The sequence below is a fragment of the Bifidobacterium sp. LH_512 genome (assembly GCF_056356435.1).
Genome location: NZ_JBKEUE010000001.1, coordinates 173,015 through 230,325, shown reverse-complemented (window position 1 = coordinate 230,325; position 57,311 = coordinate 173,015). Strand labels below are relative to the sequence as shown.

The window sequence follows — 57,311 nt, the reverse complement described above, 5'->3', positions numbered from 1 at the left end:
CGGTAGCGCGCACCACGTTGACTGCGGTGGCGGAACCCATGGACTTCGTCAGCACGTCGGTGATGCCAGCGCACTCCATGACGGCGCGGACAGCGCCACCGGCGATAACGCCGGTACCCGGAGCGGCCGGGCGCAGGAGAACGGTACCGGCAGCGTCGTGACCGATCACCGGGTGGGTGACGGTGCCACGCACGCGCGGGACGTTGAACATGTGCTTCTTGGCATCCAGCTGGCCCTTGGCGATAGCGGCCGGGACTTCACGGGACTTGCCGTAGCCGACGCCAACGGTGCCGTTGCCGTCGCCGACCACCACGAGGGCAGCGAAGCTGAACGTACGGCCACCTTTGTGGGTCTTGGACACGCGGTTGATGGTCACAACGCGGTCGAGCAGCTCGTTCTCGTGATTTTCTTCACGGCGGTTGCGACGCTCGCCACGACGGCCTTCGCCACGCTGGCCGCGACGGGACTTGCGCTCGTCGTTAGCGGCCTCAGCAGGTGCCTGAGTGTTCTGAGTTTCTTCAGCCACTGGGGTTTCCTTCTCGATGTCGCTCACAGTGCCAGACCTCCCTCGCGGGCGCCTTCAGCCACAGCTGCAACGCGACCATGATACTTGTTGCCGCCGCGGTCGAACACGACTGCGGTGATGCCGGCTTCCAGAGCCTTCTTAGCAATCAGCTCGCCGACCTTCTTGGCAGCTTCGACCTTGGTGCCCTGGAAATCAGCGAAGTCGCTCATCAGAGTGGATTCGCTCACCAGAGTGATGCCCTTGGTATCGTCGATGACCTGAGCAACCATGTGACGGTTGGAACGGGTGACCACCAGACGCGGCATTTCCGGGGTGCCGGAGATGCGCTTGCGAATACGAGCGTGACGGCGCTTGAGAGCGACCTTCTTACCCTTACCGAGAATCTTGACGCTCATACTACTTACCAGCCTTTCCAGCCTTGCGCAGGATGCGTTCGTCCGAATACTTGATGCCCTTGCCCTTGTACGGTTCCGGAGCACGCAGCTTGCGGATGTTCGCAGCAACCTGGCCGACAATCTGCTTGTCGGTGCCCTTAACGATCACCTGGTTCGGGTTCGGAACTTCGAACTCGATGCCTGCCGGCGGTTCCACGGTGATGGTGTGGGAGTAGCCGAGGAAGAACTCAATGCCCTTGCCCTTCATCACGGCGCGGTAACCGGTGCCGACGATTTCCAGGTTCTTGGCATAGCCTTCGTGCACGCCCTTGACGATGCCGGCGATGAGCGAGCGGCTCAGGCCATGCATAGCGCGGGTCGGACGCAGGTCGTCAGCCGGAGTGAGGACGATTTCATTGCCCTCGACAGCGGCGGTGATGCCCTGCGGAATAACGTAGGAGTCGGTGCCCTTCGGGCCCTTGGCCGAGAAATTCTGGCCTTCAATCGTGACTTCCACGCCAGCCGGAATGGTGACGGGGAGCTTACCAATATGCGATGCCATGTTTCAGCTCTCCTTTCTCACCACACGTAAGCGACGATTTCGCCGCCGATGCCTCGGTCGAGGCATTCCTTCTGGGTCAACAATCCCGAGCTCGTCGAGATAATGGCGATACCGAGGCCACCGAGCGGCATCGGCAGAGCATCGGACTTTGCGTAGCGACGCAGGCCCGGCTTGGAGATGCGCTTGATGCCCTGGATGGAACGCTCGCCGTTCGGGCCGTACTTGAGGGTGACCTCGAGGGTCTGGCCGACCTTGGCTTCCTTGGCGGTGAAGTCCTTGATGTAGCCTTCACGCTTCAGAATCTCAGCGATGTTCGCCTTGAACTTGGAGTACGGCATATCCACGGTTTCGTGCTTTGCCGCGCTCGCATTACGCAGACGCGTAAGCATGTCTGCGATCGGATCTGTCATTGTCATTTGGGCTAACGCCCTTTCTCGCCGTGGTTTCCGCCGCCCTCACACACTACAAGTGATTGGGCCGCGGACCTTCAGCGTCGATATTTACCAACTGGACTTCGTAACGCCGGGCAGCTCGCCGCGATGGGCCTTCTCACGAAGGCAGATGCGGCACAGGCCGAACTTGCGGTAGACGGAGTGGGGACGACCGCACACCTGGCAGCGCGTGTAAGCACGCACCTTGAACTTCGGCTTAGCGGCTGCCTTGTTCTTAAGAGCAGTTTTTGCCATATCAGTTCTCCTTGAAGGGGAAACCGAGGTGCTTCAGCAGCACGCTGGCTTCCTTGTCGTCCTTGGTGCTGGTCACCACGGTGATATCCATACCGCGCTGGTGATCGATCGAATCCGGATCGATCTCGTGGAACATGGACTGCTCGGTGAGACCAAAGTTGTAGTTGCCCTGGCCGTCGAACTGGTTGCCGTTGATGCCACGGAAATCGCGGATACGCGGCAGAGCCAGGGTCAGCAGACGATCCAGGAACTCCCACATGCGATCGCCACGCAGGGTGACGTACGCGCCGATGGCCTGGCCTTCACGCAGGTGGAACTGTGCGACGGACTTCTTGGCCTTGGTGATCTTCGGCTTCTGACCGGTGATCAGGGTGAGGTCCTTGACGGCGCCTTCGATGAGCTTGGAGTCGCGCGCGGCGGCACCAACACCCATGGAAACGACGACCTTCTGGATGCGAGCGACCTGCATCGGGTTGGAGTAGTTGAATTCCTTCTCCAGCTCCGGCACGATCTGCTCGTTGTACTTCGTCTTCAAGCGCGGAGTTGCCGGCGCTTCGATAGTGGTATCGGTCATGCCAGCTCCTTTCCGGACTTCTTGGCAACGCGCACGCGCACGGTCTTCACCTTGCCGTCACGCACTTCCTGCTTCACGATCACGCCAACGCGGGTCGGCTGCTTGGTCTCCGGGTCGATCAGCATCACGTTGGAGCGATGGATCGGAGCCTCGGTGGCGACGATGCCGGCCTGCTCGCCCTGCTGGGTGGCGCGCACGTGCTTCTTAACAATCTGGACACCTTCGACGATCAGTCGATCGTTCGGCAGCACACGAACAACGGTGCCTTCCTTGCCGCGGTCCTTGCCACGGATGACCTTGACCAGGTCGCCGCTCTTGATCTTGGCTACCATTCTCAGATCACCTCCGGGGCGAGGGACACGATCTTCATGAAGCGCTTGTCGCGCAGTTCACGACCAACCGGTCCGAAGATACGAGTGCCCTTCGGATCACGGCCAGAGCCGAGGATCACGGCAGCGTTCTCGTCGAACTTGATGTAGGAGCCGTCAGCACGACGGTGTTCCTTAACGGTGCGGACGACGACGGCCTTGACCACGTCGCCCTTCTTGACCGACCCGCCAGGGATTGCGTCCTTGACGGAGGCGACGATCACGTCGCCGATGCCGGCATAGCGTCGCTTCGATCCACCGAGCACTCGGATGGCGAGGATTTCCTTCGCACCCGTGTTGTCGGCGACATGAAGCCGCGTTTCCTGCTGAATCATTGATTCTCCTTAGCCGAGCTGGTTCTCCCCAAGCACCCCGTCCACCCGTTTTGAGCGGACGGGGTTACTCACGGAGCCTTGCCGAACTTGTTTACTTGGCGCGCTCGATGATGCTATCGAGACGCCAACGCTTGGTCTTGCTCAAGGGCCGAGTCTCCATAATACTCACGAGGTCGCCAATTCGTGCCTCGTTGTGTTCATCATGGACCTTGACCGTGCGGGTGGAACGAACGACCTTGCCGTACAGCGGGTGGGTCGAACGCTGCTCGAGCTCGACGGAAATCGTCTTGTCCATCTTGTCGGACACGACGTAACCGCGACGAACCTTGCGGAAGTTACGCTCTTCAGCCATTACTTCTCCTCAGCTTTCGTTTCGGTCGCCTCGGGGGCCTGGCTGATGCCGAGCTCACGCTCGCGCAGGACGGTGTACATCCTGGCGATGTCGCGCTTGACCGCCTTGAGGCGGGCGGTGTTTTCGAGCTGACCGGTCGCTGCCTGGAAGCGCAGGTTGAACAGCTCTTCCTTGGACTTCTTGAGGAAGCCTTCGATTTCAGCGTTGGTCTTCTCGTTCAGATTCTTCATGGTGTATTCTGCAGATCCGACTGGCATCAGATGTCACCGCCTTCACGAGCAATAACACGGCACTTCATGGGGAGCTTGTCGATTGCGCGGCGCAGAGCCTCGCGAGCGACTTCCTCAGACACGCCGCTGATTTCGAACATCACACGGCCGGGGCGAACGTTGGCGATCCAGAATTCCGGAGCACCCTTGCCGGAACCCATTCGGGTGCCGAGCGGCTTCTTGGTCAGCGGACGATCCGGGAAGATCGTAATCCACACACGACCGCCACGCTTGATGTAACGAGTCATGGCGATACGAGCGGCCTCGATCTGACGGTTGGTCACGTAAGCCGGGGCGAGGGCCTGGATACCGAAATCGCCGAATGCGATCTCGTTGCCGCCCTTGGACATACCACGGCGGACCGGACGGTGCTGCTTACGATACTTAGTTCTCTTTGGGATAAGCATTGTTCAGCTCACTCCTTCGTTTCCGTTGCGGCAGGAGCCTCATCGGCCGGAGCCTTGGCCTCAGTGGCCTCAGTTGCGGCGTTCTGCTGCTGGGCATTGCGCTGGCCACGGCGCGGACGACGATCGCCGCGACGGCCCTGGCGGTTGTTGCCCTGCTGTGCCTGCTGCTCTTCGAACTCACGCTCGGTCATATCGCCCTTGTAGATCCACACCTTGACGCCGATACGGCCATAGGTGGTCTTGGCCTCGAAGAAGCCGTAATCAATCAGGGCGCGCAGGGTCTGCAGCGGAACGCGACCCTCGCGGTAGAACTCAGAACGGCTCATTTCCGCGCCACCGAGGCGGCCGGAGAGCTTGATACGGATACCCTTGGCGCCAGCGCGCATAGCATCCTGCTGAGCCTTACGCATCGCACGACGGAAGGTCACGCGGTTCGTCAGCTGCTCGGCGATGCCCTGAGCGACGAGCTGGGCGTCCAGCGCGGCGTTCTTCACTTCGAAGATGTTGAGCTGGACCTGCTTGCCGGTGAGCTTCTCGAGCTTGGCGCGAACACGCTCAGCTTCGGCGCCACGGCGACCGATCACAATGCCCGGACGAGCGGTGTGAATATCCACACGCACACGGTCACGGGTACGCTCGATAACGATGCGGGACACGCCTGCACGCTCGAGGTCCTTGCTCATGGCCTTGCGAATCGCATCGTCTTCGAGAACGAAGTCGCGGTAGCGTTCGCCAGCCTTGTTGGAATCGGAGAACCACTTGGAACGATGGTTCTCAGTGATGCCCAGGCGATAGCCAAAGGGATTAATCTTCTGACCCATCTTTAGCGGGCTCCTTCCTTGCTAGCGACCACGACCGTGATGTGGCTCGTACGCTTGTTGATACGAGCAGCGCGGCCCTGTGCACGAGCGCGGAAACGCTTGAGCGTCACGCCTTCGTCCACATAGGTTTCCTTGATGACCAGGTCGTTCTCGCGGAACGGTTCGCCGGCCTTGTCGGCCTTGACGCGGGCGTTCGCAATGGCGCTCTCAAGAACTTTGAGGACCGGAACGGACGCATCCTGCGGAGCGAACTTGAGGATGGTGATAGCGTCGGCTGCCTTCTTGCCTCGGATGAGGTCGACCATACGGCGAGCCTTGCGCGGCGTCACGCGGACGTGACGAGCGATTGCTTTAGCTTCCATGTGTCTTTACTCTCCTTTAGCGGCGTGCCTTCTTGTCGTCCTTCACGTGACCCTTAAAGGTCTTCGTGGGGGCGAACTCACCGAGCTTGTGTCCAACCATGGACTCGGTGACGAACACCGGCACATGCTTGCGACCATCGTGAACGGCGAAGGTGTGTCCGATGAAATCCGGGGTGATCATCGAACGACGGGACCACGTCTTAATGACGTCGTGCGTGCCCTTCTCGTTCTGCTCGTCGACTTTCTTCTGCAGGTGGGCGTCGACGAAGGGGCCCTTCTTGATGCTACGAGTCATCTACTCGACACTCCCTTACTTACGGTTCTTACCATTCGGACGACGACGAACAATCATCTTGTTCGAAGCCTTCTTCGGACGGCGGGTACGAACCTCGCCCTTGCCCCACGGAGAAACCGGCGGCTTGCCACCGCGGGTACGACCGCCGTGCGGGTGATCGACAGGGTTCATGGATTCACCACGGGTGATCGGGCGCTTGCCCATCCAACGTGCACGACCGGCCTTACCGAGCTGGATGTTGGCATGATCGGCGTTGCCGACCTCACCGACGGTTGCGCGGCAGCGAGCGTCCACGTTGCGGATTTCGCCGGACGGCATACGCAGCTGAGCGTAAGCGCCATCCTTAGCCACGAGCTGAACAGCGGCACCGGCGGAGCGGGCGATCTTGGCGCCGCCCAGCGGGCGCAGCTCGATGGCGTGCACCACGGTACCGGTCGGGATGTTCTTCAGCGGCAGGTTGTTGCCCGGCTTGATATCGGCCTGGGCGCCGGTTTCGATCTTGTCGCCCTGCTTGATGCCTTCCGGAGCGATGATGTAACGCTTCTCACCATCGGCGTAGTGCAGCAGTGCGATGCGAGCGGAACGGTTTGGGTCGTACTCGATGTGAGCGACCGTTGCCGGCACGCCGTCCTTGTCCCAACGCTTGAAATCGATGAGACGGTACTGGCGCTTGTGACCGCCGCCGCGGTGGCGGGAAGTCATGCGGCCGTAAGAGTTACGACCGCCAGTCTTGCTGAGCTTGCGAACCAGCGACTTTTCAGGCGTGGAGCGCGTCAGATCGGAGAAGTCCGAAACGGACGCGTTACGGCGGCCTGCAGTCGTCGGCTTATAAACGCGGATAGCCATAATCTAGTCTTCCTTTAACTTTTCTCGGCTAACCTTCAGTTACCGAAGATGTCAATCGTCTGGCCCTCAGCCACGGTCACGATAGCGCGCTTCTGATTCACACGCTGGCCGTAACCGGTGCGGGTGCGCACGCGCTTGCCCTGGCGGTTGAGAGTGTTGACGTTCGTCACCTTGACCTTGAAGATCTCTTCGATTGCCTGCTTGATCTGCACCTTGTTGGCGTTCGGGGCCACCACGAAGGTGTACTGGCCACGATCGGACAGGGCGTAGCTCTTCTCGGAGACAACCGGCTTGAGGATAACGTCGTATGCGGGCTTATGAATAGCGACCATTAAAATCAGGCCTCCTTAGCCGTGCGCTCGGCCTTCGCCTCGAGGAAAGCTTCGAAGCCTTCCTTGGAGAAGACGACATACTGAGCGGTGACCACATCGTAGGTGTTCAGCTGATCAGCGAACAGCACGTGAACGGTCGGGATGTTGCGAACGGACAGCCATTCGTTCACGTTGTCGCGAGAAAGCACGACGGTGGTGAACTTGTCAGCGGTGATCGGGTTCAGCGCAGCGACAGCAGCCTTGGTGGACGGTTCGGTGATGCCGAAGTCCACGACGGCGACGCGGCCGTTGTTGAAGCGATCAGACAGCACGTACTTGAGAGCGGCGGCCTTCATCTTCTTCGGGGTGCGCTGGGTGTAATCGCGCGGCTGCGGGCCGTGCACGACACCGCCGTGGTACCACTGCGGAGCGCGGATGGAGCCTTGGCGAGCACGACCGGTGCCCTTCTGCTTCCACGGCTTCTTGCCGCCACCGGAAACCATGCCACGGGTCTTGGTGGCGTGGGTGCCGGCGCGAGCAGCGGCGAGCTGAGCCACGACAACCTGGTGGATCAGCGGGACATGAGCCTGAACTTCTTCAGCGGAGAAGCCGAAGATCTCGGCGGGGGCTTCAACGGAGCCCGCGGCCTGGCCCTTGGCGTCGGTGACGTTCAGAGTAACGTTTGCCATGATTTATCAGGCTCCCTTCACTGCCGAACGAACGAGAACGATGCCACCCTTCGGGCCCGGAATAGCGCCCTTGATGGCGAGAATGCCGTTCTCGACATCCGACGAGACGATGGCGAGGTTCAGAGCAGTGTTGGTGACGTGGCCCATGCGACCAGCCATGCGCTTGCCCTTGAGAATACGGCTCGGGGTGGCGCATGCGCCGACAGAACCCGGACGACGTTCGTTCTTGTGAGAACCGTGAGAACGACGGTAGGACTTGAAGCCCCAGCGCTTGATGGTACCGGCGAAGCCCTTACCCTTGGTGGTACCGGTCACGTCGACCAGGGTGCCTTCCGGGAAGAGTTCAGCGGTCAGTTCCTGCCCCGGAGTGTACTCTTCAGCGTTTTCGGTGCGGACCTCGGCGAGGTGACGACGAGGGGTGACACCAGCCTTGGCGAAGTGGCCAGCGAGCGGCTTGGTGACCTTGGTCGGATCAACGACACCGTAGCCGAGCTGGATGGCCTTGTAGCCATCGGTCTCTTCGGTCTTGACGGCGGTGATCACATTGGTGGACACCTCAACGAGAGTGACGGGCACGAAGAAGCCGTTCTCGTCCCAAACCTGCGACATACCGAGCTTCTTGCCCAGCAGTGCGGTGCGATTAGCATTGTGCGACATTGCGGTTCCCTCCTCCCTTACAGCTTGATCTCGATGTTGACATCTGCGGGCAGATCAATGTGCATCAGGGAGTCCACGGCCTTCGGGGTCGGGTCCACGATGTCGATGAGGCGCTTGTGGGTGCGCATCTCGAAGTGCTCGCGAGAATCCTTGTACTTGTGAGGAGAACGGATAACACAGAAGACGTTCTTCTCCGTCGGGAGCGGAACCGGGCCAACCACAGTTGCGCCCGCGTTCGTCACCGTTTCGACGATCTTCTTCGCCGATTGGTCGATGACCTCATGGTCATAGGACTTAAGCCTGATGCGGATTTTCTGTCCCGCCATTGCCTTCCGCCCTTTCTAGCGATTCGATTTACTGTTTACCAGCCTGTTTCTTGAAAAAGGGCACCGGCGGAGACGACCCGACGAGATGCACCCCTTCAGAGGCATACTCGTGGTCACACCACATCAGTGCGCAGCCATGCGTTGTTCACTCACGTGAAGCACATGCCACGCTCGCTTTTTTAATTCCAATTTGCGAGCCCTAGAATCAGGCAACTTGTTTATTAAAGCATCAGGGGTGGTCTTAATCAGTTCGGGCGTGTCGCACTATAAGGCGCAAAAATAGCCAAAAATCGTTGGAATGTCGATGACAAAATTCGTACGCTGTATCCATGACACAACGACGCTTTTCTATCAAAAAATGGATCCCGTCTCAGCCTGGCGCGTGGGTGATGGCGCTGTTTCCATCATTGGCGGCAATCCTTATATATAACCGCACAATGCAATCATTGCTGCTGCTTGTAGCATGGGCGCTATGTTACTGCGTCCAATTCACTGCGTCACGCTGGATTGCATCACATTGCGCCCGCCGATATTTGGCACCTGTTATCACATTTTCCGCGCTTTTCGTCGCTGCAGGCATCCCGAGCATCGTCCTTAATCCAAGCATCCTCTACTGGATTCCTTTATATATGGCGTTCGCCGCGGTGTCATTCGCCGCGGCATGGTTGCGCAAAGAGCGGTCGCTTTGGGCAAATGCCGTCGCCGTATCGGCATCATCGTGCATGGCTGTCGTCATTTCGCCCGACGCTTGGATTGCTGCGATTGCGTTTGCGCTGGCGCAATTCGGATCGGTGCTTTTTGTAAAAACGATGATTCGTGAGCGCGGCAAACTCCTCTATTTATATGCGTCCATTGGATGGCATGTCGCATTGCTGGCGATTTCGTGCACAGTGACGGTGCTGTATGCGAATGTTGCTCGGCTGTGGATTCTCGTGTCATGCTGGCTGCTGCTTCGTGCGATTGCATTGCCGCTGATTGCGAGGCATCGCACAATTCGCCCGATGATTACAGGATTGATTGAAGTGGTCAGCAGCATTGCGATGTTCGTTGCGATTGCTGCAGTGTCGCCTTGGCTGGGCTTGATGCATGGGTAAGGGCAAGATTATTCGGCCCGCCCCGTCCAAATCGTTAAAACCACGTGGTTCTAATGAAAACCACACCCACAACACCACAAAAACGTCATAACCACGTGGTTTTAACGAAAACCACACCCACAACACCACAAAAACGTCATAACCACGTGGTTTTAACGAAAACCACACCCACAACACCACAAAAACGTCATAACCACGTGGTTTTAACGATTTGGGATGCGGAGAGAATGGGAGTGCGGAGATACAAGAAGGCTGCGGGAATCCGGTGGATTCCCGCAGCCTTCTTATTGGCTACCTACGATAGCGGCTGGCGACTTGTTCAGACGCGCTCGGAAGCCTCTTCGGTTGCGGCTTCCCCCTGACGCTCGACGCGCAGGCGGTGGCCTTCAGCCTGGGAAACGCCGTAGTAGGCGGCGATGGCGATATCCTTCATATCCTCGATCTGCGGGATACGCGGATTTGCCGGGGCGCACTGATCTTCGTAGGCGCGCATGCCGATCTGATCGAGGATGGACCAGAAGTAATCCTCGTCCACACCGCAATCCTGGAAGCTCTTGTTCATGCCGAGCTTGTTGTCGCGGTAGTCCTCGACGGCCTTCGCCAGGTTCTCGACGCCATCCTCCGGGGTCTTGCCCGGGTCGACGCCAAGGTTCTTGGCGAGCTCCTGATAGCGTTCCGGAGCGATGTACTTGTTGTACTTCGGCCAGCTGGTCGGTTCTTCCGGGATGGAACCGTTGTAGCGGATCACATACGGCAGCAGGATGGAGTTGGTACGGCCATGAGCCACGTGGCACAGCGCGCCGATGGTGTGGGCCATGCCGTGGCACATACCGAGGAAGGCGGAGCCGAAGGCCATGCCCGCCATGGTGGCGGCATTGTGCATCTTCTCCTGGGCGCGGGTCTTGTCTTCGCCCGGTTCGGCGTTGACCGCCTCGGCCAGGTTGTCCCAGATCAGCTTGGCTGCATGCAGCGCCATGCCGTCGGTGAAGTCGTTGGCATACACGGAAACGTACGCTTCAAAGGAGTGGGTCAGGGCGTCGAAGCCGGCGTCACTGGCGAGACGACGCGGCTGGGTGCGGGCCAGAACCGGATCGACGATGGCCACGGACGGGGTCAGCGCGTAGTCGGTAATCGGGTACTTGTAGCCGGTTTTGTGGTCGGTGATCACAGCGAACGGCGTGACTTCGGAGCCGGTGCCGGACGAGGTCGGGATGCACACGAGCTTGGCCTTCTTGCCCAGCGGCGGGATCTTGAAGGCGCGCTTACGGATATCGAAGAACTTCTCGCGCACGTCGGAGAAGGAGATTTCCGGGTGCTCGTAGAGCAGCCACATGATCTTGGCCGCATCCATCGGGGAACCGCCACCGACGGCGATGATGGTATCCGGCTCGAACTCCTCGCGCATCATTTCGGCGCCGCGCTCGACGGTTTCGACGCTCGGCTCCGGCTCGACGTAGTCGATGATACGGAAGGTGACGTTGTTGGCGCGTGCACGCAGCTGATCGATGACCTTGTCGATGACGCCGAGCTGTTCCATGACCTTGTCGCACACGATGACGGCCCTTTCGATGCCGTACATGTCACGCAGGTACTTGATGGCGTTCGGCTCGAAGTAGGTCTTGGCCGGAATCTTGAACCACTGCATATTGTTGTTCCTCCGCGCGATGCGCTTGACGTTGATGAGGTTCACAGCCTGAACGTTGCCGGAGACGGAGTTGCCGCCATAGGAGCCGCAACCCAGGGTGAGGGACGGGGCGATGGCGTTGTAGATGTCGCCCACGCCACCCAGGGAGCTCGGGGAGTTCCAGATGATGCGGCAGGCGTGCATGCGCAGACCGTATTCGCGTACGAGATCCTGATCGTTGGTGTGGATGGCTGCGGTGTGGCCGGCGCCGTGCACGAGCATCTTCTCGCACATTTCGAAGGCGCTTTCCTTGTCGTCGGCCTTCAACACGGCCTGGACCGGAGCGAGCTTCTCCATGGTCAGCGGTTCGTTTTCGCCGACTTCCTTGCATTCCGCGGCAAGAATGGTGGCGTCTTCCGGGACCTCGAAGCCCGCGGCCTTGGCGATGTACTGCGGGGACTTGCCCGGGACGATGGAATTGAGCTTCGGGGTGCCGCCGGAGTAAGCGGTGCAGCCGAACATGTACCGTTCCAGCTTGGCCTTCTCTTCGTCGTTGACGAAATACGCCTTGCGGCGCTTCATCTCGGCAATCAGCTGGTTGTAGATGTCCTTGTGGGCGATGATGGCCTGCTCGGTGGCGCAGATCATGCCGTAGTCGAAGTGCTTCGAAAGAATCAGGTCGTTGGCGGCACGCACGATGTCGACGTTCTTGTCGACATATGCCGGGGCGTTGCCTGCGCCCACGCCAAGAGCCGGCTTGCCGGAGGAGTACGCGGCCTTGACCATGCCCGGACCACCGGTCGCAAGGATGGTGGCGATGCCGGGGTGCTTCATAAGAGCGCCGGTGGCTTCGATGCTCGGGTGCTCGATCCACTGGATGCAGTCGGCCGGAGCGCCTGCTTCGATGGCGGCGTCACGAACGATGCGAGCGGCTTCGGAAGAGCACTTCTGTGCGAACGGGTGGAAGCCGAAGATGATCGGGCAGCGGGTCTTCAGCGCGATCAAGGACTTGAAGATCGCGGTGGAGGTCGGGTTGGTGACCGGGGTGACGCCGGCGACGACGCCGACCGGTTCGGCGATTTCGTCGATGCCCATCACGTCGTCTTCACGGATGACACCGACGGTGCGCTGACCTGCCAGATAGTTGGTGACGTGCTCGCAGGCGAAGATGTTCTTAGTGGCCTTATCTTCGACCAGACCACGACCGGTTTCGTCGACGGCCATCTTGGCGAGAACCAGATGCTTGTTCAGCGCTGCGATGGAAGCCTTGGCGACGATGTGGTCGACCTGCTTCTGATCCAGCTTTTCAAATTCCTTGAGAGCCTTCAAGCCCTTCTGCACCAGGGCGTCGACTTCGGCTTCAGCCGCCGCGAGCTTTTCTTCCGGGGTCGGCTTTGCCGGCTCTACGTTCTTCTTTGCTTCTGCCACTTGCAGTCCTCCTCGATCTTGCGGTTTTGCAAAGCATCAAACGCATGTCACGCCTATCGGCCTGACTTTGCGACACACAACGTGTGACCTGAATCACAATCTAGCGAAAACCGCCATCTTTTGCATCACGTCATTTTATACAGCGTTTTATGTTATTTTCTGTTTGATTTAAGTGCGTTTTATGTTCTTTTCGACATAAAAATTATAATTTTTACTCGATTTGACACCTTTTGTTCACTTTTTCAGCGTTATTCACACATAAAAAGAACATCGACAATCAAACTTAAATAAAAGTATTTTGTAAAAGTAAAAATATTTGACAACTTTTATAAAGCTGCTTTAATTAAGTGAAGGCAACAACATATTGCTTATACGAGTCCGTACAACGACGGAGCGTCCATGCCGACAACAACACCATCAATCAAACGCCATAACCGTGCCGCCGTCATCAAGCTGCTCGCCCTTGAAGGCGCGGCAACCAAACAAGTCATCGCCCATCGGCTTGGACTGAGCCTGCCGACGGTTACGCAGAACCTGCAGGAACTGCTGCACGTCGGCATCATCAACGAAGGCGAATTGCAAGAGTCGACGGGAGGCCGCAAAGCGCGCGCCTATACGTTCAACGCGAAGCATCACACCGCAATCGGCGTGGCCATGCATGCAACCGACGTCGTGATGTACGCGCCCGATCTCAACGGCAATGTCATCGCGCAGCGCCGCCGCACCATGCAATGCCGCAACGACAACGCCTACTACCAGCGACTTGGTGGCATCATCAACGAATTCGCAGCCGAACTGACAAAACAGGGCAACGCGGTAAGCGCGGTCGCATTCGCCGTCGACGGCATCGTCACGCCCAACGGCGAGGCAGCAATCGACCTTGACGCCACGCAGCAAACCAGGCAGCAAGCGACACACGAACTTAGTGCCATCGCGCAATCCGTAAGGATTCCGGCCTCGCTTATCAGCAGTGCACAGGCGTGTGCGACGGCGGAATTATGGCATGACCGCACACTGCGCGACGCGCTTTGCATATATCTTGATCGCCGGCCGACCGCGGCGGTTATCGTCAACGGCGCGCTGTACCCCGGCGACACGCGCCGCAATGGCGCTATCGGTCATATGCCGCTCGTGCCGCAAGGACGCCCCTGTTTCTGCGGCAAACACGGCTGTATGGACGCCTACTGTTCTCCCGAGGTGCTGATGGAAGACGGTGAAAGCCTGCCGGGATTCTTCAGCGTGCTTGAACAGGGCGAATTGCACCATCGTGAACGCATGGACGAATGGATGCGATATTTGGGACAGGCCATCGCCAACACGCGTACCGTGATCGCAGGCGACGTGATTATCGGCGGCGAGGCGGCACAATTTTTGGACGACGGGGATTTATCGACGTTGAAGGCACGTATTGGCGAGCATTGCATGTTTGATGAAGATTTTGCGGTGCGACGCGGGCGCTGCGACGACGATCAGAATGCAATCGGCGCAGCATTGCATTGTTTGGGCGATTATATGAAGGAGTTGTGCGATATGTAACTGCGCAACGCAACATGCGACCGCACAATATGCAACCATACAATGTGTAGCTGTGTGATATGCAGCAGTGCAATATATGGCTGCGCGCATGTTTGCCGGATTTTGGGATTGTTTGCGACGCAGATCGACGCAGATCGACATTGCGGCGGCGTCGATTCGCCGATTTCCCGTATTCCGAACCGAAACAATCCAAATTGAAATATTCCAAAATAAAGCAATTCAAATCGGAGCATTTCAAATCAAAGCAATCCAAGCGCCCGCAACTACAATGGGTTTATGAAGAATCCATCGCTGCATCGTTATGCCACTCGCCCTGGCTTTTATTTCACTGATGATGGCGGCGCGGACGCCGTGGTCCGATCGGAAACCGCCGATCAGGTTTGGCTCAGCGTCATCGAGCCGCTGGATAAGCCCACGGCCTTCTACAATGATGCGATTCGTCTGCGAAATGATTCCTTCGATAATTGGGAGCGTGATCTGCGCGAATACCATGTGGCGACGCGCGTTATTGAATCATTGGGCTTGCGCGAGACGCTGTTTCGCATGCAGGGGCCGAATTATGGCTTGTGGTATGTGCATCTGCCGAAAGCCTGGGACGGCATGCAATACGGCTACCGCGTCGATGGGGCGTGGGATCCGAAGCATGGCGTGCGCTTCAACCCGTATAAAATCCTGCTTGACCCGTACGGCAAAGGCATTGAAGGCCGTCTCGACTATGTGCCGGCGGCATTTTCGTATGAATGCGACATCATCGACCGTAAGATTCGCGGTTCGGCGTTCGGACCGAAAAGCACATTGGATTCGCTGGGCTGCGTGCCGCTTTCCGTGGCGATAGATGATCGTGACAGCACCAAGCATGATAACGATCCTTCGCATCCGCATATTCCGTGGAGTAAAACCGTTATCTACGAACTGCATGTGAAGGGGTTCACTGCGAACGCTCCGTGGTTGCCGGAAGAGCTGCGCGGCACGTATGCGGGGCTCGCGCATCCGCGGACGCTGGCCTATTTGCAGAAATTGGGCGTGACGTCGATCGAACTGCTGCCGATTCAGGCGAAGCAGGATGAGCCGATGCTGTTGGAGCATAATCGCCCCAATTATTGGGGTTATTCGACGTTGAATTACTTCTCCCCCGAACCCTCGTATGCGACGAAGGCCGCACAGACCGCCGGCGCCGTCGCGGTGCGACGTGAAGTGATCGATATGGTTCGTGCGCTGCATGAGGCCGGTTTTGAAGTGATTATGGATGTGGTGTACAACCACACCTGCGAAGGCGGCGTTGAAGGTCCGACCGTTTGCTGGCGTGGGCTTGATTCGCTGTCGTATTACCGTTCGCAGCCAGGTAATGAGGGATTGCTGCAAGATACGACGGGTTGCGGCAATTCCTTGGATTTCACGAATACGCATGTTGTGACGTTTGCGGTTGATTCGCTGCGATATTGGGCCAAACGTATCGGCATTGACGGTTTCCGTTTTGATTTGGCGACGACGTTGGCGCGTCTTGATGGCGAGTTCACGAAGCATCATCCGTTTTTATACGCGCTGCGCAGCGATTTGCTGCTGGGCAATCTCAAACTGATTATGGAACCGTGGGATTTGGGCGATCGAGGCTGGCGTACCGGCCAATTCGGCTTGCCGTTCGGCGAATGGAACGATCGTTTCCGCGATACGGCGCGCACGTTCTGGCTGACCAATGTGGATTCGCCTACGGACGGCGGCACGGTGACCATGCAGGAAATCGCCACGCGCCTGTGCGGTTCGGCCGATATGTTCGCCAGCGATCCGGGGCGTGGAGCGACGGCATCCATCAATTATGTAGCCTGTCATGATGGTTTCACGCTTGCCGATTTAACGCAGTATGCAAGCAAACACAATATGCCGAATGGCGAAAACAATAATGATGGCAGCAATATCAATTATTCGACGAATTTTGGCGCGGAAGGCCCCAGCGATAATCCGGCGATCAACGCGAAACGTGAACGGGCCGCAATGAATCTGATCGGCATGCTGGTGTTGTCGTTGGGGACGCCGATGCTGTTGGCCGGTGACGAATTCGGCAATTCGCAGCAGGGCAACAACAATGCCTATTGCCAGGATAATGACACGAGTTGGCTGGATTGGTCGTGGCTGTTGGGTCCTGCTGATTCGCCACAGCGCCGCCGTGCTGATACGACTGCCGAGCTGATTGCCATTCGTAAATCGCTTGACCAGTTCCATCATGAGGATTTTTTCACGCGTTTGACGCAGCTAGGATTGTTGAAGCCGTCGAGTCGTGTGCAATGGTTTTTGCCGGATGGGACGACGCCTATGGAGCAGGATTGGTTCGATGCGAATATTCGCAGTTTTGTGATGCGACTGGTGTCGAATGAGGACGCCGATATTTTGATTGTCGTCAATGGCGCCCGTCAGGATATGACGTTCCATTTGCCTTCGGATAGTTTGTGGGAGTGTTTGTGGTCTTCCGCTGGCCCGGTTTCGGATGCGGACGGCACGATTATTGTGTCGCCGCTGCCGCAGGAGGACGGAGGCGATTCCGATGACGGCACGGCCACCGGCGGCGACGCTACGGTTTGCAACGACGCTGGCACGGGCGGAAAGTCTGGTGAAACCGGCGAATTCGGCAAGCTCGGCAAAGCCGGAAAGCTCCGCAAGACTACGGCGAATGCCGATGGCGACGACTATGTGACGCATAGTGATTACGCCGATGAGGATGCGGGTAATGACGATAAAGACACTGATGACGAAGTGGCGAAGGTGCCGAACGATGTATTCCCAGGATTCACCGCGCAGACATTCCCCATTCCTGCGTTAAGCATCAACCTCATGCGTCAGATGACATACTGACGCAACCCGCACCCCACAATCCAATTTCGTTAAAACCACGTGGTTTTAACGGTTTGAACACCCCAGAACCCCGCATTCCGTTAAAACCCCGTGGTTTTAACGGATCAGTAGCGCTTCCAGGCTTCCTAATCCGTCATATCGGTACCGGTATGACGGATTAGGAAGGCGAGGGGAAGGGAAGGAAGGGTAAAGAAAAACCCTCGGGTGGGAATCCGAGGGTTTTTCGTATAAGCAGTAAAGCTTTAGCGCTTCGAGAACTGCGGAGCGCGACGTGCCTTGTGCAGACCAGCCTTCTTGCGTTCCACGACGCGAGCGTCGCGGGTCAGGAAGCCGGCCTTCTTCAGGGCGGCGCGGTTCGCATCACGATCGATGGCGTTCAAAGCGCGGGCAACACCCAAGCGGATGGCGCCGGCCTGGCCGGTGGTGCCGCCACCGTCAACGAGGACGATAGCGTCGAACTTGCCTTCGAGCTTGAGCAGCACGATCGGGGAGTTCACTTCACGCTGCAGCAGCTTGGCCGGGAAGTACTCTTCCAGGGTACGGCCATTGATGCTCCACTTACCGGTGCCCGGAACCAGACGGACGCGGGCGACGGCTTCCTTGCGACGGCCGGTGCCGTAGCCCGGAGCAATCGCGGAGGTGCCGGTGCCTGCACCGGAGTTGGTTTCGGTGGTGTACGAGGTGAGCTCCTCTTCGGTTTCGAGAACCGCGGAGTTGTTGGTGTTTTCAGCCATGTTTCTCTATCTCCCTTCGGTTCACTTACCCTGCTGCGAGACCTGGGCGATCTCGAAGACCTGCGGCTGCTGGGCAGTGTGCGGGTGTTCGGCGCCACGGAAGACGCGCAGACGACCCAGCTGCACCTTGGACAGACGGTTCTTCGGCATCATGCCCTTGATAGCAGCAGTGATGATGCGTTCCGGCTTGTTCTTCAGCAGCTCGGCGTAGGTATCACGACGCAGGCCACCCGGACGACCGGAGTGCATGTACAGTTCCTTGCCCATCTTGTTGCCGGTCAGAGCGATCTTGTCGGCGTTGATGATGATCACGTGGTTGCCAGAATCAGCGTGCGGAGCGAAGGTCGGCTTGTTCTTGCCGCGCAGCAGAATGGCAGCCTGGCTGGCGAGACGGCCGAGCACAACGTCAGAGGCGTCGATAATGTACCAGTCGTGAGTCAGATCAGCTGGCTTCGGTGTGAAAGTTTTCACGATGTACCTTTTCTATTCATTGTGTTCCGGGCTTAACAACATGGCCTTCGCGTTGAAGCTTCGCTCAGGCGAATCGTAAAGCCTCATTATCCGTGGGCTCCCTGAAAGTCCTCGATGGCGAGTGGGAAAGCGCTTTGAAGGACCCCGTAGGGAAACACAACAATCTATTAGTGTATCGCCTGCCTTGACATTCGGCAAGCCGCGACGTCACACGCGACGCGGACAAATCTCCAGCACAATGGATTGCGTTGGGCGGGGCAATCAGCCGCGCATGATTCCTGCGATACGCTGCAAACGCGGATTATCGAACAGCGTCTCCAGCGGCACGACATCGCCATGGGCGTCAGCCAAAGGAATACGCCAATTCGGATATTCGTTGTTGGTGCCCGGCTGGTTCTGCGCACGCTTCTCCCCTACGGCGTCAACGATCGAAGCGGCCATCAGCTTGCACGGCGATCCCTTCAGACCGCGATACAACGCATCCACAATCTCATCTTCGTTGGCGATTTCGTCGTCAAGCATCGACCTGTCGAGATAGCCGTTTTCGACGAGCATATTGAGCATCGCATTATGTTCCGCCGTCGCAGATGCTTGGAATTCCTCAACCGGACCGGTCAGCAGGCCTAGACGTTCACGCAGTTTGACATGCTCGTATTCCAAATATCCGGCTGCCGGCGGCAGATCATGCGTGTTGACGGAAGCCAACGCGTATGGACGCCAATCCTTCGGAGCGCGGAATACGCCATCGCACTGTTCGAACCATTCGACAGCGCACCCGAGGATGCCGTGAGACGACAAGGATTGAGCGACATACGACGGCACGACGCCAAGGTCTTCGCCAACGACGACGCCATTCGCACGGCTGGATTCAATGGCAAGGATACCGAGCATGATGTCGGAATCGTAGTGCACGTACGCACCTTCGGTTGCAGGCTTTCCGGACGGAATCCACCACAGGCGGAACAGGCCCAGAATATGGTCGATGCGCACTGCGCCGGCGCTGGCGAACATGCCGTGCACCATATCGCGATACACCTTGTAGCCAGTACGCTCCAATTCGATTGGATTCAGCGGAGGCTGGCTCCAATCCTGACCTTGCTGGTTGAACATATCCGGCGGAGCGCCAACAGTGGCGCCACGAGCGAACCGTTCCGGATACCACCATGCGTCGGCGCCGCTCGGGTGAACGCCAACCGCCATATCAGCCATAATGCCGATATGCATGCCGGCATCACGTGCGGCCTGCTGCGCATCGCTCAACTGTTCGACGGCAATCCATTCCATCCAACGATAAAAATCAAGCGTATCCGGATACTGTTCACGCAAACGCGCGACTTCAGGCGAATCCTTCGTCAAACTCTGCGTCCAACCGGCGTTTTCGCCATCGCCATCCGGAGCGCCCAACTTGTCATAGCACAAGCACCATGTGGCATACGCTTCCAATTCGTCACCGCACGAATGCTTGTAAGCATCAAACGCATCCTGACGAGCCTGGCTGCGACCGGCCTTGTAAATCATCCACAATGCACGCATCTTCGTACGCCACATCGCGTCACGATCAATAATCTGCGCATCGCCGTTCAACGGTTCAACATCACTATGCAACGCATCGACCGCTGCTTTGTCTTCAGCCGGTAACGTCGCATACTCGTCGACGTCTTCAGGACGAATATATGTGAAATTCACAAAACGACGAGATACCGGCAAATATGGCGACGGAGTCAGAGGAGAGACCGGCTCGGCGGCATGCAGCGGATTGACCAACATGAAATCAGCGCCGGTCTTACGCTTGGATTCAACCAGCAGATCCTTCAAATCGTGATAATCGCCCACGCCCCACGACTTATCGGAGCGAATCGAATACAGCTGGCTCATCCATCCCCACAGTGACCCTTCCCTCATCGGATCGAGCAGGTCGACCTTTTCGGGAGCGCTGATCAACGTCGCATCCTGCGTACGCCATCCGGAACGCACGTGCAGCGTATGGTAGCCGACCGGCAAATCCGATGGAAGATGCACGGCCGCCGTAGCCATGAACGTGCCGTTTACTTCGAAAGCCTGAGCACCGCCGCCTGGGCCGATGATGATATCGCCCTCATACTCTTCGCCGTTTTCCAACGTGATTGTGGCCGAAGGCACTTCCATGATGGCGGTGTTCACCAAAACGGTATCGTCATGGCCGACGATATGCAGCACGGTGGGAGCGACCAATCGTTGATGACGCTCGTCACACAGCGACTGCAACGAATCTTCGATTTCCTTGTCGTCAGAGGCGTCGATTCCCAAGGCCGCGAGGACAGACACCAGAACATCATCTTCGATTTCATGGTAATCATGGCTCATGCCGACATAGCTGGTCGCAATACCGGCCATCTTTGCAAGGCGAATCAATGGCCGGGCAAGACGCCGTTCACTTTCGGTCTTCTCTGTCATACAAACAGTGTATGCCAAAACGTCACCGGTTCCCGGCCTGCAACACACGCCTAAGACACACGTCGACGACTCATTCGGAAATCTTCCGCGTCAACGACTGTTCGCGGCCTTCGCAACCTCGGCCGACGCATCATCCTTCAAACGTGCAAGCGTTTCCTCGGAAGTGTTCGGATTCAACGCGACCGCGCGACGGACCATCGACGACAACACCGCCGGAGCATCCGGCTCCAATTCGACGCCCAATTTCGACAGAAAATCAAGCGTTTCAACGTCGGTTTCCGTACTTTGTGCGCCTTCCAGACGCATTTTCCACGATGTGCGCTTGTTATGCAAGGCAATGGTGCGCGTTTCGTGATCAGCGTCCTTCGTCAGACGCCCCACCAGCCAGTTTTTGTCATCCGTATTGGCAGCCACCGCGCGGCGGACTTCCGGTGATTCGTCGACCGACAGTTTGACCAGCACATTCGGGAACGGCATGGTCTGCGCCAGGAAAATACGATCTTCCAGCGGCGTATGAGGGTTGCCCGCGACAGCCTCCAACAATGCGGTGGCACGCGAGAATCCCGCCTGGTCGGAGCGGTCCGGCAACGATCTACGCGCGAATTCGCTAAGCTCAGCCGAATCGGTCGAATGGCGGAGACGCTCATACGTGACAGTCAGCGGTTCGAAAGCCTTTGGCAGTCCGGATTCCTCAGACGATTGCGCGGCATTGTCGGCATTCTCAACAGCCGCAACATTTTCGACAGACTCAGCAGCAGCCGCATTCACTGCGACCTCGTCCGCCACGTTTTCACTGATTTCGCTGGTATCGCTCATACCATCACCTTATCCCCTACAGCCTCACCGGACGGCTCAGCATGTCGAGCGGGTCCGGCGTCACAGATGCATTAAATGCTTCACGCACGCGCATCTCAAAATCATCGCATTCATCCTGCGGCACAATCGCGCTCATCACAATGCGATCAGTGTACTGTTCATCAGCCTGCTCGCCGTCGCATCGTGACAGAATCTGCTGGAACATGCCCAGCTGCGTGTATTCCAATCGCACACGATACCGTCGGCATGGCACAATCGCCGCAATCTCAGCCGCTTTCACCGCAATCGACGCACCAGTCGAATATGCGCGAATCAAACCGCCCGACCCCAACAAAATGCCACCGAAATATCGAGTGACGGCAACCACGCAATCCGTCAGATCATTGGCACGTATCACATCAAGAATCGGCTTTCCAGCAGTGCCGGAAGGCTCACCATCATCGCTCATGCGCTCGCTCAGACGTCCGTCGGCGCCGCCGCATACCGCCGCATAGGCGACATGACGCGACTTCGGATGCTGCTCGCGAATCGTTTCAACGAATGCGAGCGCCTCGTCCAAGGAATCGATATGGCAGGCGTCGCCGATGAATTCCGATTTCTTCTCGACGAATGCGTCGTGCGCCGGCCGGTCGGCGGCGTTCATGATGGTGCGCATGGGTTGGGGTCACCTTTCAGACGACGGCGTTGTAGTTGCCGCCTTGGAAGAACGAGGCGACAGCTTCAATGACCTGCTTGGTCAGATTAGCGTAAGCACCGTCGGAGCGCCATGCGACGTGTGGCGTCAGTACAAGCCCGTCGATGGCGCAGAGCGGATCGTCGGCGGCAAGCGGCTCATGCTCGTACACGTCAAGCGCCGCAGGAATGTCGCCGCGCTGCAGACGCTTCAGCAAAGCACCCGGTTCGATGACTTCGGCGCGGGCCGTGTTGATGAACAGCGTTCCGGAGCGCATTGCATCAAGGTCAGCGGCGGTGATGATGCCGCGCGTGGCTTCCAAAAGCGGCATGTGTACGGAGACGACATCAGCGTTTGCGATCAGTTCGCGCATATCGTCGACAGGTGTGGCGCCGCATGCGGCGAACGCTTCCGGCGGAACATTGCTGCTCCATGCGAAAACCTGCATGCCGTAAGCGTTCGCGATGCGAGCGACCGTCTGGCCGATGCCGCCAAGACCAATAATGGCAAGCTTTTTGCCGTACAAGTCGAAGCCGTCTTCGCCATCCCAGTTACCGGCCCGCACCTGTGCGTCCAAACGCCCGACGCGGCGCGTCAATTCCATCAGCAGCGCCATCGTATGCTCGGCGACGGCATGGTCGCCGTAATGCACGACATTGCATACGCGAACGCCCATTTCACGGGCAAGGTCAAGATTGATGTAGCTGGCGACGCCTGTGCCGCCGAATGCGAAGCATTTCGCATGTATGCCGAGCGTGCTCAGAACACGGTCGCTGCAATGGATGCCGATCACAATGATCGCGTCCGCATCTTCGCAGCGACGGATGATCTCATCCTCATCCAACGTGTAATCCGTGAACATGCGCAGGCGGGCGACGTTTTCCAGCAGGCTCGCCCAGCGCCGGAACGGTTCGAGCATCGCCTCGAACACGGCCGGCATAACCACCAGCGGCAGGTCGGTGCGTTCCGGCTGCGTTTCGATAATATGCGGGTATGTTGCGTTGTTGGACGATTCGGACACGCGAGGCCTCCTTTATGTACGCGATGCGCCTTCATCATTCTGCCGCAATATTCCATTCGCGTACAATCGTCGAATCCGCGCCAAGCGAATAGATTACGCTGCGCACGCGCTCGCGCACCTGTTGATCGTAGCTTTCAGACCAGCACACGTCGGCGTCATCCGTCAACGGACACCATTGATACGAGCCCTGATGTTCGTTCGCCGTGGCCAGCCAATCGATACGAGTCACGCGCCAGGAGCCTTCCACGCCTTTCTTACCGGCGAATTGCACGCGAGCGGTAACGCCCTGATTATTGACCATGGTCTGCGGCGTGTTCGCCGACTCGGTTACAGCATTGCCAAGGCCATAGATAATCCACGTATTGTTGTAATGCTCAATCGGCTGCGCGCAATGGCATCCGGCGCCGTAAATCAAATCGAACGCGCCGGTATCGGCCAATTCATGCGCTTCGGAAACCTGCCAGGAGTCAGCGTAATCAATATATTCCTGCACGGAATGCATGGCGATTGCTACAACGTCGGCGCCCTGTTCGCGTGCTGCCTTCGCCTTGGCCACCGCCTTGTCGATATCACTTTGATGATTGGGGTCGCTCTGTTCGCGCAAACGGTCGACGCGCCATTCCGTGTCGGCCTGCATGCCGTTCAGCGACACCGTTCCTGCTATCAGGCCAAGTTTGCCGCCTCCGGTCGGCGAATCGATGACAAGCGGCTTCCATGAATCCTCCTCGGTTTTATACGAACCTGTTTGTGCAATGCCGTTCGCTTCCAACGTATCCCACAAGCGGGTGACGCCTTCCGCGCCCTGATCCCAGGAATGATTGGACGCATGCGTGCAGGCGTCGTAGCCGATATCAGCTGCGGCGTCCGCGACTTCGGCGGGAATATTGAAAATCGGATAGGCGGAATATGGGCCGCCGCGTTGCGCGATCGGCGTTTCGAATTCGCAGATGGCGATGTCGGACGCGTCGATATATTGGCGCATCGGCTCGAACAGGCCCGTAAAATCGAAGGCCGTGCCATCGGTGGCCGTTGGATTGACGGCATACTGATTCCACAGGCCTTCATGAAAGAGCAGGTCGCCATTGACAAGGACGGCGATGCAATCGGTGTCCGGGCAGTCCGGAGAGTTGCCATGATGCTCGACGACGGGATCGGGCACGGACGTCGTTTTGTCGAGAGTCCCCGACCGTTGCGCCGCACCGGTGGAATCGGCCGATGAAACGCCGCTTCTGCCGATCATTAACCATATTGTGGCGCATAACGTCGCGATAAGGATGATTGCGGTCATTCCGGCGGCAATCGCAACATGCGAAGGGGACGCAGATGAGACACGCCGGGCGTGTCGTGTCGCATAACGTGGGCGTGCCATAATGCCTCCTTGCTCGTACGCCGTTCCCCCAACGCGCGGTCAAACGCTTCATCCGTAACGAATGCCGACAAAAGCCTGTAAAAACGCCGGGAATACAACATCGACATTACCGCAAAACCCCGCAGGCTGCGCATACCCCGCGCGCGTTGCCGCGGCAAAAAATTCGACATTCGCACAACAATCGTTTACCCGGCTTGACAGCGGCGCATTGAGACACCACCGAGCATCATCGTGCATGAAAACAACCGAAATCCGGACGGGCTTCTTCTGATTTTCAGCGTTCTACCAGTAAAATGAAACGCAAGGAGACGGAGACAATGGCGTACCCCGCCTCCGCCTACCCATCGCACCCCTATCCCATGTTTCTTGCTTTCACCGAATTACGCCGTTCCATGGATACCCCTTAAAAATCCATACCCGGCCATTTCCCCTACTAGCTATGCCAAAACACACCGTATTGCGTATGAAAACGCAACTTTGCCTCTTTTGGTGAGGAACAGCGAAACCGTTGGAATTCCAACGGTTTGAGTATGAAAAAAGGGTTTTGAGCAAACAATCAAAACCCTTAGAAGCGGAGTCAGAGGGATTCGAACCCTCGAGCCGCTAAACACGACTAACACCTTAGCAGGGTGCCCCTATCGGCCACTCAGGCATGACTCCATGTTTTGTCGACCAATCGACGCAACAGCATGTGACTATAGCACCTACCCGTGGACGAAACACCGAAAACACCAAAAACTGGAATTTTCCCTCACGCCCCGCACGTATCACAGCGCTACACCGGATTCTTATCCCCCGAGAACGTCACGACGACCGCCACAATCACCAATGCCACACCAACGCATTCCAAAACCGTCGGAATCTCGCCGAACGCCAATCCGATCGCCGTGGCCACTGCGGGATTGATGGATTGCATCACCGAGAACGCGCCGGACGTGGTACGGCGCATCACCACCTGGTCAATCAGATACGGCGCAAACGAGGCGCACAGCGAAATCACAAACAGCAATGCCAGCAATTTGAGCGCACCTCCCGGCTGCGCCGCCCACGTAGCATCAGCCTTCGGATGAATCACATGAGACACTGCGCCCGGAGCCAATATCAGAGACTGCAATATCCATCCGACCGTGATGCCGATGCACAGGTTATCCAACGAATTGCCGCCCGATGCAACGCGGCGCCCCAACACGATATACACGCCCCACATCGAACCGCCGATCAGAATAGCGATTAAACCAATCAGGAAACGTCCGCCGGCATCGCCATTCAACGACACTCCAGCCAACAGCACCACACCGCACGCGGCAATCGCGACGCCCAAACGCTCACGCCAACTGCGGCCCGTCAGCATGGCGACCGTCAAAGGCCCCACGAATTCAATGGCGACCGCCATACCCATGTTCATGTTGCTGATGGCCACATAGAACATCGTGTTCATCAGCACGACGGCGACACCGCAGCCGGCGACAGTCAGCCATCCGCGTGAATCATGAGGGAGCCCCGGTCTACGCGACGCGCGCCATGGACGACGCCATAGCAGCATCAGCACAGTCATGAATCCCACGCGATACCACACCGCATACAACGGGTCGAGCTGTTCGAACGCCACTTTCGCGAATGCCGTCGCCAAATAGATGATCAACGCTTCGCATGCCACAATCGCAAACACCGGCATGCGGTCCAGGATTCCCAAAATCGCCTTCTTCACAGCGGACACATTACTCCGAGTGCGGCCGAGTGTTGCCGAGGCGGAACGGAATGTCGCTATGAACGGTGACAGGGGAGACAGACCAAACGGCGAAGCAAATGGCAACACAAACGACAAGACAAACAACAGGACGAGGAAACAAACCAAATGGCAGGGCAAAAAGTGAACAAAGACAAGATAAACGGCAGGACAAAAACGGAACGAAAAATTCAGTGGGCACTTTTTGCGTTCAGTGGGCACTCAAATCAGAGCACCCATCAAATGCCGACCTTGGAATTCCGCGTATTTCCTCACACGCTTCCAAGAACGCATCCTTAATTCGGTGCCCACTGAACGCAAAAAGTGCCCACTGAAGCACGCATCGTCATCTGACGATTGAAAATCCCCTCGCAAAGGGCAAAATTCCGAATTCCTGGGCGCAACCGGGAATACGAAAGGGCCGACTTCTGTAGAACCCGGCCGGGCGGTCCTTGGCCTCGGCTTCCTCCCAATGGACGATGGCGCGTTCTATGCGTTTGCCGCCGATGAGCGAGGCGGGCAGGCCGTCGTCGGCGAAGATTGTTCCGGGCCTGTCTCCGGCGCGGCAGCGTGCGAGGAGAAACCATGCTCAACCGAAACAATGGGCCGCGCGGCGGCCTGTACATGTGGCTGATGGCGGTCATCGTCATCTGCCTTATGCCCGCGATACATCCTACCTCGGGCGGCATCGTCGTGATGGCAATCGCCACCTGGGCGACACCCGAAAGCCAGCAACGGTACCCGGCCCGTACGTGCGTTCATGCACGGACGGGCCGAGCACGCTAGGTTTCGGCTACTTTTCAGTAGTCAATCGCATCCCGCCATGTGTCATACCGGCATGTAACCGATGTTTCGGATCCGGTGACCCGTCGTTCGTCAATCGTGTGGCCGCTGAATATGATTTCGCAGGAGACGTTGTCCTCCAGTCCGCCGGAATCACGTTCAACCATCAAGGTGAGCAGTCCGTCGTTCTCAAGCCAATCGTCCGGAGCAACTTTCAACCAGTCCCCTTTGATTCGGGTTTCGAGAACCGTCTCGCTCTGCGACTCAATCCTGACGGTCCCCGACTCCGCATAGGCGCGAAATTCGAGATGAGCGCCGGCATCGTCGCTTTGAACCGATGCCCCGGCGCAACCAGACATGAGTGCAAACGCCGCCAGGCACAGGCCGGAAAACAATGGTTGCTTTTTCCTCATCGATCGTTCCTCCTGTTCGGACCGCGCCTCAGAATCCCGCACATAAGGGCAAGACTGTTGTCACGACAATGAACACAGCCATCAGCATGAATATGTTCATGGAAGAATCCGCGCCCGATGCGGTATCGGAAGACACGACGCCGATGGATCCGCCGCCAGCTGAATCGTCAAACCCAGATGGCGCGTTCTTGCGGATCGCGATGTCCCCCTGCTCCACTTGTACAGACTCGGGGACAATAGCGCGTGCAGCTTCGTTGAGCGGTGAGATCCTGCTGTTTTCCATCGAATAATACGCACGGGAGAATCCATCGCTGACGAGAGTGGTGCTGTCACCGTCATCGAGCAGGGACGCCTCTTCTATATCGGGAGAAAAATTCCCCACCTCCAGACTTCCGTTGTTGTCCCAGATCGTGATCCTTCCCACCAATCTACCTTCAATCTCAACGGGCGCCACCCAGTCGTAATCCTGCGGGTCCGTGATTGTGTTCGTTATAACGGTCATGGCCTGCTCAGGTATGGACGCCTGTAACGGTCTTATTCAGATACCAAGTTTTGCATGTCCTTCGGTGCCGAACCCGTTCCGTGCGTGCGCCTTAAGGATGTCGATCGCAATCCTTGGCCCACGGCTATCGACGATTCCCTGAACCAGGCGAATGGCCTCGTCCTGATCAATGGGAGCGTCCTGGCACGCGTCAATCAGGAAGGGATTACCGGATTGTTTGGCGAATCTCTTCAAACCTTGCGGTATCTCGACGCCTTCCGCCCGACGCAGAACCGCGTCGATGACCAATTCAAGATTTGTGCGCTGCTCTCCATAGATCATGTATTCCGCAAGTACTGCACCATACGGCCTGTCCTCACGGTATTGGACTGAGACGCAGAGATTGACCAGCAGATCTTTGATATCGGCTATTGCGCAGGACAGGGAGCGGACCTGCTCACGAAGCTCCTCAAGATCGGATTCGTCCGTCCGGTCCTCCTTGTTGGAAAACGGCAATGTTCATCATCCTTTCGACCGCCGAGGCGACGGCCTCGCCCACGCTCTCGGACAATACCCAATCCTATCTCTCCACCAAGCGTCCCGCACCCGAACGCTTCCAACATGGCCGCTCTCGCGCGTAGGATGGTGCCATGAGTACAGCACCACGCGTCGAAGCGGCCAAACGGGATTGGGGTCATGATGAGACCGGCTGCATCGTGCTGCATATCGATATGGATGCGTTCTATGCGTCGTTGGAGATCGCACGGCATCCTGAACTGCAGGGCAAGCCTGTGATCATCGGTACCGGGCCGCGTTCGGTGGTATCGGCGGCGAACTATGAGGCGCGCAAATACGGCATCAATTCGGCGATGGCGAGCGCCCACGCCCGCCGCTTGTGCCCGAATGGCGTGTTTCTTCCTGTGGACATGGCGTATTACCGGTCGATGTCGCATGCGATTTTCAGCGGGGTGCTGTCGCAGGTGACGGGTCGCATCGAGCAGGTGTCAGTGGATGAATGCTATATGGATGTGTCCGGCGCACTGCTGCGCTGGGGTTCGGCGACCGCGATTGCACGGTGGATTCGCCGTGAGGTTGAGACGCGGTTTCATGTGACGTGTTCGGTTGGCATTGCGGGCAATAAATTGGTGGCGAAGATGGCTTCGACGAATGCGAAGCCGAATGGCATGCTGCTGATTCCTCTTGATAGGCACGCCGAGTTCGTGCAGATGATGCCGTTGCGTGGTCTTCCCGGGCTCGGGCCTTCTTTGGAACGTCGTCTGAACGCGTGGGGCGTGGATTCCGTGGCTGATTTGGCGCAGATGGATGAGTCGACGCTGGCCCGTGCGGTCGGCTCCGCTTCCGTCGCGCATGATTTGCTGTTGGCGGCGCATGGCGTGGATTCGCGTGTGGTGACACCGTATACGCCGGAAAAGTCGATCGGGGCGGAACGTACGTTCAAGACTGATACGCGCGACATGCGCCAAGTGTGCGATCTGCTGCGGCGCTGCTGTGATGAGACGGCGTCGTCGTTGCGGCGGCGTGGTCTGATGGCACGCACGCTGACGGTGAAGCTGCGGTTCGCCGATCTGAGCTACCGAACAAAGGCACATACGATGCAACGGCCGACGGATGCGGCGAGCGTGCTGTATCCGCAGGCGGTTTCGCTGTTGCGGCAGATGCTGATGATTGCCGAAGACGCGTCCGATGCAACGCCGTTGCCGCAGCTGATTCGTCTTGCTGGCGTGAGTGCGAGCGGCCTGTGTGAGACGGAGACTGCCGTCGTGCAGCCGTCGATTGATGACGTGTTGGAAGAGGCCTCCACACCGCAGGGCATTACGCATTCCGAAAAGATGCGTAACGCCGAGCAGGCTTTGGATGCGGTTCGGCAGCGATTCGGCAAATCAGCCGCCGGATTCGGCGCCTAACAGGGCCGTATGTTGCGGCTTTGGGTTTAGCGCACGAGACGTTCGGCCGCGTCGGCGATGGCTTCGTCACTGGCGGTGGCGGAGAAACGCAGGTATTCCGGTGCGCCGTAAAACTCGCCGGGGCTTGCGATAATGCCGATTTCAGCGAGCGCGGCCATATCCTTCCAGCAATCGCCGGACTTGGCTTTCACCCACACGTACAGGGCGCCATCCGGCATATCCGTGCAATAACCGTATGCGCGAAGGCCGCTGACCAGTGTGGCGAGACGTTCACGATAGCGGGCATGCTGCGCTTTCACGGATTCAATATCACGTAATCCTGCAGCCATGGCAGCCTGCACGGGGCCTGGAATAATCTCGCCAATCTGTTTACGGTAATCGATCATTTCCGCGATCAGCGTGGCATCGCCAGCAATGAATGCCGTACGATACCCGGCCATATTGGACTGTTTGCTCAGCGAATACAATGTCAGTACACCATCCGCACTGCCATCACACACGTCGGCGCGCAGCATGCAAGGCGCGTCAAGCAAACCTGATGCGGCGGGCGTTTCGTCCGCAACACCCCTGCTCCAGCGCATCAGCGCATAGCATTCATCCGACAATACAACCGCACCAATGCGGCGTGCGGCGGCGACAATACCAGCCATCTGCTGGGCGGTCAGCATGTCACCGGTCGGATTGCACGGCGAATTCACCCACACGGCCTTTACACCGGACACATGCTCCCAGGACGCCGTATCGGCGATGTCATCGACTTTCAAAACGCGGGCGCCAGCCAACTGCGTGCCAATCTCATACGTCGGGTAAGAGATGCGCGGCTGCACAACAACATCCCCTTCACCCAAGTGCAGCAGGGACGCCATCAACGCGACGGCCTCCTTCGAGCCGACCGTCGGCACAACACTGGCGCCAACGCCCTGCAAGTCAACACCACGTGTATTCGCAAACCATGCGTCGATCGCGTCACGCAAATCCTGCGTGCCGATTGTGGCGGGGTAACCGTACGCGTTCGCATCATTGGAAGCAACAGCCAAGGCTTTACGCACCGAATCGGGCACCGGATCCACCGGCGAGCCGACCGAAAGGTCGATCATACCGCCGAACGCGGCATTGGCGGTACGCTTGTAGCCCGCAATGCGAGACCAGTCGTACGGGGACGAAAAAGCATGGAATCCCATAATGTCGACCTTTCAAACAGTAGTCACAATAACGTAACAAAACTCCCCACCCTTGCCACTCCCCTCCTCAGTTTCGTTAAAACCCCGTGGTTTTAACGAAATCGAGGCCCAACAAACCGCCAAACCGTCAAAACCCCGTGGTTTTGACAAAATAAGGCGAAAGGCCTCCCGACGGGTGCGGGAGGCCGGGATGTGTCGCAATCAGCGCGCGGTGCGCAGGTCAGCGCACGTAGCGCGAATGGCGGTTAGCATGTAGCGTGTGGCGCAGGAACAAACGAAAATCAGGCGTTGTGCGGAGCCAGCGCGGCGACCTGCTCCGGATCCTTGCCGAGCGGGCCGACGGCGGAAGCGCCACCCAGATCGCCGACTTCAGCGAAGAAGCTGACGGCGGCATCCTTGTACCATGCCCACTCCTCCGGCAAATCATCCTCGTAGAAAATCGCCTCGGTGGGACAGACCGGTTCACATGCGCCGCAATCAACGCATTCGTTCGGATTGATGTACAGCGAGCGCGCGCCCTCGTAAATGCAGTCGACAGGGCATTCGTCCACGCAAGCCTTGTCCTTGACGTCAACGCATGGTTCAGCGATCACGTATGGCATGGTTACCTCCTTATATCACGTATAAGGGTACTGCAAAGTCTTGTCGAATACGGTTTCGGCAGGGCCGTTGCATAATCAAAAAGCCTTGAAAATGCATCGACCCTGCCGATGAGGCTGCGCTGTTTACTGCTTTGCCTACTTTGCCAGCTTTTACTGCTTGGCCTGCTTGTCGCGGGTCAACTGGCCGAGCAGCGCATGACGGTAGCCGTATCCGAAATAAATCGCAAAACCGATGATCAGCCACACCACAAAACGAATCCACGTCAGCACCGACAGATTCAGCATCAGCCACAGATTCGCCACCGCAATCAGAATCGGAATCCAAGGATTGCCGGGCAGCTTGAACGTGCGAGGCAGGTCAGGACGACGCTTGCGCATGACAGGAACCGAAATGGCCACCAAGGTGAACGCCGACAGCGTGCCGATATTCACCATGTCGGACAGCACGGAAATATCAAAACAGGCAGCCACCACTGCAGTGATCACGCCCATGACAATCTGCAGGCGTGCAGGCGTACCATGCCTGCCGGTGTGGCTCAGACCACGAGGCAGCAGGCCGTCACGGCTCATCGCGAACACGACGCGCGTCACGCCGAGCAACAGCACCATAATCACCGTGGCCAAGCCCAGAACGATGCCGAAACTGATAAGCTTCGCCGCCCAAGTGGCACCCACCAGTTCGAACGCCGTAGCCAACGACGGATCCGACTGAGCCGCCAAATCCTTATACGACACCATGCCGGTCGTCACAATGGCAACGAGAATGTACAGCACAATCACCAACGCCATGCCGACCACGATACCCAAAGGAACGTTACGCTTCGGATTCTTCGTCTCTTCAGACGCCGTAGCGACCACGTCAAAACCAATAAACGCGAAGAACACGAGAGCTGCGCCGGAAATAATGCCGGGAATGCCGTAAATGCTTGGCGTCGTGCCGGTAGCCCACTGCCACAACGGCTGATTCATCACCGCTTCACTCGACGTGGCCGGCTCGCTCGGAGGAATGAATGGCGTGAAATTCTCCGCCTTCACATAGAAGAAGCCGACAATCACCACAAACAGCACAATCGCGATCTTCAACACCGTCATCGCGCCGTCAACGCGCGCGCCAAGCTTGGTGCCGAACACCAGCAGCGTCGTAAAGAACGCGACCACCACAACCGGCGCCAGATCAATGGCCAGCGGCCCGACTTGAATATTCGTGTTGAATCCCCAACCCATCAGGCTGAAGAAAACATTCAAATACACGCCCCAATATTTGGAAATCACCGATCCCGCCATCAGCATTTCCAAAATCAGATCCCAGCCGATGATCCAGGCGACGATCTCGCCGACCGTCGTATAGGTGAACGAATAGGCGGAGCCTGTCACCGGAATCATCGACGCGAATTCCGCATAACACAACACCGCGGCGCCGCACGCAATGCCCGCGATCACAAAGCTGACAATCACCGCCGGACCGGCATGAAAGGCCGCAGCCTGCGCGCCGACCGAGAAAATGCCGGCGCCGACCGCAACTGCGACGCCCATAATGGCCAAATCCCACCATGTAAGCTCACGCTTGAGCGCGTGGCCCTGTTCTCCTGTTTCAGCGAGCGATTGCTCTGCTGATTTCGTACGAAACAACTGCATCACATGCCTCGCTTCTTCTCGTTGCTCTCTCACGGCTTAAAGCTTCTGCCGCTCAGAGTAAGCAATGTGGGCATGCGCGGGTCAAAATTGCTTGCCATATGGACGAGATGTGCATCACAATATGTGAAGCATCGCAGCGTTCGATGCTACAAAGTCATGCCGATAACAACAGGCTCGGGAATCAGGCGCACACCGAACGATTCTTCGACGCCATCCTGCACTTTACGGGCCAATGCCGCAATATCTTCGGCGGTGGCGTTGCCGCGATTCGTCAATGCGAGCGTGTGCAGCGCGGATAATCCGGCGGCGGCCTCGGCATTGACTGCGTAGCCTTTATGGAATCCGGCGCGATCGATCAGCCAGGCAGCGGATGTTTTCACGCCCGGCGTGCCGTCCGGCAGAATCGCGTTAAAACGCGGCGCGTCATCGGGAAGTTTCGCAGCCTGGTCAATGCTCAGAATCGGATTCATGAAGAAACTGCCGCAGCTGTGACGGTTGTAATCGATGGCATCGCCCGTATTGCGTTCGGCATTGTGCGCATCCGCATCATGCTCATCAGCATTACGCTGCTGCGCGTTCAATGCGATCGCAACCTGATCCTCGCGCTTCGTGCCGGCCATTGCCGGATGCTTGTAGCGCGTCGCATCTTCCAACATTCCCTTGGACGCGCGCACCTGCAACACCGCATTGCGAATATCGCGCGTGCTCATTCGATCGCCGATTTCAACGCCAAGCGCATTGGCGAGCTGACCATAGCCGACCACGCCGGTCGCACTGTGGCGCAAAGCGAACGTCACCGACAGCACCACGTAACGCGGCGTCGGGAAAAACTCCTCCGCCGGCACACCGGGAGCCGCGTACATGCTTGATTTCAGCGCGCTCGAACGATAGCCGAACTGCAATTCTTCACAAGGCATCTCGCGAGTCTGTTTGGCGGCACGATCCCACACCTCCACCGATTCCACGCTGGTAGCGACTTCCTGACCATATGCGCCGATATTCTGCACCACCGACGCGCCGACCGTGCCGGGAATACCGGAAAGCCCCTCAACACCTTCCAAGCCAAGTTCAACGCAGTAAGCGACGAAATCATCCCAATTGCAGCCCGCTTCAGCATTCACGTGCACAATACGCTCGCCGTTTTCGACCGGAGCGGCCTCATCAGGAACGGTGATCGCACGACGGGCGTCGCGAACGACGATGCCGTTGAACGGCGTGTCGGCGACCAGCATGTTGGATCCGCCGCCGATGACGCATAACGGCAGGCCTTTGGAATCGGCCTCTTCAACGGCTTCGATAACGCCGACGCGTGTGGTCGGCTCAAGAAAACGGGCGATTTCGCCGCCTACGGCGATGGTGGTGATGTCGGCAAAACGTGTCATACGCCTCAGCATACACACTAACGCACTGCCTTGCGGTCACACCTGCTGGTGTAAGCGAACCCCATCAGCAAATGTGACCGAAAAACAAGGGAAAAACGGTCACAATTGCTGAAGAGATACGTCAACATCAGCAAATGTGACCGGAAGAGGCAGAAAGGTAGCAAGATGGAAAGACGGAACAACAGGACGACGAAAAAACAGAAAAACAAAAAGGCGGAAAACAAAAAACCCGACCGATTGGTCGGGTTTTGAAAGCTTGTTCAGCGGGTCTCGCGGTGCACAGTCTGCTTGCCGCAACGAGAGCAGAACTTCTTCAGCTCAAGACGATCCGGCGTGTTACGGCGGTTCTTCGTCGTGATGTAGTTGCGTTCCTTGCACTCGGTGCATGCCAGCGTGATGCCCGGACGAATGTCGGCGCTCTTGCTTGCCATTGGATTCACCTCTTGTGGTTCGTTGTCTACCGACGTTTGCCGGCCTTTAGTAGCGAGAAAGAGACTCGAACTCTTGACCTTACGATTATGAGTCGTACGCTCTAGCCAGCTGAGCTATCCCGCCATGAGAGCCTCGAGTGAGAATCGGACTCACGACCTCTTCCTTACCAAGGAAGTGCTCTACCACTGAGCTATCGAGGCGTGGCGGATAGTGGATTCGAACCACTGAAGCACGAAGCGACTGATTTACAGTCAGTTCCCTTTGACCGCTTGGGAAATCCGCCATGCTACCAGTTCTTGGTTGAACCCCGCAACCGGCAACAGGTGATAGTATGCACGAAACGAAGGAGCCGCGCAACTTCGGCGTGTCGCACACGTCATAAGCACTAAAAACGGCTATTTTCCAACGTTTTTAGAGCATCCTCCGCTATGCCAGCACGCAGCATCAATAGGAAAGAGGTTTACGCGATTTTCTCCATGACGCCGGAAAAAGTTGACGGATTCTTGATATATGCAAAGCCTCCCGCACACGTTCCACACGGTCCCATAACCCGTCATCCACCTTCGGAGCGCTACCAAAGGCGGCGCTTGCGGCTGCGGCACTGATCACACAAATATCATCCCCATATTGCGAATGCCACACATCCGCATTGCGCTGCACACAATATTGCGTTATCGCATATGCGATATCCGTGTCGCTATCGCTTGCCTGCCAGCGAATTCCAGCATCCCACGCACTATCCGTCACTTCATGCCAGGCAGCGCGCCACGCCTTCCCTGCATCACCTTCACCGCCTTCTGAAGAGGACGCACCGACAATCACATCATGACGGCGGCGGCGTCTCCAATTTCGCACTATCACAGGCGTCAGCGCGCATGCCAACGCAGCAAACACCGCACATGACACCGCTGTCGCAATACGTGCAACACGCCATCGCGATACTGCCGAAGCGTCAGCAAGCGACTGCGCGTCTTCCTCAGGCTCATCGGCATCAGCGGCGTTCGGCGACGCATCATCCTGCGTTGTGTCAGGCGCGTTCGGATCAGACGTAATCGTCATGTCCACGTCCGTGCCGTCATCCGACGAATCATCCTGCATATTCCGATCGGGTGTCGCCGGCGTTTGCACAGCGTCGCCGGAATCCTGCGACGTCGTATTGTTCGACGTGTCATCCGACGAAGCGGGTGTCACATCGAACGGCACCCAGCCAATGTTTTCAATATAGGCTTCCGTCCACGCATGCAAACGATTCGCAGACACCTGATACCAGCCATCCGAATCCTTTGTGACGTTCGGACTGTATCCCAGCACAATACGCGTTGGAATATTCATGGCGCGCCCCAGAATGGCGAGCGCGGTCGCATAATGCGTGCAATATCCGCGACGGGAGATGAGGAAATCGTTGATAACTTCCATATTGTTGCGGCCGTTGCCGTCGGGCGCGTGCAGCGTGTATGCAAAACCGTTCTCAGGATCAGTGAAAAAGCGTACCAAATATTGCATCGCTGCGATTTGACGCGATGTTTCTTCGTCGGACGACGACGCTTGTTTGATACGTATTCCATTCTTGGCCGCCTGATTGACGAATGATTGAATATGATCAGGCAATTCGCTTGGCAGATTCGAATAATTGTCGCGCACATATTCGTTGGAGCTGGTAACGATGCGGCTGAAGAACGCGCTGTGGCTGGTGATGGGATTTCCCGGCGTCCACGCGACTCCGATGGAAGCGGGAACATGCTGTTGAATGATGTCGTATATGCGTTCTTTGTTTTCACCATCCGATATTGCATCCGGTTGAGCGCCGGCACCGCTGCTCTCATTCCCGCTCCCGCCGAACGATGTTCCCACGCCTACAGGATTCGACGGCTGCGGCTCCTCCATCGACAACAGCAGTACGTCATTCCCGTCAGATGCGTACACCATCACCGACCATTCGTCATCGCCGACGTACGCGCGCTGCAGGAAATCATCAGCAAATTCATATTGATATGTTGTGCGTGTCACGCCACCGGCGGACTTCACCGAGTAGCTTTCGGCTTCCAACGTCGCCGCAACAGTGCCGTCCCGCAGACGTATCACGCCGGCCGATTCATCCAAGTTCACTGGAATCGCAAGAACCGTGTCCCACTGTTCGGCCAAACTATCCGCAATAAGCTGTTGACGTTGCGTAACGCGTTCGTTCCAAGCTTTGTAGATGCTTTGCTGCTGTGGCAAAAGCCGCTGATATATCTGCTTGACGGCATCTATTCGACTGAATCCGGCTTCGTCGGAAATCGGCTGCATATACAGGCTTTCCACGCTATATGACATGCCGTCGAACGTGGTGGATGTGCGACTGTATTCGCTACCGTCCTCATACGAGTTCCAACGTGAAGCCTGATCATTCAGATTGCTCACGCTGTTCGATAGGCCGAATGTGGGGAGAAAACGCGAAACGAGACTGGCGATTTCCACATCGCCCTGCACCTGCGCGTCAAACGGAATGGGCTCACCGTCATTTATTGCGCCGCTATTCGCGACCTCGAGCCCGTAATACATCGACCACGGATTGCTGAACACCGTCGCCGAATCACGGCTCACCACCATGCCGGAATCGCCGCCCGCCCCCAATCGGATGCCGGAACCATACAGATTCGCGGCATCCGTCAAAGGCTCGTCATAACGCCACGTGTCCCCGTCAAAATTCCCCAACGTACTCAAACGAAGACATTGCGGCGCATCCGCGTTATACCGCAGCGCGATCTGTGAAGAGCCACGCACCAGCGAACGTTTCAGATCAACGACCGGATTCACCATATTCGACGACAGCAATCCGTTCGAATCACCGAAAGACAATGGCACACCATACGCGACCTGCAGCATTGGAGGCACGGCATACAGGCTCAGCGCCGTCACCGCAATGACGGCCGTACCACGCAATACGACGCCGGCATCGCACGGGCGAACGGCTTCCAGCAGCACAATCCAAGCCGCGATCATGACGGCAAGCCACCACCACTGCGGACTGGCGCCGGCCAGAAGCGCACTCGCGGAGATTGAGATGACCGGCAGCAGGCCCATAAGCGGCATGCATGCGCGGCATAGCAGAAGCAGACGCATCATAATCGCCGCACAAGTCACGACGAGAATACAGACGATGTCGGCACGCCATGAGACTTGGACTGGGGGCAGCTGGCGATAGAGGTCTTCGAAGCCGAGGGTCAAGGTGGAGGAGGCTTGTTGGAGCCAGTTCATGGATTGCGGGGATTGAGGGGCTTGTGCGGCTTGCGTGTCTTGTGCGTCCTGTGGATTCTGGCTGGTTTGCGTGTCCTGCGCAATCTGGGCGTTCTGCTGCTGTTCGTCGGTGGGCCATACCAGCCACATGCCGGTATGCTGCATTGTCAGACTGTTGATAAGCGTAATCGCTGCGATCAGTGTGATCAGCGCAACCACCAGGCAGCGAGCGCACGCGATAAGCACGACACGCAGACGGCGGCGATTGCGCGTACTGCCGCGTTTGCCGCCGACGGAGACGCGGCCCCTACCGCAACCACGTCTTTCATCACGACCACGACCTATCGGAATTGCGGATTCGATTGCGACAAACGCGAATATGCCGTACGCGAATGGCGTCCACGTTCCCGGCTGGATCAGAGTGAATGCCGCGGCAATCGTCAATGCGAATAATGCGTACAGTGCGACGGCGGCGACGCATGAAGTCGAAATCGCCGCGAGAATGTCATGCATCCGCGTCTCTTCTGGCATGAGGGCGCCAGCATACGCTGATTCTGTGCGAGTTTGTTCAGAAGATGCCTTGTGCGATGACGAATATTGTGGTTGCGCCGATTGTTGATGTTGTGAGATTGAAATATGTTCCAGCGGCACCAGTGATGTCGGCATGTCGATAATATCCGCAGAAATTCTGGATTGTGCGATACGGCATTGTTCGGCCACATGCGAGGCGGCTTCAGGATTGACACTGATTGCGACCACTGTTGTTTGCGGATCGGCAAGAACGGCCCACAGGCTTTCAGGAATCTGGGCATCCTTGGCAGATTTGCTGGAATCCGCGGAATTGGCCGAATCAGTGACCTTATTGTTTCCAGCGCAAGCGAATAGTCGAATACGTTCTTCGTCCGTCTGCGCGGTGACAACGCCGTCAGTGACGATCGTCGCATGCGAAGGGATGCGCTGCGTCCACATTTCGGCGCGTGACACCAGTGCGTCAAGAAGATTGCCGTCATTCTCTCCATCCGATGATGCTGCGGAACTGGCATCCAGCCAAATGATGATGTTCCCTTGCCGCGGCGCATGCGAATCACGAACCATCAGATCGTCGTAGCGGGCGGTGTGATGCCACACGATACGCTGCATGGAATCGCCAGACATGTATGGGCGGACCATACCGGACTGCTCATCGTTGAACTGCAACGCATTACGCCGACTGCGAGCGCCGGCCTGTGTGGAGCCTGCGGCTTCGCTGGCCTTCGGCACCACATATGTCACGACGCCGCCCGCCAACGCCCGCCGCGCCTTGCATAATCCCAACGGGCCACGCCATCGGATAACGGCATATTCGCACCGATAATAGCCGCGCTTGTCGGGAACGGCGCGCAGAGTCGGCCCGATCGGCCGATCGTCAACATCGTAGGCGCGGTACAACAATGCGGATCGTGCGCGACGAGGCCACCATACGCCGCGCCAGACGAAGCGATGCGATCCTCGCGACGATACGACTTGTTCAGCCCAAATCCGACATCCGCACCATTGCGCGACAATCATCACAATATCAACGATTATCGCAACGCTTACCGCCAATGCCGCAGCGACCAAGGTCTGCTCGTCCATCAGCAAAGCGGCATACCATAGGGCGACTGCGAAAGCGACGGCGCATAATCCTTGCCCCGTGGGCGCAATCAGCGGCCAAGCCGCAATGGGGCGCCTCGTTGTGCATTCGGCGCGCGGCGCACCGTCAGCATTATTTCCGCTGCGCCCGCGTCGTCTTTCGTGATGCCACTTCATATGCGTCTGCCTTGCCTGATTGTCGCCTTTGGCATCCCGCTACCGGTCTGCGGCGCGCGGCACGGGAAGTGTGCGCATAATGTCTTCAAGAATGGCGCTGACTTGCGCGCGAGAATTTGACGTCACGTAACGGTTGCGCAGAATAATACGATGCGACAGCACCGCTGTGGCGACCGCGCGAACATCATCCGGCAGCACATAATCACGCTGTCGTAACGCGGCGTGGGCGCGCGCCATCGTCGCAATATGCAGGCTGGCGCGCGGAGAGGCGCCATATATGAAATCGTCATGATTCCGTGTGGCCGCAGCAATCGCAACAATATATTCGGCAACCGGCCGCGCAATGGTGATCGCATCGACTGCGGCGCGCAGTACGACGACATCCTGCGGGGAACATACCGGTTTCATGCCCAGCAGCGGATCTCGCCATTGCGCGTCCATAATGATGGACGCCTCATCGCCCGCCGTCGGATACCCCATGGAAATACAGGTCATAAAACGATCCAACTGCGCTTCCGGAAGCGGATACGTTCCTTCCGTTTCAATCGGATTCTGCGTCGCAATCACAAGCACGGGGTCGGGCAGCTCATGCGTAACGCCGTCGACGCTGACAGAGCCCTCCCCCATCGCCTCCAACATCGCGGATTGCGTTTTCGGATTCGCGCGATTGATTTCATCAGCCAACACCACATTGGCGAACAGCGGACCGGCATGGAAAGCGAACGTGCCCGTAGCCCTGTTATATACGGACATGCCAGTGACGTCGCCAGGCAGCAGATCCGGCGTGAACTGAATACGACGGGTGACACCGTCAACACTCATACCCACCGCACGCGCCAACGTCGTTTTACCAACGCCCGGCACATCGTCAAGCAGAATATGGCCGCCGGAAGCCAGCGTCATCACAACGGTCTCAAGCACAGAACGAGAGCACACCAATCGACGCGACAGCGCGTCAACCATGACATTCATCAGCGGATAAGGCTCCATCGCTCCTCCGAATCATCCAACTCGATCAACGCATATCGCCATTCATCCAATGCGTATCAACGAATCTCATCAGACCTCCGACCGCTCCCCTCATGACCATTGTAGGCCAAAAAGAGCGGATTTCGAGGGAGGAACAACGCGGGCGGATTTGCTGCCAGCAGGATTTCTACAAACAAAAAGTCGTCCGTCAGCACATATGCTGACGGGCGACTTAACAGTATTCACAATCCCCTATATCGAAGATTGGATTGGCTTAAAAAATTTCAGCCGATGATGGCCAGGATGTCGCGAGCGGCGACGATCAGGTAATCTTCACCCTGGTAATGCACTTCGGTGCCGCCATACTTGGAGTACAGGACCTTGTCGCCAACCTTGACATCCATCGGGATGCGCTCACCGGCGTCATTGCGACGGCCCGGGCCAACGGCCAGGACTTCGCCCTGCTGCGGCTTCTCCTTGGCATTGTCCGGAATGAACAGACCGGATGCGGTCTGGGTTTCGGCCTCGGCCTGCTTGACGATGATCTTATCTTCCAACGGTGTGAGTGAGATCGACACTGTGGACCTCCTCTTTCTACAGAGAAATCAATACTTACCGCGCCGGGACCCGCTTGCAAGAGGCTGACGATCACTTACGGCGTCGTCCTTTCGCGCTGAAACATATCGTAGCGCGATTATTAGCACTCTGCCAACTTGAGTGCTAACGCTTTGAGAGAAAAATCGTAAAATCGGCGATTCAAGGCCACAAAAACGCGACACACAAATAAAAAAATCTGGTTGCGAGGCAGTCGCGATCATGTCATGACTGGATCACAATCAGATAATCTCACATCACATTTCGTGGCATCGCGCACAAACGCGGACGCCGCCAAACATCGCAACGTCATCAGGCGGCGCAAGTGACGTCATCAGGCGACGCGGCGGGCCAAAATAGCCTCCAAACCAGTGCCAAGCGACTCCTCCGTAATGGCAGGGGCCTCAACATCAGCCTCGATTTCGGACTCGTGGAAAGCCTCACGTTCGGTATTGCGAGCGGCATCGGCGGCAGCGTCCACGCTTTCAGACTGCGCAGAGGGCGCTTCCAGCGCATCATCCTCAATCTGCTCGCCATCAATCAGCGGCTTCACCGGCACAGCCTTCGCCACCTGTCGAGACGACTTGATTTCCATGCTCTGCGGCTCGGCAATCGTCGGCTCATGGCCGCTGCGCGAAGCGCCGAGCGAGAAGGAGATCAAATCCTGCGAATTCGAGCCGTCGAGCACGCCATGCACGCGAGACAGCGTGAGCTGGCTCATTTCCGCCGTCAAATCGCCGGCATCTTCCGACGAAGAATGCTCATCGCGTTCGTCATGCACCGACAATCCCGGTTCAACAGACGTATAACGCATCGCATTCGCATCAGACTGAGCAAGCTCGGAATCAATGATTCCAGAGCCTTCAGAATCCTCAACCAATTGTTCCACAGCTTGTTCCACGTCATGGGACTGCTGTTCGCGACGAGCCAGCGCCTCCGCCTTCTCCAAACGGCTCAGCTCAATCGCACGGCGAATCTCATTCTGTGCCATAACATCGGTCGGATTATTATTCGACTGTGCTTCAAGGAGCGCCTTCTCAGCATCCTGAGCGGCATGATCATTCTCGAAACGCGGACGACGCTTCGCGCTTTCGAAGGCGATTTCGGCGGCACGCTTACGACGCACAGCACGAATACGCGCCACACGCGCCTCCCACTGACGGGCCTGCTGTGCGGCACGAACGCCCAAAAGCACCGCGCACAGGGCGGCAAGCGCGGGAATCAACGCAAACAGCGCACTGAACTTCAACGCGAAAGACAGCGACAATACGACAATCGTGGCAACCAGCAGCAATGCAACAATACGACGACGACGCTGCACCGCCGCATGACGCTCCGCACGCACCTGAGCGATATGTTCCGAAGACAGCCCGCCCTTGCGCGTCTCGTTAACCGGCATAACTGCCCCTTTCGCCTGCATAGTATGCGTATCGGAGAACCGAGTTCCACTATCCGCATCCACCAGATGCAGCGATGACGAAAGACGATCCTCTCGGTGTTCAGCCACTCGTTTCATGCTGTTGATCGTCTTTCTCGGCAACCAACAGACCATAAGAATGGCAACAATCACCAAAACGACGATTGCGCTGAGTGACTCGTAACCCATAATCAACAAGCATAAAAGACACTTTGACAATCATTGTCTATTGGGATTAGGCGTGTCGGCAATCAAATTTTGTATGGGAATTTCGCGATTCCGCTCGGGCATGGGATTCGGATTTGTAATTTTGCGTTGAGCTTTTGGATTTGGCGTTGGTACCAAAAATTGATGTTGAAATTGGCCTTAGATTTGTCGTTATATTTTCCGACTTTGAAAATCGCCATAACCATGCCGGCATTACGATGCGACTGGGACAGATTGGGAGGTATGGCCGGAGCTGGCACTGGCGCGAGAACGGGCGTAGCGCAGGGCGAAGCCTTCTCCGACGTCTTCGGCGATCAGCGAGAATGTTTCATGATCATGCCAGCGACCGTCCACATACATGTATCTGCGACGCAACCCTTCATGCACCGCGCCGATTTTTTCCGCAACACGCAACGAGCGCTTGTTATGCGGCATGATCGCGATTTCCAAGCGATGCAGCATGGGGCCGATCGGGCTTGTAAGCGCCCAATCAGCCAGCATGCATACCGCCATGGGCGCGAAACCGTTGCCGGCCTGCGCATGGTCCACCCAATAGCCGACGACGCCTGTACGCATCGCGCCGTAGCAGATGGCACCCAATGAAATCTGCCCGACGATGCGCCCAGCGTGTTCCATTACAAACACCGCACCGACGCCTTCACGCTCATTGTCACGCAAATAATGAATCCACTGGGGGTAGGTCAGTCCGCCTTCACGCATCGGATCGCTGGATTCCCACGGGGCCAGCCACGCATCGTTATGCCATCGGACGTCATTCCATTCGGATTCGTCCTGCATGGTCAGCGGACGCAGCATGAGATCCATGGACCGGTCCGGGCAGTACAAGGCGTCCGGCATACGGATTTCATTCGCACCAGGCGACGCGCCTGTAAGCAGGTCGCGCAGTTTTTCCAACAGCATGGTTCCATTGTGCGTCAATCGATAAGGAGTGAGGGGTTGCAACACGTGATGCTTTGAGATCGGGATGCGATTGAAATTGAAACACGATTGGAGTCGGGAGCGATTGAGATCTGATTAATGCGGCAATGCGTTGGCGGATTACATTACTTTCATTCGTGGATTGGCAATCGGTTTGACGATCAGATTGGCGATCGGATTCGTTATTGGATTGATGATTGGGGTTATTGTCGAGATTCGCTGTATGTAATATGCCGGTTTCGCTAGTCACGGGGCGGGCTAGGATAGTCGAGATGAAGTAAGCGTGAGAATTGCGTTGCGCTCGTGCCGCACATATTGCAGATGCTGCATATATTGTGTGGCGGTTATCAGTGTGACGCACAGTAGATATATAAAAGGAAGAACGTTGCCTACCTATCATTACCGCTGCAAGAATTGCAATTACGATTTCACCATGATGCAGTCGTTTGCCGACGAACCGATCACGGTTTGTCCGGAATGCTCCGAAAAGCAGGTTCATAAAGTGTATTCCGCTCCGTCGATTGAGTTCAAGGGCAGCGGCTTCTACCGCACGGACGGGGCTAAGTCATCTAAGTAATCCACAGCTATCCACCAGTAACACGCTGAAATGTGGATAACTCGTTCTCTGCGTCCACATCCCCCGGTTTCGCTTGTGTCAGCGTACGTTATAGGTCATCATGCTTGCATGATGACCTTTTTTCATACTGCAGCGAAGCATCGGGCAAGGCCTCCGACTCTGGAGGAGCGTAGACGCAGAAATCGCATGATGCGCATTGCAGCGTCGCTGTGCGCGTTTTTCATGGTATTTGCGATATGTCAATGCGTTATCGTCGCATCGAAAACCCAGCCGATGTTGATTGCGGCGGTTGACATTTCACGAGGCGACGCCATTGAAGCTTCGGATGTACTCATCGTTCAGATTCCGGCGCATGCAGCGTTGCAGTCGGTTCTCAACAGTAAAAAGCAAGCCGTCGGGTCGATGGCGCGTGTTGATATTGGCAAGGGAAACGCCATATATCCATCGATGACCGCGGACATGCCGGCCGTGCCCGCCGGATATACCGTGTTGAATGTGCGTATTGCCAGTGACGGCGATGATATTGAGCCTGGAGACATGCTGTCGTTATTGTCGTCGATTGGCTGTTCCGCTGATGAAGCGGCCTGCACAGTAAGCGACAACAGTATGGCCATGGACATTGCACGCAGCAACGATTCCGGAATAGTGACGCTGCCCTGTGCGATGCCCGCTGACGAAGCGGCCGGCATCCTGTCCATACAGGATGCCGGTGCGATCATTGCGGTAAAGCAGCCACCGTAAACCGTCGGCTGGCTGCCAGTTCAGGTTAGGCGAGTTCTTGGCATAAAACTAAAGCTGCCGAACCGTAGCAAAGCCTGTTTGCCGGCTCAGCCGTTCAACGCTTTTCGTTGAACACAGCCCAGTGGGGCGGCAGCTCGCCGAGAATGCGCTTATCGTCATCAGCCCGACGCTGCTGTTCGGTAAGCACATCACTCGGCTCGAGCTTGACGCCGTCGGCATCAAAACGCTCCGTGCCCTGACGGACTACGCGCTTATGCTGACGGGGCGTGCGTCTCTTCGACGAATACTCGCTCACTTGCCCTCCTGGTACAACTCACCGAGGCGGGCCACGATACGGTCCACTTCCTTATCAGGATTGACGAACGCACCCACGCTCCAAACGGTCATCACCGACCAGCCGAGCGATTCCAAATCCTGCATCAGCATACGGTGACGGCTACGCGTGGACTGCATGCTCATGAAACGGGCGTCGTCCGTAAGCACCGCCAAAGTGAACGGACGGTCGTTGACTCCAACCACCAGAGGAAGACGCATGCCATTGTCGAAACCGTAATCAACCGCAACGTTCAAACCGCGAGCGCGAATACGCTCTGCCAGATCGCTGAACAGAACGTTATCCGACGCATCGCGCGGCTCAGGACGGACCACTTCGTCAGACAAGCCTTCCGCCCAAGCCAAAACCTTCTTCAGCAGCTTCGGGCCGGACTGGTGCAGTCGCTCATCATCCATATCCGACGACATGAACGAGGAGACGATATCAAGATGTCGATCAGGCAGAGCCAAGGCGTCCAACAGCATGCCTCGTCCGCCTTCGCTTTCCAAAGCGCCGAACTGCTGCAGCAGGCGACCATGCATGGTCTTCGCATAGCAGGTGGCGATTATGGCGTCCGTGGCTTGTGCGCCGGCTACGTCAGTGATGTCGACCAGTCGAACATGACGCAGGAACTGGCTCATCGACTTGCTCTTGAGCGACAGCGACTTCAATTCGGCGCCTAAGCGTGTGCGGAAGCTGGAGGTCAGCGTCACTACGGTCAGCGTATAGGAAGGCGGCACAATCGTGAACGTGGCGGCACGCTGCATAATCAGGTTCACAATCATATCGATTTCCTGCTGGCTGCTTTCCACCAGTCCTGTGGCCATTACCGGCACTCCGGTGGCTTCATCGACATGGTGATAGCGTACTTCGCCTTGTGCGTTCGCCCGAGCGACATCGCATGGCACTTCGCCGTAACCCTGCTCGTTCAGCAGTGCAACCAGCTGAGGTGCGCGGCGAATCGGACGATCCGTAATACGGACGCTCGGCAGCAGGTCAATCAGCAGTTGCAGGCTTTCGCAGGTCACCGTTTCGCGATGTGCAATCACCACAACCTGCTTGGCACGGCAGATAATGCTCAACAGCTGGATTGCCGGCATATGGGCGCCCGCATCGATAATGGCGACATCCGCAAGCGGAGCCGGATTCGTTACGGAAGCCAGCGTGGCCGGGGTTGCGATCAGAATCGGCTTGGCTGCGGCCAGAATCTGGCCATGCTCGCGACGAAGCTTATCCAGCGTCACATTGCCGCCGCCGGCAAGGGTGGTGTGCAGCAGGTTCGCTTCCTGTGTGCGGGAGAACAGCATATCGCACAGTCGGCGCATGGATTCCTGTGCGACCATCGGTCCGATGGAGCGCACATGTTCGATATCGACCTGTGCGAAACGGTCGGCTGCAGCCTGCATGGCCGAACCGTCCTGGTTGGAGATAATCGCCGAGGAGCGCACGATGTCTTCGAATACCGTAGTCCACCAAGCCAGTTGCAATTCCCCGGACACGGCGTCGGCGTCAATACAACGGTTACGCAGGTCATCAATCAGCTCAGACAGGCCAGCTGTTGCGAAATCACGTTCCAAACGGCTGCGTTCCGGCAGCGTGTCCAGCGCCTTATGATCGTCATACAGCGCCTTAAGACGTTCTTCAAAACGGTTGAAATCAACCGATTCCAAATTGCCGCCTTGCGGAGTCGTGGCCAGAACAACGTCCAAAGCGGTAATGCTCTGGGTCATGGCCTCCTGGGTTTCCAGAATGTCATCCAGCTTCGCAGGAAGCACAGGCCAACCACCGTGAGGTACAAACATATGCCACTGATCGGCCTGCTTCGCCACAACCTTCAACGCCTCATGCAGGCTTTCGACCTGCGCGCCGACGCGCAACAGACTCTTGGCTTCCTTAACGTGACGGCGACGTTCCCAGAAGCCCATCGACGAACCTTCGGCCTTACGTTCGGACTTCGGCTTGGTCGCCTCGATCATCGAAGCGATGTCGCGTTCGAAAATCTCCGGCTGGAACACGTCAAGCACGCGACGCAGGTTCTTCAGCACCGTCACCTGACGAGACCATTCCTGAGCGGTGTTCGGCACGGGGAAACCGCATGTCTGCACCGTATTGGCCACCTGTTCGCGAGTGGTTGGCAGCAGCTTGCGCAGCATGTCAACCACATGCTGGTAGGAACTGACCGCTTCTTCCTCAGTGAAAATGGAGGCCTTGAACCAGGCGGTGTCTTCAGGACCGATTGTGTATTCGCCCAATTCGCCGGCACGATGCAGTTTCTCAGCCCACTGTTCAAGATGGCCGGCAATATTGTGAGCGGCATCATTGCTCAGACGCACGCGTGTTGCAGGATGCGTCGGCATCACCGTAATCTGCGCCAGATTCTGGATGGTCTGATATGCAGAAACACCCCACTGCTGGCTTACACCGTGCAGGTCACCCAGATACCGGGTCAGACGAGAACGGACACCAACCAGCTCATCAGCCAACTGGTCGAAACGGGAGGTGGCCACACCAGATTGGAAACCGACCGCGGCAATCAGCTGGCGATCAATCGCCTCATTGATATTGTCGTCGGAAATATCCAGCAACTGACCGTTCAGCTCATTGGCGTTGATGTTCTGAACAAAGCGGCGCTTCTGATCGGTTACGCACGGCACATACAGTACGGATCGACCACTCATCACGCAACGCGACGCAATCGCGGCAGCCTGTTCGGCCGTATCGTTACAGGCCTCGCTATCAACGAACAGAGAGTGGCCGGCTGCGGCGATGCTCGCCGCATAACGCACGGTGTTATCCACATCGCCGATTTCATATTCACTATGCGGGTCGCTGTCGAACGGGCTGAACTGCTCCACATTCGTGCCCTTCAGCATGTTCATCGCAGCTTCATCGCCAACCAGCGCGTCCAACACCGTATTGCCGGTAGGACCGTTCTCCAGCTGGTCGATGATCTGACGGCTTTCCACTAACATCTGCGATGCGGGGTCCATAAAACAGCCGAGCACAATATGGCGCTCGATATCAAAATCCGTGAGCTCGTGCGACGCCTGTTCGGTAATCGCATGGAATACCGCGGAAGTATCCGGTACACCGCTGGCATAGTGAGAGCCGTCGAACAAATCGTCTTCGTGCAGGAACACGCCATGTTCACGCATCGCGCTGGCAAAGGCCGCATTCAAACGCACATGGCCGGTGAATGCGATAACCGTGTTGCCATCAATCGATGGGGTGTCGTTACGCACTTCCACGGGGTACAGCAGCACCGGCACCTGATTACCTGTCCACGTGGCAACGCCGACAACCAACGACAGTTCCGCCACGCCACTGACGCGCCCCTTGCTGGACTTGTCTTCAATAACACGTTCCAGACGACGCCCGGCAGCACGCAGCATGCCATTGTCTCGGAACAGTGAATTCAACGTCACATGGCCGCTGGCAAACAATTGGGCGATACCGGAAGGGTGCGAATGAGTAAGATCAAGCTCTGCGGCGAGCTGCGTCACATCCTCCAATGGAGAAGGTGCCAGTCCTGCACGATACTGCTCACGCCAATTCCGAACGCGATCCAACGAACCAGAGACACGCTGGGTGCTTTCGCTCATCTGTAGGCTCACTTCCCTACCGCTTTACGGTATTCCTTATATCCCTCATTATTCGCGAGTGCCGCATCGACATCATGATTGCCCTGTGCTGCCAGCCACGCGTACAAGTCATCGTACAGTGACGGGTTCATCGCCAAGAACGGCAGCAACTGCGGATGTCGAGCCATTTCAAACTGCACCGTGAAATCATTGGTCCTCTTCGCATCATCCGATGTGAATCCATCCACCTCAATCACCGGTTCAGGCTGAATGAAGCCGCCTTTGGAAACACGCTCGAATACGGAACCGGGTTCAAAGGCCGGAGTATATGACGTCTGCTCATCGCCAGCGTTTTCCGACACAGGCTGGGCGTTTTCCACGGATTGCACGGCAGACTCACTCTGCATAACCGGGAATGACCACTGGTCAGTCGTTCCCGTCACAGGCTGTTCGACAGCCGGCTGTGCTTCTACCACAGGCCATTCATCGTCTGCCACCGGCTTGACTTCCGCAGGTTCCTCCGCCGGTTGTCCGTCGGTCAGAGGTCCGTTCTGTCCCGGCTGGCGGTACACACTGCCGCCGAACAAGGCGGAAACCGGAATAACGTTATCCTTCGGTTTTTCCGTCTCTTCAGCAGACACGCCCTCGTCGGATTCCATGGGCTGCGAGTATTCGCCATCGCCAGCACCATGATGGGCAGCCATGGCATCAGCCTGAGCCACAGCAGCGGTAAGGTCAACATCGGCCTGAGCATCCGTATGAGCTTGGGCGTCAGCGAACAGATCACGCGGAGAAGGCTCTTCGGGAACGGTCTCCTGAGCAAAATTCAACGGTACGGAATGTTGATCTTCCTCATGCGCTTCTTCATGCATCGGCTCAAATGTCTGCGCTTCCGCAGCGCGCAACGTGTTCACACGATTGGCCACATTACCTGCGCTGAACAATGCCGTCGGCTCACCGGCGCGCAAATCAAGAATGTCATCAACCGACATATCGGCAGCATCCGGCTCCTGCTTCGCCTCATTGATGGCATAGTCAAACAGGTCCGCAACAGGCATTTGCGGTTCCGGCTCGTGCTCAACGCGAATAAAATCAACCGGAACATCGCCGAACTGCATACGAATCGCAGTGCCTGGCAACGTAAAATCGACATCTGCCGGCAAACGCATCAAATCACCGTTCGGGCGAACAACGTACGTGCCATTCGTTGAATTCAAATCGCGTACAATCGCTTCGCCGTGTCCATTCACACTGACCAGCGCGTGACGCTTTGACATGGAGCGCTGAGGATCCACGATATCCAAACGTTCGTAACCGTCATCGTTTAAAGGTCGGAGCGGCTTGCGTCCAATTTCCACCACTTGCCCGGAATCGATGCTTGCGATACTGGATCCATCGACTTTCAGAACCCACTGCGGTGCGATGTGCTGCCCCTCGTTCACCGTCTCAGCCTTCCTTTCATGACTGGATACGCGCTATCTGCCATTGTGTCATGCTTTCCACACAATCAGCGGATTATGGCCGGCCATTCACCAATCTTGTCCTCAATTTCAGCCTATCGTGCACCATAGCACGATTCAGGAGATGATGCCTTGCAAAAGAAGAATCCGCATAGAGGATATGCCAATCTGCCCAATATGACGGAGACCCCGCCACTCGAGGAGTGACGGGGTCTCCGAATTAAGTTCAGCGATGCGGCTTATGCCGCGCAAATCACTTGAGCTCGACGGTAGCACCAGCTTCTTCCAGCTGAGCCTTGGCCTTCTCGGCATCTTCCTTCTTGGCGTGCTCGAGAACCGGCTTCGGAGCACCGTCAACCAGAGCCTTGGCTTCAGCCAGACCCAGGGAGGTGATGCCACGGACGGCCTTGATGACCTGGATCTTCTTGTCGCCGACGGCGGACAGGATGACGTCGAACTCATCCTTCTCTTCCTCAGCGGCGGCAGCGGCGGCCGGAGCAGCGGCAACGGCAGCAACCGGAGCAGCAGCTTCGACGTCGAACTTCTCTTCGAAGGCCTTGACGAACTCGGAGAGCTCGACGAGGGTCATTTCACCGAAAGCTTCCAGCAGCTCTTCGTTGGTGAACTTAGCCATGATGGCTTCCTTTCTTTTGTGGCGGCGGACATTCTGTTGTTCCCGCTACCTAACATGTTTTCTTTATTGTTCCGAATTGATTTCATGCGGCAAGCCGCACGGCAATCAGGCGGCCTTTTCCTGCTTCTCGCGCAGAGCGTCGATGGTACGCACCGTCTTGGTAGGCAGAGCGTTGAACAGGTAAGCAGCCTTGGACATGGTGCCCTTGAGGGCGCCAGCCATTTCGGAGAGCAGTTCCGGACGAGACTTGAGGTCTGCCAGCTGCTGAGCACCCGCGGCGTCGTAGACGGTTCCATCAGCGAAACCACCCTTGATGACGAGGGCCTTGTTGGTCTTAGCGAACTCACGCAGGACCTTGGCGGCCTCAATGAAGTCGCCCTTCACAAAAGTGACGGCGGTCGGGCCGGCGAGGATCTCATCGAGACCTTCGATGCCCGCTTCCTTGGCGGCAATGCGAGTCAGCGTGTTCTTCGCCACGGTGTAGGAAGTATCGCGGCCTAGCTTTTCACGCAGATCGGAAATCTGCGGAACGGTAAGCCCGCGGTACTCGGTCAGGTAGACAGCGTCAGCGTTACGGAACTGCTCCGTAAGCTGGGCGACCACCACTTCCTTTTCGGGCCTCTTCATGGCGTTCCTTCCTTACTGGGCCGTTGAGAAATTCAGTAAGGACAAGCATTAGGGCAATAAAAAAGCCCTGCGCACAGGCAGAGCAACATTCGACCGCTAAGCGGCAAGCCCTTGACGGGCGTATGTTCTTCAACCTGCGCTGGCTTGGCGAACCAAACTTCGGAAACCTTTCGGCTTCAACCAACGGTCTGTGGTTTACGGATGAACAATCTACGCGATGTGGTGGACTACAACAACCCGGGCGTGTCGCACTATTGACCTCATCCCTGATATATGTTATTGATAATCATTATCAGTAATTGTCGGCCGCACAAACCAGCGGCCCATGGCCGACGACCACGTCCGACAGCCCGCAAATAACAACCTATAGACAAGGAGAACGCGTCACCATGCGCCTCACCGCCCTCCGCGCCACAACCGTCCTGACAGCAGTCGCCGCACTGAGCGCCTGCGCGCCGAGCAACGCATCAACCGAAAACGAAATGTCATCCGACGGCATCACCGTCGTCGCATCCATCAACCAATGGGGCACCTTGGCCGAACAGATCGGCGGGGATGTCGCCGATACGTCCAGCATCATCACCTCGACCAGCACAGAGGCGCATGATTACGAGCCGACCAGCGCCGACATCGCAAAAATCCAAACGGCCGACATCGTCATCGTCAACGGCGCAGGCTACGACGAATGGGCCGTCAAAGCCGCGGAATCCTCACGCGCATCATTGATCAACGTTGCTGAACTCAGCGGCGTGGAACATGGCGACAATCCGCACATCTGGTTCTCCTCCGACTCGCGAAAGGCTGCCGCCGACGCCCTTATCGGCGCATATCAACAGTTGGATCCCGACAACGCCGCCGATTTCGAGCGGGGCTTCAACGCATGGAAAGCCCAGGAAAACGAACTGAACGCCAACATCGCCGACGCCAAGGCCACGCTTAACGGCACATCCTACGCAGCGACCGAATCCGTGGCCGAATATCTGGCACGTGACCTCGGGCTCGATGACGCCACCCCGACCGGATACAAACAGGCCGCGGCCAATGAAAGCGAACCAACGCCTAAAGATGTGACGCAATTCACCGAAGCGTTAAACAACGGCGGCATCAGCATACTGGTCTACAACGAGCAGGCGCACAGCGAACTGACGCACACCATCACGGATTCGGCGGAGGCTGCAGGCGTAAGGACCGTGGCGTTCACCGAACAAATGCCGCAGGAATACAACAATCTGGCCGAATGGATGAGCGCGCTGGTGGAGGAGTTTGTCAGCGGCGCGAAGGCGTAGATTGCGAATGTGCGCGCAGCCAAATCCAGCCAGCAGGCTTGACTGCGTCCTTTTGGACCGGATTACACGGAAGACATGTGCACAAACACCCGCAAAACAGGCCCGTAGCGTCCTTTTGGGCACATGAGAGGCCGCATACATGACTCAAAAGGACGCAACTAGGCAGATTCGAGGTGTTTGAACACATGATCATTGTGGGGTGCAGTTTTTTGACTGCACCCCACAATGGATTAGCTGATTAGAGCTGGTAGTTGCTGGTTAGGTCAGCGAAGCGAGCGGCGACGGCGAACCTCAAGCAGGATGATGCCGGCCGCGGCCAGAGCCACGAAGATGATGACTGCACCACCTACGGCAACACCGGTATTAGAGAGAACGCCAGCGACACCGGAAGCGCTGCCTGCAGCACTTCCCGAAGCGCCATTGTTTCCCGACGCGGAACCAGCGCCCTGTCCGGACGCTCCTCCGCCAGCCGAGCCGCCATTGGAATCGTTGCCGCTCGCACTGCCGGACGAACCGCTGCCCGGACCACCGTTCGTTCCACCGGCCGAATCGCCACTGGCACCACCATCCGATGTACCGCCGTTATTCGTTCCATCGGAGGAACCATTGCCAGAGCCGTCACCATTCGAGCCGTCATTCGAACCGTCAGACGAGCCATCGGAAGAACCATCTCCCGAACCGTCAGAGGAATCACCGGAAGAACCGCTGGAAGAGCCACCGCTTGTATCCCCAGAAGCTCGATCGGTTAAACGGATCTCCTTCGCAGCGGGTAGGCCCGCATCATTTTGAGGCAGCTTGACATTGAAGTCATAGCTACCGTTAGTGACCTGCAGCGCATCCACACTGACCCTCACCTTCGTGCCAGAAGCCGTACCGGAGAAGCTCAGCGTGCCAATATTGACAGGGCCTTTATCGGCAATCTGCTTATCGCCGCCAGAAACGATAACATCCACGGTTACAGCATCGCCGGACTCGCTTACCGTAGGCACCGCTTGCTTAAAGGTCGCGTTCTTGATATTGGAGAATTCCACGACGGGATCAGAAAGACTGTTGTCCCCATCCTTATCCGCAAGCGCCACCGTAATGCGCGCGTGCACGGTATGCGCGTCTCCGATATTGGCGAGTTTCAGCGACATGGAGGACGCGGATACCGCAGCAACCTGCAATTCGGGGCCTTCTTCCGCGGCGGAAGCCCTTTCGCCGGTCATTGCCATGACCGACAAAGGCAATACGGATGCGGCCAGCAGCGCCAGGCAGCGGCGTGCGATTCGGCCAAAACGCTCCTTTATATTCATAGGAGCTCCTTTCATGGTCTTAACGTTTCCGTTGTCTGTTTTCATTGCGTGATTCATTTCGTTGCGATATCGATCTGCGGCAGCGATTCAGGCAGCGCAACCGGCAGCGTGTCAGCCACCAGACGTTCGCCCTTCAACGTTTCCGCATCATCGACGCGATACAGTTCCGCACGCACCGAAATCGGCAAGGTGAAGCCTTCCAACTGGCTCGGCTCGATGTAATACACCCAGCGTCCGTCGGCGGTTTCGCCCAATTCGCCATGTTCGGGGACCTTGGCGAAAATCACCTGCGCGCCTTCGATGAGATGGCCGTCCTGATCGTAGAGCTTGATGGCGTTATAGGCCGGGTTGCCCTTGTAGACGCCGGTGAATACCAGTGAGCCGGCAGGAATCTTGTCCTGCGTCGATTCGTCAAGCATCACGTCGTTCTGCAGGTAGCCGATGCCATTGCCGATGAGTTCAATATCGTCGCCAGTAGCACCAAGCACATCCAGTTCGGCGATCGACACTTCGCTTTGCGCGGTGGCGATCAGACGCAGATAGCCGGCATCGTAGGTGTACAGCCAATCGTCGCCGTCCTTGCTGAAGTACACGGTGGCACTGTTGTCGTCGTCCAGCGTGAAGGTACCGGTTTTCACGGTTTCCCACTGCGAACCGTCCGCGCTGATCTGGATTTCGTAATCGCTGATCGCATGCTCGCCCGCAGCGCGATATTTCAATGCGGTTACAGCCAGCACTTCGTTGAAGGACAATGTCACCTGAGCCCGCTCCTTGGAACCGGAGGCCAGCGCGCCTTCATACATGGACTCGTAGTCGCCGTCGATGATCTTCGACACGGCCTCGGACGGTGCCGGTTCGCACGGATCCTGCTCGTCGCCCACAGTGGCGTCTCCATCGGACGTCATATTCGTGCTGGCGGTCCACGCGCTTTTATCCATCGAACCGTCAGTGGAGATCTTCACCGGATCCAGCATTACCGTTTCAGCACGGGCAAGCGTCTTATCAACAGCGCTCACCGAGTAGGTGAACACACGGTTGTTGATGGTGGCAATGGTATCGGTGAACACGGTGGTACCGGATTCGTCGACGGGCACAAAGCCCACAACCTTGCCGTTACGGCTCACTTCGTAGCCGAGCATGCCCTGCTGTACGGAAGCGTCGTTGGTAATCGTGATATCGACCTGAGCGGAATTGCCCTTATGAGACAGTTCCGCCTGAACGCCAGCGTTGGAGGCGACGGAGGCGCCGCCTTCGATGCGGTACACGCGAGCATTGTCGGTGATGTACTGAATCGGGCGGTTTTCCGCTTCGAACTGCGCGATATACGCCTTGGTGGTTTCATCCGGCGTCATGCCCCATGCTTCGAAGAACGCTGTCAGGTCCTTCTGCGTGGCGGCGGCGACCAGACGCATCAGGTTGTTGTCCGTATTGCCGTCCAGCGTCAGCTTGACGCCATTCGGTGCGGGTGCCTTATCCGTGTTGCGGGCATAGGCGTCGACGCGGGCGAACACCAAGTTCTCCATCTGCTCGGCGTACGTATCGTACGTCTTGTAGTTGTAACCGTTGTCGTATGCCAGGTGCAACTGCCAGTACATCGCCAGCTGGGTGAACACGTCAGATGAAGCGCCCTTCGTGCCACTGGTCACCTTGTTGTATACGGCCGGATAACTCCAACGCACGGAATCATCGCTGTCTTGGGCCAGGGCAAGCTGGGAGAAGTAGTTGTTCGTCACCTCCGCCACCGCATACTGGCCCTGATTGATCTCATGGCCGACCTCATGGGCGATGCCCCAACCGAAATAGGATCCGGACTCATATTTGCCGTTCGCGTCCGCAACCACGCCGGGCGAGGTGACGACGGCCTTGGTCTGGTCCCATTCGACGCCGATATGCTTGCCGCCGGCATACATGAACGCACCGGCGAACATACGCATGTACCGGATGTTCTGGCGGGACGTCGGCAGGGCATTCTTCGAACCGTAGGCCGCAACGTCCGCAGCGGTCATGTTCGAGCCCAAACCCTTGTGCTGGTAGAACAGCGTCATCATGTCGTCGGCGGAATCCGACGAAGCGACCAGCCTGCGGGCGCGTTCCGCGACGGAACCGCCGCCCAGGCCCGACAGCACCTGCGAGGCCGGCACCGAATGCATCACGTAGCGGGTGACGATGTCGGTGGAATTCAGGATGCAGTTCTTTTCGTCGTAGATGCCGCGCTGTACGCCGTGGGTTTCGGTGTGGGCCGCCATTAGTCCGGCGACGTATTCGTCCAACCGTTCCACGTAGGCCGTGGCCAAGGCGAGCTTT

At 57.3% G+C, this 57,311-nt stretch carries 55 protein-coding genes and 4 tRNA genes (2 of these 59 running past the window's edge); 7 read left to right on the top strand and 52 right to left on the bottom strand.

The annotated features are described in order from the left end of the window. The 19 genes from rpsE to rpsJ all read right to left on the bottom strand — a co-directional run. A protein-coding gene (gene rpsE, locus AC1AWD_RS00980; RefSeq protein ID WP_476563215.1) for a 30S ribosomal protein S5 crosses the window boundary here: on the bottom strand, positions 1 to 553 show its 5' portion. The gene continues 173 nt to the left of window position 1, outside the view; only the first 553 of its 726 coding nucleotides appear in the window; the start codon lies at positions 551 to 553; its stop codon lies off the left edge, out of view. Then, positions 550 to 921: a 50S ribosomal protein L18 gene (rplR, locus tag AC1AWD_RS00975; protein ID WP_476563214.1), complete on the bottom strand. Its 372-nt coding sequence runs from the start codon at positions 919 to 921 to the stop codon at positions 550 to 552. The genes rpsE and rplR overlap by 4 nt, the downstream gene beginning before the upstream one ends. Position 922: 1 nt before the next feature. Continuing rightward, a complete protein-coding gene (gene rplF / locus AC1AWD_RS00970) occupies positions 923 to 1,462 on the bottom strand; it encodes a 50S ribosomal protein L6 (RefSeq protein WP_476563213.1) in 540 nt (179 codons plus the stop codon). A gap of 17 nt (positions 1,463 to 1,479) precedes the next feature. Continuing rightward, on the bottom strand, positions 1,480 to 1,878 hold the full coding sequence (rpsH, locus tag AC1AWD_RS00965; protein WP_476508824.1) for a 30S ribosomal protein S8: 399 nt from the start codon (positions 1,876 to 1,878) through the stop codon (positions 1,480 to 1,482). 84 nt (positions 1,879 to 1,962) lie between these two features. Beyond that, positions 1,963 to 2,148: a type Z 30S ribosomal protein S14 gene (locus AC1AWD_RS00960; protein WP_003808046.1), complete on the bottom strand. Its 186-nt coding sequence runs from the start codon at positions 2,146 to 2,148 to the stop codon at positions 1,963 to 1,965. A gap of 1 nt (position 2,149) precedes the next feature. Continuing rightward, positions 2,150 to 2,722 carry a 50S ribosomal protein L5 gene (gene rplE / locus AC1AWD_RS00955; protein WP_476563212.1) on the bottom strand — a complete coding sequence of 191 codons (573 nt, stop codon included), beginning with the start codon at positions 2,720 to 2,722 and terminating at the stop codon, positions 2,150 to 2,152. Beyond that, complete coding sequence (gene rplX, locus AC1AWD_RS00950) at positions 2,719 to 3,054, bottom strand: 50S ribosomal protein L24 (RefSeq protein WP_476508822.1); 336 nt, start codon at positions 3,052 to 3,054, stop codon at positions 2,719 to 2,721. Before rplX ends, rplE begins: the two co-directional genes overlap by 4 nt. Positions 3,055 to 3,056: 2 nt before the next feature. Beyond that, positions 3,057 to 3,425: a 50S ribosomal protein L14 gene (gene rplN / locus AC1AWD_RS00945; RefSeq protein WP_476563211.1), complete on the bottom strand. Its 369-nt coding sequence runs from the start codon at positions 3,423 to 3,425 to the stop codon at positions 3,057 to 3,059. Between the two features lie 91 nt (positions 3,426 to 3,516). Next, positions 3,517 to 3,777 carry a 30S ribosomal protein S17 gene (gene rpsQ / locus AC1AWD_RS00940; RefSeq protein ID WP_476508820.1) on the bottom strand — a complete coding sequence of 87 codons (261 nt, stop codon included), beginning with the start codon at positions 3,775 to 3,777 and terminating at the stop codon, positions 3,517 to 3,519. After that, the gene (gene rpmC / locus AC1AWD_RS00935) at positions 3,777 to 4,034 is read right to left on the bottom strand and encodes a 50S ribosomal protein L29 (protein WP_476563210.1); all 258 of its coding nucleotides are present in this window, start codon (positions 4,032 to 4,034) and stop codon (positions 3,777 to 3,779) included. Before rpmC ends, rpsQ begins: the two co-directional genes overlap by 1 nt. Next, positions 4,034 to 4,453: a 50S ribosomal protein L16 gene (rplP, locus tag AC1AWD_RS00930; RefSeq protein WP_476563209.1), complete on the bottom strand. Its 420-nt coding sequence runs from the start codon at positions 4,451 to 4,453 to the stop codon at positions 4,034 to 4,036. Before rplP ends, rpmC begins: the two co-directional genes overlap by 1 nt. Before the next feature lie 8 nt (positions 4,454 to 4,461). Beyond that, entirely contained in the window at positions 4,462 to 5,274 is an 813-nt protein-coding gene (gene rpsC, locus AC1AWD_RS00925) for a 30S ribosomal protein S3 (protein WP_476563208.1), read from the bottom strand. A 2-nt stretch (positions 5,275 to 5,276) separates the two neighbouring features. Further along, positions 5,277 to 5,636 carry a 50S ribosomal protein L22 gene (gene rplV, locus AC1AWD_RS00920; protein ID WP_476508816.1) on the bottom strand — a complete coding sequence of 120 codons (360 nt, stop codon included), beginning with the start codon at positions 5,634 to 5,636 and terminating at the stop codon, positions 5,277 to 5,279. Positions 5,637 to 5,652: 16 nt separating this feature from the next. Next, entirely contained in the window at positions 5,653 to 5,931 is a 279-nt protein-coding gene (gene rpsS, locus AC1AWD_RS00915; protein WP_476508815.1) for a 30S ribosomal protein S19, read from the bottom strand. 15 nt (positions 5,932 to 5,946) lie between these two features. Beyond that, positions 5,947 to 6,777 (bottom strand): 50S ribosomal protein L2, encoded by an 831-nt coding sequence (gene rplB, locus AC1AWD_RS00910; RefSeq protein WP_476563207.1) that lies wholly within the window; start codon positions 6,775 to 6,777, stop codon positions 5,947 to 5,949. Between the two features lie 35 nt (positions 6,778 to 6,812). After that, positions 6,813 to 7,109 (bottom strand): 50S ribosomal protein L23, encoded by a 297-nt coding sequence (gene rplW, locus AC1AWD_RS00905; RefSeq protein ID WP_476563206.1) that lies wholly within the window; start codon positions 7,107 to 7,109, stop codon positions 6,813 to 6,815. Between the two features lie 5 nt (positions 7,110 to 7,114). Then, positions 7,115 to 7,777: a 50S ribosomal protein L4 gene (rplD, locus tag AC1AWD_RS00900; protein WP_476508812.1), complete on the bottom strand. Its 663-nt coding sequence runs from the start codon at positions 7,775 to 7,777 to the stop codon at positions 7,115 to 7,117. Positions 7,778 to 7,783: 6 nt separating this feature from the next. Further along, a complete protein-coding gene (gene rplC / locus AC1AWD_RS00895; RefSeq protein WP_476563205.1) occupies positions 7,784 to 8,434 on the bottom strand; it encodes a 50S ribosomal protein L3 in 651 nt (216 codons plus the stop codon). Positions 8,435 to 8,451: 17 nt separating this feature from the next. After that, on the bottom strand, positions 8,452 to 8,760 hold the full coding sequence (rpsJ, locus tag AC1AWD_RS00890) for a 30S ribosomal protein S10 (RefSeq protein ID WP_003827292.1): 309 nt from the start codon (positions 8,758 to 8,760) through the stop codon (positions 8,452 to 8,454). Positions 8,761 to 9,089: 329 nt separating this feature from the next. Here rpsJ and AC1AWD_RS00885 point away from each other — a divergent pair, with 329 nt between their 5' ends. Then, positions 9,090 to 9,854, top strand: coding sequence for a YwiC-like family protein (locus AC1AWD_RS00885; protein ID WP_476563204.1), 765 nt, complete (start codon positions 9,090 to 9,092; stop codon positions 9,852 to 9,854). 319 nt (positions 9,855 to 10,173) lie between these two features. On the opposite strand, the gene adhE is transcribed toward AC1AWD_RS00885, so the two are convergent. Further along, positions 10,174 to 12,906, bottom strand: a complete 2,733-nt coding sequence (adhE, locus tag AC1AWD_RS00880) for a bifunctional acetaldehyde-CoA/alcohol dehydrogenase (RefSeq protein WP_476563203.1) — start codon at positions 12,904 to 12,906, stop codon at positions 10,174 to 10,176. A 399-nt stretch (positions 12,907 to 13,305) separates the two neighbouring features. Here adhE and AC1AWD_RS00875 point away from each other — a divergent pair, with 399 nt between their 5' ends. Together AC1AWD_RS00875 and glgX are read left to right on the top strand one after the other, a co-directional pair. Continuing rightward, positions 13,306 to 14,442, top strand: a complete 1,137-nt coding sequence (locus tag AC1AWD_RS00875; RefSeq protein WP_476563202.1) for an ROK family transcriptional regulator — start codon at positions 13,306 to 13,308, stop codon at positions 14,440 to 14,442. Positions 14,443 to 14,718: 276 nt separating this feature from the next. Beyond that, a complete protein-coding gene (glgX, locus tag AC1AWD_RS00870) occupies positions 14,719 to 17,286 on the top strand; it encodes a glycogen debranching protein GlgX (protein ID WP_476563201.1) in 2,568 nt (855 codons plus the stop codon). A gap of 242 nt (positions 17,287 to 17,528) precedes the next feature. Here the strand turns inward: glgX and rpsI are convergent, their stop codons facing one another. From rpsI to AC1AWD_RS00810, 12 genes are all read right to left on the bottom strand, one after another. After that, positions 17,529 to 18,020 (bottom strand): 30S ribosomal protein S9, encoded by a 492-nt coding sequence (rpsI, locus tag AC1AWD_RS00865; protein WP_476563200.1) that lies wholly within the window; start codon positions 18,018 to 18,020, stop codon positions 17,529 to 17,531. A gap of 21 nt (positions 18,021 to 18,041) precedes the next feature. After that, entirely contained in the window at positions 18,042 to 18,491 is a 450-nt protein-coding gene (rplM, locus tag AC1AWD_RS00860; protein ID WP_476563199.1) for a 50S ribosomal protein L13, read from the bottom strand. Positions 18,492 to 18,752: 261 nt separating this feature from the next. Beyond that, positions 18,753 to 20,924, bottom strand: coding sequence for a 4-alpha-glucanotransferase (gene malQ / locus AC1AWD_RS00855; protein ID WP_476563198.1), 2,172 nt, complete (start codon positions 20,922 to 20,924; stop codon positions 18,753 to 18,755). 90 nt (positions 20,925 to 21,014) lie between these two features. Further along, positions 21,015 to 21,740 (bottom strand): AbrB family transcriptional regulator, encoded by a 726-nt coding sequence (locus tag AC1AWD_RS00850; RefSeq protein ID WP_476563197.1) that lies wholly within the window; start codon positions 21,738 to 21,740, stop codon positions 21,015 to 21,017. A 16-nt stretch (positions 21,741 to 21,756) separates the two neighbouring features. After that, positions 21,757 to 22,395 (bottom strand): IMPACT family protein, encoded by a 639-nt coding sequence (locus tag AC1AWD_RS00845; protein WP_476563196.1) that lies wholly within the window; start codon positions 22,393 to 22,395, stop codon positions 21,757 to 21,759. A gap of 16 nt (positions 22,396 to 22,411) precedes the next feature. Beyond that, positions 22,412 to 23,353, bottom strand: a complete 942-nt coding sequence (locus AC1AWD_RS00840; RefSeq protein ID WP_476564506.1) for a D-2-hydroxyacid dehydrogenase family protein — start codon at positions 23,351 to 23,353, stop codon at positions 22,412 to 22,414. 115 nt (positions 23,354 to 23,468) lie between these two features. Next, positions 23,469 to 24,674 carry a CapA family protein gene (locus AC1AWD_RS00835; RefSeq protein ID WP_476563195.1) on the bottom strand — a complete coding sequence of 402 codons (1,206 nt, stop codon included), beginning with the start codon at positions 24,672 to 24,674 and terminating at the stop codon, positions 23,469 to 23,471. A 701-nt stretch (positions 24,675 to 25,375) separates the two neighbouring features. After that, positions 25,376 to 25,463 (bottom strand) — tRNA-Ser (locus tag AC1AWD_RS00830). A gap of 115 nt (positions 25,464 to 25,578) precedes the next feature. Then, the gene (locus AC1AWD_RS00825; protein ID WP_476563194.1) at positions 25,579 to 26,511 is read right to left on the bottom strand and encodes an EamA family transporter; all 933 of its coding nucleotides are present in this window, start codon (positions 26,509 to 26,511) and stop codon (positions 25,579 to 25,581) included. 818 nt (positions 26,512 to 27,329) lie between these two features. After that, positions 27,330 to 27,725: a hypothetical protein gene (locus tag AC1AWD_RS00820; protein ID WP_476563193.1), complete on the bottom strand. Its 396-nt coding sequence runs from the start codon at positions 27,723 to 27,725 to the stop codon at positions 27,330 to 27,332. Between the two features lie 28 nt (positions 27,726 to 27,753). Further along, complete coding sequence (locus tag AC1AWD_RS00815; RefSeq protein ID WP_476563192.1) at positions 27,754 to 28,149, bottom strand: hypothetical protein; 396 nt, start codon at positions 28,147 to 28,149, stop codon at positions 27,754 to 27,756. Between the two features lie 114 nt (positions 28,150 to 28,263). Beyond that, positions 28,264 to 28,722, bottom strand: a complete 459-nt coding sequence (locus AC1AWD_RS00810) for a hypothetical protein (protein WP_476563191.1) — start codon at positions 28,720 to 28,722, stop codon at positions 28,264 to 28,266. A 134-nt stretch (positions 28,723 to 28,856) separates the two neighbouring features. Here AC1AWD_RS00810 and dinB point away from each other — a divergent pair, with 134 nt between their 5' ends. Beyond that, entirely contained in the window at positions 28,857 to 30,131 is a 1,275-nt protein-coding gene (gene dinB / locus AC1AWD_RS00805) for a DNA polymerase IV (protein WP_476563190.1), read from the top strand. A gap of 26 nt (positions 30,132 to 30,157) precedes the next feature. Here dinB and dapC read toward each other — a convergent pair whose 3' ends face one another. The 13 genes from dapC to AC1AWD_RS00740 all read right to left on the bottom strand — a co-directional run bounded on the left by dapC (position 30,158) and on the right by AC1AWD_RS00740 (position 44,412). Continuing rightward, positions 30,158 to 31,312 carry a succinyldiaminopimelate transaminase gene (gene dapC / locus AC1AWD_RS00800; RefSeq protein WP_476563189.1) on the bottom strand — a complete coding sequence of 385 codons (1,155 nt, stop codon included), beginning with the start codon at positions 31,310 to 31,312 and terminating at the stop codon, positions 30,158 to 30,160. Positions 31,313 to 31,593: 281 nt separating this feature from the next. Then, complete coding sequence (fdxA, locus tag AC1AWD_RS00795; protein WP_476563188.1) at positions 31,594 to 31,914, bottom strand: ferredoxin; 321 nt, start codon at positions 31,912 to 31,914, stop codon at positions 31,594 to 31,596. Positions 31,915 to 32,064: 150 nt separating this feature from the next. After that, entirely contained in the window at positions 32,065 to 33,549 is a 1,485-nt protein-coding gene (locus AC1AWD_RS00790) for an amino acid permease (protein WP_476563187.1), read from the bottom strand. Between the two features lie 146 nt (positions 33,550 to 33,695). Beyond that, positions 33,696 to 34,931, bottom strand: coding sequence for an FAD-binding protein (locus tag AC1AWD_RS00785; protein ID WP_476563186.1), 1,236 nt, complete (start codon positions 34,929 to 34,931; stop codon positions 33,696 to 33,698). Between the two features lie 260 nt (positions 34,932 to 35,191). Then, the gene (rpmG, locus tag AC1AWD_RS00780) at positions 35,192 to 35,362 is read right to left on the bottom strand and encodes a 50S ribosomal protein L33 (protein WP_003807891.1); all 171 of its coding nucleotides are present in this window, start codon (positions 35,360 to 35,362) and stop codon (positions 35,192 to 35,194) included. Positions 35,363 to 35,412: 50 nt separating this feature from the next. Then, positions 35,413 to 35,486 (bottom strand) — tRNA-Met (locus AC1AWD_RS00775). A 5-nt stretch (positions 35,487 to 35,491) separates the two neighbouring features. Continuing rightward, positions 35,492 to 35,563 (bottom strand) — tRNA-Thr (locus tag AC1AWD_RS00770). 1 nt (position 35,564) lies between these two features. Further along, positions 35,565 to 35,646: transfer RNA gene (locus tag AC1AWD_RS00765), tRNA-Tyr, on the bottom strand. A gap of 161 nt (positions 35,647 to 35,807) precedes the next feature. Beyond that, positions 35,808 to 40,367 (bottom strand): transglutaminase domain-containing protein, encoded by a 4,560-nt coding sequence (locus AC1AWD_RS00760; protein ID WP_476563185.1) that lies wholly within the window; start codon positions 40,365 to 40,367, stop codon positions 35,808 to 35,810. A gap of 39 nt (positions 40,368 to 40,406) precedes the next feature. Further along, on the bottom strand, positions 40,407 to 41,357 hold the full coding sequence (locus AC1AWD_RS00755) for an AAA family ATPase (RefSeq protein ID WP_476563184.1): 951 nt from the start codon (positions 41,355 to 41,357) through the stop codon (positions 40,407 to 40,409). Between the two features lie 263 nt (positions 41,358 to 41,620). Next, the gene (gene groES, locus AC1AWD_RS00750) at positions 41,621 to 41,914 is read right to left on the bottom strand and encodes a co-chaperone GroES (RefSeq protein ID WP_476563183.1); all 294 of its coding nucleotides are present in this window, start codon (positions 41,912 to 41,914) and stop codon (positions 41,621 to 41,623) included. A gap of 350 nt (positions 41,915 to 42,264) precedes the next feature. Further along, complete coding sequence (locus AC1AWD_RS00745) at positions 42,265 to 43,329, bottom strand: hypothetical protein (RefSeq protein WP_476563182.1); 1,065 nt, start codon at positions 43,327 to 43,329, stop codon at positions 42,265 to 42,267. A gap of 438 nt (positions 43,330 to 43,767) precedes the next feature. Then, complete coding sequence (locus AC1AWD_RS00740; protein ID WP_476564504.1) at positions 43,768 to 44,412, bottom strand: GNAT family N-acetyltransferase; 645 nt, start codon at positions 44,410 to 44,412, stop codon at positions 43,768 to 43,770. Between the two features lie 466 nt (positions 44,413 to 44,878). Here AC1AWD_RS00740 and AC1AWD_RS00735 point away from each other — a divergent pair, with 466 nt between their 5' ends. Together AC1AWD_RS00735 and AC1AWD_RS00730 are read left to right on the top strand one after the other, a co-directional pair. Next, positions 44,879 to 45,070 carry an FmdB family zinc ribbon protein gene (locus AC1AWD_RS00735; RefSeq protein ID WP_476563181.1) on the top strand — a complete coding sequence of 64 codons (192 nt, stop codon included), beginning with the start codon at positions 44,879 to 44,881 and terminating at the stop codon, positions 45,068 to 45,070. Between the two features lie 186 nt (positions 45,071 to 45,256). Next, on the top strand, positions 45,257 to 45,811 hold the full coding sequence (locus AC1AWD_RS00730; RefSeq protein ID WP_476563180.1) for an SAF domain-containing protein: 555 nt from the start codon (positions 45,257 to 45,259) through the stop codon (positions 45,809 to 45,811). 94 nt (positions 45,812 to 45,905) lie between these two features. On the opposite strand, the gene AC1AWD_RS00725 is transcribed toward AC1AWD_RS00730, so the two are convergent. The 5 genes from AC1AWD_RS00725 to rplJ all read right to left on the bottom strand — a co-directional run bounded on the left by AC1AWD_RS00725 (position 45,906) and on the right by rplJ (position 52,426). Next, on the bottom strand, positions 45,906 to 46,106 hold the full coding sequence (locus AC1AWD_RS00725) for a hypothetical protein (protein ID WP_476563179.1): 201 nt from the start codon (positions 46,104 to 46,106) through the stop codon (positions 45,906 to 45,908). Then, positions 46,103 to 49,726, bottom strand: coding sequence for a helicase (locus AC1AWD_RS00720; protein ID WP_476563178.1), 3,624 nt, complete (start codon positions 49,724 to 49,726; stop codon positions 46,103 to 46,105). Before AC1AWD_RS00720 ends, AC1AWD_RS00725 begins: the two co-directional genes overlap by 4 nt. Positions 49,727 to 49,734: 8 nt before the next feature. Further along, positions 49,735 to 51,147: a variant leucine-rich repeat-containing protein gene (locus AC1AWD_RS00715; protein WP_476563177.1), complete on the bottom strand. Its 1,413-nt coding sequence runs from the start codon at positions 51,145 to 51,147 to the stop codon at positions 49,735 to 49,737. A 271-nt stretch (positions 51,148 to 51,418) separates the two neighbouring features. Further along, on the bottom strand, positions 51,419 to 51,799 hold the full coding sequence (gene rplL / locus AC1AWD_RS00710; protein ID WP_476508783.1) for a 50S ribosomal protein L7/L12: 381 nt from the start codon (positions 51,797 to 51,799) through the stop codon (positions 51,419 to 51,421). Between the two features lie 105 nt (positions 51,800 to 51,904). Further along, on the bottom strand, positions 51,905 to 52,426 hold the full coding sequence (rplJ, locus tag AC1AWD_RS00705) for a 50S ribosomal protein L10 (RefSeq protein ID WP_476563176.1): 522 nt from the start codon (positions 52,424 to 52,426) through the stop codon (positions 51,905 to 51,907). A 389-nt stretch (positions 52,427 to 52,815) separates the two neighbouring features. On the opposite strand from rplJ, the gene AC1AWD_RS00700 reads away from it, so the two are divergent. Then, positions 52,816 to 53,712: a metal ABC transporter solute-binding protein, Zn/Mn family gene (locus AC1AWD_RS00700; protein WP_476563175.1), complete on the top strand. Its 897-nt coding sequence runs from the start codon at positions 52,816 to 52,818 to the stop codon at positions 53,710 to 53,712. 263 nt (positions 53,713 to 53,975) lie between these two features. On the opposite strand, the gene AC1AWD_RS00695 is transcribed toward AC1AWD_RS00700, so the two are convergent. Then, entirely contained in the window at positions 53,976 to 55,007 is a 1,032-nt protein-coding gene (locus AC1AWD_RS00695) for a hypothetical protein (protein WP_476563174.1), read from the bottom strand. Positions 55,008 to 55,060: 53 nt separating this feature from the next. Further along, positions 55,061 to 57,311 carry the 3' portion of a fibronectin type III domain-containing protein gene (locus AC1AWD_RS00690; RefSeq protein WP_476563173.1) on the bottom strand. It continues 2,918 nt past the right edge of the window, so 2,251 of the gene's 5,169 nt are visible here — the last part of the coding sequence; its start codon lies beyond the right edge, outside the window — the gene reads right to left on this strand; the stop codon is at positions 55,061 to 55,063.

What these genes read in the sequence shown, in the direction of transcription:
- AC1AWD_RS00835 (WP_476563195.1), bottom strand. Translation starts at nt 24,674, where the DNA reads ATGATCGGCAGAAGCGGCGTTTCATCGGCCGATTCCACCGGTGCGGCG.
- AC1AWD_RS00960 (WP_003808046.1), bottom strand. Translation starts at nt 2,148, where the DNA reads ATGGCAAAAACTGCTCTTAAGAACAAGGCAGCCGCTAAGCCGAAGTTC.
- AC1AWD_RS00840 (WP_476564506.1), bottom strand. Translation starts at nt 23,353, where the DNA reads ATGCCGGCCGTGTTCGAGGCGATGCTCGAACCGTTCCGGCGCTGGGCG.
- rpsC (WP_476563208.1), bottom strand. Translation starts at nt 5,274, where the DNA reads ATGGGTCAGAAGATTAATCCCTTTGGCTATCGCCTGGGCATCACTGAG.
- rplJ (WP_476563176.1), bottom strand. Translation starts at nt 52,426, where the DNA reads ATGAAGAGGCCCGAAAAGGAAGTGGTGGTCGCCCAGCTTACGGAGCAG.
- AC1AWD_RS00875 (WP_476563202.1), top strand. Translation starts at nt 13,306, where the DNA reads ATGCCGACAACAACACCATCAATCAAACGCCATAACCGTGCCGCCGTC.
- malQ (WP_476563198.1), bottom strand. Translation starts at nt 20,924, where the DNA reads ATGACAGAGAAGACCGAAAGTGAACGGCGTCTTGCCCGGCCATTGATT.
- AC1AWD_RS00730 (WP_476563180.1), top strand. Translation starts at nt 45,257, where the DNA reads ATGATGCGCATTGCAGCGTCGCTGTGCGCGTTTTTCATGGTATTTGCG.
- rplP (WP_476563209.1), bottom strand. Translation starts at nt 4,453, where the DNA reads ATGCTTATCCCAAAGAGAACTAAGTATCGTAAGCAGCACCGTCCGGTC.
- rplE (WP_476563212.1), bottom strand. Translation starts at nt 2,722, where the DNA reads ATGACCGATACCACTATCGAAGCGCCGGCAACTCCGCGCTTGAAGACG.
- AC1AWD_RS00850 (WP_476563197.1), bottom strand. Translation starts at nt 21,740, where the DNA reads ATGAGCGATACCAGCGAAATCAGTGAAAACGTGGCGGACGAGGTCGCA.
- AC1AWD_RS00785 (WP_476563186.1), bottom strand. Translation starts at nt 34,931, where the DNA reads ATGACACGTTTTGCCGACATCACCACCATCGCCGTAGGCGGCGAAATC.
- rplN (WP_476563211.1), bottom strand. Translation starts at nt 3,425, where the DNA reads ATGATTCAGCAGGAAACGCGGCTTCATGTCGCCGACAACACGGGTGCG.
- fdxA (WP_476563188.1), bottom strand. Translation starts at nt 31,914, where the DNA reads ATGCCATACGTGATCGCTGAACCATGCGTTGACGTCAAGGACAAGGCT.
- AC1AWD_RS00720 (WP_476563178.1), bottom strand. Translation starts at nt 49,726, where the DNA reads ATGAGCGAAAGCACCCAGCGTGTCTCTGGTTCGTTGGATCGCGTTCGG.
- AC1AWD_RS00820 (WP_476563193.1), bottom strand. Translation starts at nt 27,725, where the DNA reads ATGAGGAAAAAGCAACCATTGTTTTCCGGCCTGTGCCTGGCGGCGTTT.
- rpsI (WP_476563200.1), bottom strand. Translation starts at nt 18,020, where the DNA reads ATGGCTGAAAACACCAACAACTCCGCGGTTCTCGAAACCGAAGAGGAG.
- rplD (WP_476508812.1), bottom strand. Translation starts at nt 7,777, where the DNA reads ATGGCAAACGTTACTCTGAACGTCACCGACGCCAAGGGCCAGGCCGCG.
- AC1AWD_RS00695 (WP_476563174.1), bottom strand. Translation starts at nt 55,007, where the DNA reads ATGAATATAAAGGAGCGTTTTGGCCGAATCGCACGCCGCTGCCTGGCG.
- rplR (WP_476563214.1), bottom strand. Translation starts at nt 921, where the DNA reads ATGAGCGTCAAGATTCTCGGTAAGGGTAAGAAGGTCGCTCTCAAGCGC.
- AC1AWD_RS00845 (WP_476563196.1), bottom strand. Translation starts at nt 22,395, where the DNA reads ATGCGCACCATCATGAACGCCGCCGACCGGCCGGCGCACGACGCATTC.
- dinB (WP_476563190.1), top strand. Translation starts at nt 28,857, where the DNA reads ATGAGTACAGCACCACGCGTCGAAGCGGCCAAACGGGATTGGGGTCAT.
- rplX (WP_476508822.1), bottom strand. Translation starts at nt 3,054, where the DNA reads ATGGTAGCCAAGATCAAGAGCGGCGACCTGGTCAAGGTCATCCGTGGC.
- glgX (WP_476563201.1), top strand. Translation starts at nt 14,719, where the DNA reads ATGAAGAATCCATCGCTGCATCGTTATGCCACTCGCCCTGGCTTTTAT.
- AC1AWD_RS00790 (WP_476563187.1), bottom strand. Translation starts at nt 33,549, where the DNA reads ATGCAGTTGTTTCGTACGAAATCAGCAGAGCAATCGCTCGCTGAAACA.
- rpsS (WP_476508815.1), bottom strand. Translation starts at nt 5,931, where the DNA reads ATGACTCGTAGCATCAAGAAGGGCCCCTTCGTCGACGCCCACCTGCAG.
- rplC (WP_476563205.1), bottom strand. Translation starts at nt 8,434, where the DNA reads ATGTCGCACAATGCTAATCGCACCGCACTGCTGGGCAAGAAGCTCGGT.
- rplV (WP_476508816.1), bottom strand. Translation starts at nt 5,636, where the DNA reads ATGGAAGCTAAAGCAATCGCTCGTCACGTCCGCGTGACGCCGCGCAAG.
- AC1AWD_RS00755 (WP_476563184.1), bottom strand. Translation starts at nt 41,357, where the DNA reads ATGGAGCCTTATCCGCTGATGAATGTCATGGTTGACGCGCTGTCGCGT.
- rplW (WP_476563206.1), bottom strand. Translation starts at nt 7,109, where the DNA reads ATGGTCGCTATTCATAAGCCCGCATACGACGTTATCCTCAAGCCGGTT.
- AC1AWD_RS00745 (WP_476563182.1), bottom strand. Translation starts at nt 43,329, where the DNA reads ATGCCGGTTAACGAGACGCGCAAGGGCGGGCTGTCTTCGGAACATATC.
- rplB (WP_476563207.1), bottom strand. Translation starts at nt 6,777, where the DNA reads ATGGCTATCCGCGTTTATAAGCCGACGACTGCAGGCCGCCGTAACGCG.
- AC1AWD_RS00700 (WP_476563175.1), top strand. Translation starts at nt 52,816, where the DNA reads ATGCGCCTCACCGCCCTCCGCGCCACAACCGTCCTGACAGCAGTCGCC.
- rplF (WP_476563213.1), bottom strand. Translation starts at nt 1,462, where the DNA reads ATGGCATCGCATATTGGTAAGCTCCCCGTCACCATTCCGGCTGGCGTG.
- rpmC (WP_476563210.1), bottom strand. Translation starts at nt 4,034, where the DNA reads ATGCCAGTCGGATCTGCAGAATACACCATGAAGAATCTGAACGAGAAG.
- rpsH (WP_476508824.1), bottom strand. Translation starts at nt 1,878, where the DNA reads ATGACAATGACAGATCCGATCGCAGACATGCTTACGCGTCTGCGTAAT.
- rpmG (WP_003807891.1), bottom strand. Translation starts at nt 35,362, where the DNA reads ATGGCAAGCAAGAGCGCCGACATTCGTCCGGGCATCACGCTGGCATGC.
- AC1AWD_RS00740 (WP_476564504.1), bottom strand. Translation starts at nt 44,412, where the DNA reads ATGCCGGACGCCTTGTACTGCCCGGACCGGTCCATGGATCTCATGCTG.
- AC1AWD_RS00760 (WP_476563185.1), bottom strand. Translation starts at nt 40,367, where the DNA reads ATGAAGTGGCATCACGAAAGACGACGCGGGCGCAGCGGAAATAATGCT.
- rplL (WP_476508783.1), bottom strand. Translation starts at nt 51,799, where the DNA reads ATGGCTAAGTTCACCAACGAAGAGCTGCTGGAAGCTTTCGGTGAAATG.
- rpsJ (WP_003827292.1), bottom strand. Translation starts at nt 8,760, where the DNA reads ATGGCGGGACAGAAAATCCGCATCAGGCTTAAGTCCTATGACCATGAG.
- AC1AWD_RS00885 (WP_476563204.1), top strand. Translation starts at nt 9,090, where the DNA reads ATGACACAACGACGCTTTTCTATCAAAAAATGGATCCCGTCTCAGCCT.
- rpsQ (WP_476508820.1), bottom strand. Translation starts at nt 3,777, where the DNA reads ATGGCTGAAGAGCGTAACTTCCGCAAGGTTCGTCGCGGTTACGTCGTG.
- dapC (WP_476563189.1), bottom strand. Translation starts at nt 31,312, where the DNA reads ATGGGATTCCATGCTTTTTCGTCCCCGTACGACTGGTCTCGCATTGCG.